The organism is Nocardia carnea (assembly GCF_029868325.1).
GTDB lineage: Bacteria > Actinomycetota > Actinomycetes > Mycobacteriales > Mycobacteriaceae > Nocardia > Nocardia carnea_C.
The window spans coordinates 1-40,850 of sequence record NZ_JARWNW010000288.1 but is presented as its reverse complement, the minus strand read 5'-3'; the positions used below and the strand labels follow the sequence as shown (position 1 = coordinate 40,850).

Here is a 40,850-nt window from a genome sequence, read left to right as displayed (position 1 = left end):
GGTACCCCACAAATTGGCCGCCGGCTGCCCTTGGGCCCCCCCCCCCGGGGGGGGGGCCCAACCGTCCTAAACCCCCCAAACCCCCCCCTACCCCCCCCCCCCCCCCCCGTAATCCCCCCCGGGGGCCGCGCGGCCCGGTGTGCCGGGTCGAACCGGAGATGCCCGGGTCACCAGCCGGTCATAGCGCTGTCGCCGTGAGCCAGCAGACCGGCCAGACTGGCGAAGATCGGCAGCCCGGTCTTGATCTCGAGATAGGCGAACTGTCCCTGCGGGTTGACCTCGAGGAAATAGTGCTCGCCGTCGAGACCCACCCGCAGATCCAGCACGCCGAAGCAGAGTCCGAGGGCGCCCATCAGGGTGGCCAGCGATTTGCTGACCGCGGCCGGGAGCCGGGCGGGGGAGAAATCGACCGAAACGTCGAGCCGGGAGTCGACGCGCCCCGCACCTGCCCGGGAATCGATCCGGACCACCCACTCCTGTCCGTCCACCCAGACCACGCGCAGATCGCATTCGGGATCGATATACCGCTGGAAGATCGTCGGCGACCAGCGGATCGCACCGAGCCGGTCCAGATCGGCGGGTTCGACGAGCCGGGTCTCGGCGAATTCCGCCCGGGAGGTGCCGGTGCGTTTGAAAACGACCCGCCCCGCACTGTTTTCGATGAACTCCCGGGCCGCACCGGGATCGTTGGTGATCAGCGTGTCCGGGAGCGCACAGCCGGCCCGCCGGGCCGTATCCAGCTGGACGATCTTGCGGTGGGCGAGCCGATCGTGGCCGGGATCGTTGACCCACCGGGCCGGCAGCGACCACAGCAGGCCCTGCGCGAACCCATCGCATTCGGCCTGCCGATAGGCATCGTCGTCGGCGCGGACCCCGGCCGGGACCCGGCTGGGATGCGGGCGCCGCCACCACACGGCGCGGACGTCGTCGAGGCCGGGCAGGCCCGCCCATGAGCGCGCGCTCGCGGAAGCGTCGAGCCGGAAACTGCCCGTTTCCCGGGGGAAATCACGGAGGTCGAGCCGGAGGGCGGTGACGCCGTACCGTTCTCGCAGCGTCGCCTGCATGGCTGCGGCGTGCAGATCATCGGATTCGGAGACGATGAGGACCGACCCCTGCCGGGTGGTCATCGTGGTGGCCGCTCAGTCGAGACTGTCGCAGTGGATACCGTCGTCGCTGTTGTTGTACGACCGGGTCTGCGCGAAGGTGAATGTCGCCGGGTGGTGCGGAGGATCGGCGAGGTGTAGCCGCCGCGCCCAGGTGTCGGTGAGCCGGCGTAGCTGGGTATCGCCGAAGGCCGGTGACGGGGGTGCCGCCAGCGTCAGCGGCCGTTCGCCCACATCGATGCGCAGCCGGCGGGTGAAATCAGCAGTTGCGCCCGACCGGATATCGACCAGGACTGTGCCCGCGGGGGCGCCGGACCGTTCGTCGTGCTCGCGAATCCCGAGTACATCGCAGGGGGCGAACGTCCACGTCCCGTCCGCGACCCGGATCCGGACAGCGCCCTCGTCGTCGGCGAGGAGCACACCGGTGAGGGTGGCCACCGCATCGGATTGTGTTGTGCCGACGGGAGGCAGGACATCGGTCATCTGATTTCTCCGATCTAGCTCGCAATGTGCCACGACCCGAGCGCGTCCGGATCATAACGCCGCCGAGGGGCGGTGGCGGCCGATATCGCCGGAATTGCGTCCGCGGAAAGCCGATCTCGAGACCGGGGAATTTACCGGGACGGAAGTTTTCCGGAAACCGGGCAGAACGGCCCGGCGGCCGGAATATTTGCCGAATGCTTTCTCGGCGCCGTTCAGCCGCCCAGGAGTTCGGGCTTCTCGGCCAGTGCGCGCAAGCGTCCCGCCGGATCCGCGACCAACCGGCGGGCATCCAGATCCAGCACACCGCCGACGCCGACCACTTCGGCCGAGAGGGTGCCGTCGGCGCGGATCATCTCCTGCCGGATGCGATAGGTTTTGCCCGAACCCCATTCGAATTCGCAGCTCACCCGGACCTCGTCGCCGCTGCGCAGTTCGCGCCGGTATTTGATGGTGGTTTCCAGAATCACCGGTCCCAGCCGGGCGGCGACCAGTTTGTCCGCCTGAAGTCCCGCGGCCACCAGGCACTCCCAGCGGGCGTGTTCGGCGTACTGCAGGTAGACCGCCTGATTGACATGGCCCTGGACATCGAGTTCGTAACCGCGGACGGTGATGGGGACGGAGAAGGTCATATTTCTGCGAACTCGCCGCGGGTCACTGTTGTTCCGTCGGAGCCGGAGCTCCGGGGCGGCGTCGTACCGAGGCCTCGACCAGATCCAGGACTGCGGTGAGGTTTTCGTTCGTATGCCCCGAGGCGATCCGGGCGATCAGACCGTCCAGCACGAGGTCGAGGTACCCCAGCAGGACATCGGTGGGTACATCGTCGCGCAGCGCCCCGGCCGCCTTACGACGTTCCAGCCGGGCCAGCGTGGCCGCGGTGAGCTCGGCCGAACGCTGCGTCCAGCTCGACCGGAACTCGGGATCGGTGCGCAGCCGCCGGGCGATCTCCAGCCGGGTGCCCAGCCAGTTGTACTCCTGCGGATCGGCGAGCATATCCCGCATCACCTGCACGATGCCCTCGTTGGCCGCGACCTCGGCCATTCGCTCGTTGTCCTCCTGGGCGAGCGCCAGGAAGAGGGCGTCCTTATCGCGGAAATGATGGAAGATCGCGCCCCGGGACAGGCCGATGGCATCCTCCAGGCGGCGCACGGTGGCGCCGTCGTACCCGAACTCGGCGAAACAGCGGCGCGCGCCGTCGAGTATCTGTGTGCGCCGGGCGGCCAGATGATCGTCGCTGACCTTGGGCATGGACTCTCCTCCAGCGGGGGTGGATACGAAATGACGGGCGGTCGGTCACAGATACGCGCATCCCCGCCGCGGCCGAGACCGAGGCGGGGAATCCCGGTGTCCACTATGTGATCTCGCGTGAACCGTGCCGCATCCGGGTCCGGCGCGGCCGTCCGGCTCGCGGCCCGGGCCGGCCCGCGCACCCGGACCTCGCAACCGGATGAGCCGGTGGCCGGCTCACGAGATCGGGTGCGCGAGCCCGGTCGTCCCCGGGCTCGCGGTACCTGCGATCAGCTACGGATCATATTCCGCAGTACGTACTGCAGAATGCCGCCGTTGCGGTAGTAATCCGCCTCACCGGGGGTGTCGATACGGACCACCGCGTCGAACTCCACCTTCGACCCGTCCTCCTTGGTCGCCGTGACGTGGACGGTGGCCGGGGTGGTGCCCGAGTTGAGTTCTTCGATACCCGCGATATCGAAGACCTCGGTACCGGTCAGGCCCAGCGATTTCGCCGATTCGCCCTGCGGGAACTGCAGCGGGATCACACCCATACCGATCAGGTTCGACCGGTGGATACGCTCGAACGATTCGGTGATCACGGCCTTCACACCCAGCAGGCGGGTGCCCTTGGCGGCCCAGTCGCGCGACGAACCGGAGCCGTACTCCTTACCGCCCAGCACGACCAGCGGGATACCGGCCTTCTGGTAATTCTGCGAAGCGTCGTAGATGAACGCCTGCGGGCCGCCGTCCTGGGTGAAGTCGCGGGTGTAACCGCCCGAGACATCGTCGAGGAGCTGGTTGCGCAGCCGGATGTTGGCGAAGGTGCCGCGGATCATCACCTCGTGGTTACCGCGGCGCGAGCCCAGGGAGTTGTAGTCCTTGCGCGCCACGCCGTGCGAATCGAGGTAATCGGCGGCCGGGGTGCCCGGTTTGATGGCACCGGCGGGGGAGATGTGGTCGGTGGTGACCGAATCACCCAGCAGGGCCAGGACGCGGGCGCCCTTGATATCGGCGACGGGCTCCGGATCCATGCCCATACCGTCGAAATACGGCGCCTTGCGGACGTAGGTGGAATCGTCGCTCCACTCGAAGGTGTTGCCCTCCGGGGTGGGCAGGCTGCGCCACCGTTCGTCGCCCTTGAAGACATCGGCGTAGGACTTGGTGAACATTTCCTGGTTGATCGCCGACTTGATGGTGTCGTCGATCTCCTGCGCCGAGGGCCAGATGTCCTTCAGGAACACCGGATTGCCCTGAGTGTCCTTGCCCAGCGGATCGGTCTCGAAATCGAAGTCCATCGTGCCCGCGAGCGCGTAGGCGATGACCAGCGGCGGGGAAGCCAGGTAGTTCATCTTCACGTCGGGGGAGATACGGCCCTCGAAGTTGCGGTTACCCGACAGCACCGCGGTGACGGTGAGGTCGTTGTCGTTGACTGCCTGCGAGATCTCCTCCGGCAGCGGACCGGTGTTGCCGATGCAGGTGGTGCAGCCGTAGCCACCCAGGTGGAAGCCCAGCTTCTCCAGGTAGGGCCACAGACCGGCCTTCTCGTAGTAGTCGGTGACGACCTGCGAACCGGGGGCCATATTGGTCTTCACCCACGGCTTGCTGGTCAGGCCCTTCTCCACCGCGTTACGGGCCAGCAACGCGGCACCGATCATGACCGACGGGTTGGAGGTGTTGGTGCAGGAGGTGATACCCGCGACCGCGACCGCGCCGTGGTCGAGCACGAACTCACCGCGCTCCTCGGAGACCACCCGGATCGGCTTGGAGGGCCGGCCGTCGGCGCCACTCGCCGCGGAACTGACATCGACGGCCCCGTCGTCGGCGAAGCTGAGCATCGGCGCGGGATCGGAGGCCGGGAAGGTCTCCTCGACCGCCTCGTCCAGCTTGCTGTGCGGGGTCGGGTAGTCCTCTTCCACGTAGTTGTGGATGTCCTTGCGGAACGCGACCTTCGATTCGCTGAGCAGGATCCGGTCCTGAGGGCGCTTCGGGCCGGCGATGGAGGGCACCACGGTGCCCAGATCGAGCTCCAGGTACTCGGAGTAGGTGGGCTCCGAGGCCGGGTCGTGCCACATGCCCTGCTCTTTGGCGTAGGCCTCGACGAGCGCCAGCTGTTCGTCGCTACGGCCGGTGAGGCGCAGGTAGTTGATGGTTTCCTCGTCGATCGGGAAAATCGCCGCGGTGGAGCCGAACTCGGGGCTCATATTGCCCAGGGTGGCGCGGTTGGCCAGCGGCACCTCGGCCACGCCCTGTCCGTAGAACTCGACGAACTTGCCGACCACACCATGCTTGCGCAGCATTTCGGTGACGGTGAGCACCACGTCGGTGGCGGTGACGCCCGGCTGGATCTCACCGGTCAGCTTGAAGCCGACCACGCGCGGGATCAGCATGGAGACCGGCTGGCCGAGCATGGCGGCCTCGGCCTCGATCCCGCCGACGCCCCAGCCCAGCACGCCCAGACCGTTGACCATGGTGGTGTGCGAGTCGGTGCCGACGCAGGTGTCCGGGTAGGCCTGACCGTTGCGGACCATGACGGTGCGGGCCAGGTACTCGATATTGACCTGGTGCACGATACCGGTGCCCGGGGGGACGACCTTGAAATCGTCGAAGGCGCCCTGGCCCCAGCGCAGGAACTGGTAGCGCTCACCGTTTCGCTCGTATTCGAGTTCGACATTGCGCTCGAAGGCATCGGCGCGGCCGAACACGTCGAGGATGACGGAGTGGTCGATGACCATCTCGGCGGGGGAGAGGGGGTTGACCTTCTCCGGATCGCCACCCAGGGCGGCGACGGCCTCGCGCATGGTGGCCAGGTCGACCACGCAGGGCACACCGGTGAAGTCCTGCATCACCACGCGGGCGGGGGTGAACTGGATTTCGATACTGGGCTGGGCGTTGGGGTCCCAGTCGGCCAGCGCACGAATATGGTCGGCGGTGATGTTCGCGCCGTCCTCGGTGCGCAGCAGATTCTCGGCGAGGACCTTCAGTGCGTACGGGAGTTTCTCGGTGCCGGGCACGGCCGAGAGGCGGAAGATCTCGTAGGAGTTGCTTCCGACCTCGAGGTTGCCCTTGGCGCCGAAAGTATCGATACTTTTGGTCACGTCAGCTCCACTTGTCGGGTGTGGGCGCCGTCGGCGGGGCTGTGCCGGCGGCGGTACGTCTCTGGCATGAGGTGCCGGCCCGGGATGGTGCCGGTTCCCCGCGGTTCCCAACCCTAACAGTACGCTTGTCCTGTGAAATTTTCGGGGCGGCGCCCGGTCACCGCGGCCCGGCGTGGCAACCGTTCGGCGTGGCGGGTGTGCACCGACCGCCCCGTTGTCGCGTAATCTGCTCTCGAGCTGGACCGGATTGCCGGGGCGTGCCGTCGGGTACTCCCGGAATTCGTGCCCAGTGCTCGCTACCCCTGTCGCCTCGTCCGACGATGCGGCCTCGACCAAGACCGGATGGAAGATGACCGTCACCCACACTTCGGCCTTCTCCCTCAAGGCCACCAAGCTGCCGGACGAATTCGACACGGACACCATGGCGGAAGTCCGGGCCGATCTCGCCGACAACGGGGTGTCCACACCCGACGGAGACGACCAGAGCGAACTGGCCGCAATCGTGGCCGATGCGCGGGCGCACGGCATCGATCTGAGCATCGTGGTGATGCACGGCAACCCCGGCCACGATTCGGAACTGCGGGATCTGGCCACCGAGGTCGCCGGATTCCAGCACGGCACGGTCGCCGTCTTCAGCGACGACTGGATCGGCACCACCAGTGATTCGATCAGCCGCGTGCGGCTCGAATGGGCCGAGGACACGGCGAAGTTCAAAGGCGGTGACAGCGAGGAGGCCGCGCAGATCCTGGTGCACCGCCTCGAACAGACCCCGACGGTGAGCTGGACCGAGATCACCTCGGTGCTGCTGGCCGGGCTTGTCCTGGTGATCGGCGGGTTGTATTGGGTCAAGGCGCGCCGGCGCGACGATACGACGGCAGCGGATACCGCGCCGGCGTCCGATGCTGCGGCACCTGCGGAGGACTCCGAGGTTCCTTCCCGGGTCGCCGAAGAAGCCCTGCGCGAGCCGGCCTCGCGATAGGCGCCCTCGTCTGCCGCCGGCCGTGCCCGCAGTGCCGTTTCGGTCGGGGCCGGCCCGGCACCGCGCCGCTCGCCGGCACCGTGCGCCTGATGCCCGCGGGCCCGCAACGGACCCTGTGGTTCGCCCCCGGCGCCGCCGGCCCCGCCGTCCGGCCGATTGTGCAGGTTTCGGCGGCCGCTACGGCGGGCATCATGCCTTATCGGTACGTATGGTCGAGGGCGACGGGCGATGCCGGTGGCCGCGGCCACCGGGTGGACACCACCCGCCGGACCGGCGACCGCAGGTGAGGGCGGCGAAATCCGCGACAGTGGAGCCGGTTGCGGCGGATACGGTCATCACCTGGAATAGTTGTGACAGCACGCACAGGACCGAGGCGAAAGCGGGGATGTTGGTGACTTCGACGGACGGTGTCAAAGGGGCGGATTTGGCGAAAGAACCGCCGGCGCCTGCTTCGAGCACCCTCGAACGCGACGTCCAGACCCTGGAAAAAGCGATCTACGAGGTCAAGCGGGTAATAGTCGGGCAGGACCGGCTGGTCGAGCGGCTGCTGGTCGGCGTGCTCGCCCGCGGTCATGTGCTGCTGGAGGGCGTGCCCGGTATCGCCAAAACGCTGGCGGTGGAAACCTTCGCCAAGGTGGTCGGCGGGTCGTTCTCCCGCGTCCAGTTCACCCCCGACCTGGTCCCCACCGACCTCGTCGGCACCCGTATCTACCGCCAGGGGCGGGAAGAGTTCGATACCGAACTCGGCCCCGTGGTCGCCAACTTCGTCCTGGCCGACGAGATCAACCGCGCGCCCGCCAAGGTGCAGTCGGCGCTGCTCGAGGTGATGGCCGAACGGCATGTGTCGATCGGCGGTAAGACCTACCCCATGCCCGACCCGTTCCTGGTGATGGCCACCCAGAACCCGATCGAGAGCGAAGGCGTGTACCCGCTGCCGGAAGCGCAGCGCGACCGGTTCCTGTTCAAGATCGTGGTCGACTACCCCTCCGTCGAGGAGGAACGCGAGATCATCTACCGGATGGGTGTCGCGCCGCCGGAGCCAGGGCAGATCCTGGAGCCGCAGGAACTGCTGCGGTTGCAGAAACTGGCCGCGAGCACCTTTGTGCACCATGCGCTGGTGGACTATGTGGTCCGGGTGATCTCGGCGACCCGTGTCCCGGCCGAATTCGGTATGCACGATGTGGCGAACTGGATCTCCTACGGCGCCTCGCCCCGCGCCAGCCTCGGCATCATCGCGGCCGCCCGCGCGGTCGCGCTGATCCGCGGTCGCGACTATGTGGTTCCGCAGGACGTCCTCGAGGTCATCCCGGATGTGCTCCGGCATCGCCTGGTGCTCTCCTACGATGCGCTCGCCGACGAGATCAGCCCCGAGGATGTCATCCAGCGGGTCCTGCAAACCGTCGGCCTGCCGCAGGTGGCGCCGCAGGCGGTGGCGCCCGGTGCGCCGCCCGCCGCCGAGAACGGCAACGGCCGGCCGCCCGCTCCGCCGCAGCAGGCGCCCCAGGTGCCGCAGACCGCCGGCACGAACCAGCCCCAGTGACCCGGCCGGACCCCCGTGCCCGAGTGCCCATGGCAGATCACGCGCCACCCTCGTTCCGGTCGGGCGAACTGACCGACCCGCATCTGGCGGCCGCCCTGAAAACCCTGGAGCTCACGGTGCGCCGCCGGTTGGACGGCGTACTGCACGGCGATCATCTCGGCCTGATCCCCGGACCCGGTTCGGAACCGGGGGAGGCACGCGCCTACCAGCCCGGTGACGATGTCCGGCAGATGGACTGGTCGGTCACCGCCCGCACCACCCATCCGCATGTCCGGCAGATGATCGCCGACCGGGAACTGGAAACCTGGATGGTCGTGGACCTGTCCGCCAGCCTGGACTTCGGGACCGGCGCCTGTCAGAAACGCGATCTCGTGGTCGCCGCCGCGGCCGCGATCACCCATCTGACGATGGGGGGCGGTAACCGGGTCGGCGCCGTGGTGGCCACCGGCGAACAGTTGCGGCGCATTCCGGCGCGGAGCGGCCGCGTACACGCACAATCGCTGCTGCGCAGTATCGCCACCACGCCGCATCCGCGCGACGGGGTACGCGGTGATCTGCACGGCGCCATCGAATCGCTGCGCCGCCCGCAGCGTAAACGCGGCCTCGCGGTGGTGATCAGCGATTTCCTCGGGGATATCACGTGGCAGCGGTCGCTGCGCGCCATCTCCGCGCGCCATGAGCTGCTGGCCGTGGAGGTGCTCGATCCGCGCGATATGGCCCTGCCCGATATCGGTGACGTCGTCCTGCACGACCCGGAAACCGGGCGGACCCGCGAGTTCAGCGTGACGCCCCAGTTGCGCGCCGACTATGCGGCGGCCGCGCAGCGGCACCGGGAGGAGGTCGAGCAGACCCTGCGCAGCTGCGGCGCCCCCGTGATGACCTTGCAGACCGACCGGGACTGGATCGCCGATGTGGTCCGGTTCGTCTCCACCCGGCGCCACAGCCTCGGCGCCTCGACTTCGCGGGTGCCACGCCAGTGAGTATTTCGAATTTCGCCGCCCCGATCTGGCTCGGGTTCCTTGCCGTCATCCTGCTGCTCGCGCTGGCGTACCTGCTGGTCCAGCGCAGTAAACACCGCCATATGCTGCGATTCAGCAATATGGAGCAGCTCGAGAAGGTGGCGCCGAACCGGCCGGCCTTCTGGCGGCATATCCCGATCATCCTGGTGATCGTCGGCATGGTGTTCTCCACCATCGGCGCCGCCGGGCCGACCGCCGAGCAGAAGGTGCCCCGGAACCGGGCCACCGTCGTCCTCGTCATGGACGTCTCGCTGTCGATGGAAGCCACCGATGTGTCACCGAGCCGGCTCGAGGTCGCGCAGCAGGCGGCCAAGGATTTCGCCGAAGGTCTCACCCCGGGTATCAACCTCGGCCTGGTGACCTACGCGGGAACCGCCTCGGTACTCGTCTCGCCCACCACCGACCGCGGCTCGGTGAAGGCCGCCATCGACAACATCCGCCTCGCCGAACGCACGGCCACCGGTGAGGGGATCTTCACCGCCCTGCAGTCGATCGAAACCCTGGCCTCGGTCCTGGGAGGTTCGGAGACCCCGCCGCCGGCCCGGATCGTGCTGATGTCCGACGGTAAACAGACGGTCCCGGATTTCGAGGATTTCGACAATCCGCGGCACGAATTCGTGGCGGCCCGGCTGGCCAAGACCAAGAAGATCCCGGTGTCGACGATCTCGTTCGGCACCCAATGGGGTGTGGTCGAGATCCCGCGCGACGACGGGGGCGCCGATCAGGTCGAGGTACCGGTGGACGACGAGGCCATGCAGGAGATCGCGCAACTGTCCGGCGGGGAGTTCTATACGGCCTCCAGCCTGGAGGAACTCTCCGGCGTCTACGACACCCTCGAAGAACAGATCGGCTTCGAGATCACCCGCGGTGACGCGAGCCGGCCCTGGTGGCTGCTCGGCCTGCTGGCGACCCTCGCCGGTGTCGTGGTGGCCCTGCTGCTGCGCCAGCGGCTGCCGTAACCGGATCCTCCGGCCCTTCATCGGGGCCGGTGAGCACGCCGCCGAACGGGCCGGGTTCGATACCGAACCCGGCCCGTCGCCGTACCCCGGTTTTGTCCGAGACGCACAAGTACACCGGCGAAATATGGGGGGACGTCCCATGCGAGTGCTACCGGCGCCGCCAGGTAGGTTTGTCCCCATGTCGAACTTCACAGCACGCTCGGTTCTGGTGACCGGCGGCAACCGCGGGATCGGGCTCGCGGTGGCGCAGCGCCTGCACGCCGACGGCCACAAGGTGGCCGTCACCCATCGCGGTTCGGGCGCACCCGAGGGCCTGTTCGGAGTGAAATGCGATGTCACCGACAGCGAATCGGTGGATCGGGCTTTTTCCGAGGTCGAGGCGCAGCAGGGGCCGGTGGAAGTATTGGTCGCCAATGCGGGAATCACCGACGACACGCTGCTCATGCGGATGACCGAAGACCAGTTCACCAAGGTGGTCGATGCGAACCTGGCCGGTGCCTTCCGGTGCGCCAAGCGGGCCAACCGGGCCATGCTGCGCGCCCGCTGGGGCCGGATGATCTTCCTCGGTTCGGTGGTGGGTCTCGCGGGTCAGGCCGGACAGATCAACTACGCCGCCTCCAAGGCCGGTGTCGTCGGACTCGCGCGCTCGATCACCCGTGAGCTCGGCTCTCGGTCCATCACCGCCAATGTCGTCGCGCCCGGTTTCATCGAGACCGATATGACCAAGGATCTGCCGCAAGAAATGCGGGACATGGCCGAGAAGTTCATCCCGCTGCAGCGGGTCGGTAAACCCGAGGACGTCGCGGCCGTGGTCAGCTTCCTCGCGTCGCAGGATTCGGCCTACGTCTCCGGTGCGGTGATCCCGGTCGACGGTGGTATGGGTATGGGGCACTGACCCCGCGGGTCACCGAACACATCTCGACAGCAGCGCCGACGGTACCGTGAGCGCGGCCGGCGCCGGCGGTCGAGCGCGTTACACAACACCACACATCAGGGAGAACCGAGAACTCATGGGCGGATTGCTCGAAGGCAAGACGATCCTCGTCACCGGCATCATCACCGATGCCTCGATCGCGTTCCACGCGGCGGCGATCGCACAGAAGGAAGGGGCCCGGGTGATCATCACGGGCCTCACCGAGCGCCTGCGGTTGATCGACCGGATCGCCAAGCGGCTGCCCGAGGAGGTGCCGCCGGCCATCGGGCTCGATGTCACCAACCAGGAGGATCTGGACAAACTGCCCGACGAGCTGCGTCGCCTCGCCCCCGAGGGGATCGACGGTGTGCTGCATTCGATCGCCTTCGCCCCGAAAACGCTGATGGGCCCGGATGCCGTGCCGTTCCTGGAGGGCCCGAGCGCGGATGCGGCGAAATCCTTCGAGATCTCGGCGTGGAGCTATGCGGCGCTGGCGCGGGCGGTACTGCCGGTGATGAACGAACGCGGGTCGATCGTCGGCATGGATTTCGATCCCCGGACCGCCATGCCGTACTACAACTGGATGGGTGTGGCCAAGGCCGCACTGGAATCGGTGAACCGGTACGTGGCGCGTGAGGTCGGGTACGCGAAGCAGATCCGATCCAACCTGATCGCCGCCGGCCCGGTGAAAACCCTTGCCGCCAAGGCGATCGCCGGAACCGCGACCGATGACGCCAAACAGCTCAAGCAGCTGGATACCTACTGGGACGGCGCGTCCCCGATCGGCTGGGACGGCGGCGCCGAAGTGGTCGGCAAATCGATCGTGGCGCTGCTGTCGGATTGGCTGCCCGCGACCACCGGATCGATCGTCTACGTCGATGGTGGGGCCAGCCACAACACCTGGTTCCCCGAGAACATGCCGCTGGACTGATCACCGGACCTGTAAGGAGGCGCCGTGGCCCGCGCGGCCGACGCACTGCTACTGCTGTCCTTCGGTGGCCCCGAGGGACCCGAGGATGTGCTGCCGTTCCTGGAGAACGTCACCCGCGGTCGCGGCGTACCACCCGAACGCCTGACCGAGGTCGCCGAGCATTATCTGCACTTCGGCGGGGTGTCGCCGATCAATGCCTGCAACCGCGCGATCATCACCGCGGTGGAGGCCGAACTGGCGCGTACCGGGTTCGATCTGCCCGTCTACTTCGGCAACCGGAACTGGCACCCGATGGTCGAGGACACGCTGGCGCGGATGGCCGCCGACGGGGTGCGTTCGGCCCTCGTGTTCCCGACCTCGGCCTGGGGCGGTTACTCGGGGTGCCGGCAGTACGATGAGGACATCACCAGGGCCCGGGCGGCGGTGGGCCCGGACGCGCCGGAAATGGTGAAGCTCCGGCAGTATTTCGATCATCCACTGCTGATCGCCGCCTTCGCGGACGCGATACACGCTGCGCGGGAGACACTTCCGGCCGGGCAGGCCGAGAACGCCCGGCTCGTGTTCACCGCGCATTCGGTGCCGACCGCCGCCGACAACGCGGCCGGACCGCCTGCCGACGGCGGTAATCTCTACAGTCGGCAGGTGGCCGAGGCTGCGCGGTTATGTGCCGCCGCAACAGGTTTCGGCGATTACGACATGGTATGGCAATCGCGGTCCGGGCCACCGCGGGTCCCATGGCTCGAACCCGATATCGTCGATCACCTGGAAACCTTGCCGGACAAGGGATTCGACGCCGTGATCATCTGCCCGGTGGGTTTCGTCTCCGATCATCTCGAAGTGATCTGGGATCTCGACAACGAAGCCGCCACGAAGGCGGGCGAACTCGGGATCGCATTCGCCCGCGCGGCAACGCCGGGTACCGACCATCGATTCGCCGAGATGGTGGCCGAGTTGATCGCCGAGCAACTGCGCGAAACACCGGCGCGACGTCTCGGTGAGGTGCCGGGTTACGGGTGTACGGTCGACGGCGCGCTGTGTGCCGTCGGCTGTTGCGAACCGGTGCGGCGTCCCAGCGGTCGCCGGCCGGCCTGATCCCGGAGGCGCCGTGGCGTGCCTCACCGCGTCGCGGGCGCACCACCGCTTCGTCGACGTCGAAGACCGGGCCCGCCGGCCGGCGGCGATAGCAGACCGTGCCGGGGCGGGCGGCTGACCGCGTGCGGAACCCTCTCAGGGCACGATGACCGGCACGTGGTCGCTGCGTCTCCCTCGCAGGACAAGGCCCGTTCTGCGTGCGAGCGGGGGCATCCGGTCGGCCGTCCTGTCGTGATCAGGACCCGACGGTGATCGGTGCACCGCACCCGGGCCGTCAGGTGGGCGGTCGGTTCCGCTACGCCCAGCAGGGAGGTCGTCGCCGCGCCGACCGGTGGTCAGGGGGCCGGTCGGTCCGTTCAGACCAGGGGGTGGACCGATGGTGATCGGGGCGCTCTGTGTGGACGAGTCGGCTCGGGGTACCGGAGCGCCCGGTGGCGACCCGGGGCCGGACCGTCGCGGGGCCGGCTCAGCGCGTCTGGGGAGCTGCCGTGTGCACGGCGACCAGGCGTGCGGCGCGAAGCGCATCCCACAGGGGGCGCAGCAAGGATTCCTGGGCCGTGGCGGCGGTGGCCGAGGTGGGTGCGGAGGCGGGCTCGCGCTGGGCGACGGTGAGGATCGCCGCCACATGGTCGGCGGTGTCGAGGATGCGTTTGGCCCGCAGCGGCACGTACTCGGGGTAGGTGTGGCGGGAGTAGTCGGCCAGTTCGGCCTCGATGAGTTCGCGCGGATCCGCGTCGCCGCCGCCGAGGCCGGTGGTGTGCAGCCGCATGAGCGCGTCGGCGGCATCGCGGACGGCTTCGCGCATCGCGTACTCGGCCTCACCCAGCGACATATCGGGGCCCGCGGCGGGCGGCATCGGGACGGCGTAGACCGTCCACTGCAGGGTCGAATCATCCTCGTGATACGGGATGAGCCCGGTGCCCTCCGCGCCCGGAACTCCGATGAGAATTCCCTCACCCGCCTCGATCGCATCGCTGGCGAACGCGGTCCCCACCGGCAACCCGCGGACATCGCCCGGTACCGGCAGCACCAGCCGCAGCTCCGCACCGGGTGCGGCCAGTGCCTGCCGAATCATCTTGAGCAACGGCATAACCGCTGTCGCGGCGGTCTCCCCGAGTGCGGTCCACGGCAGGTCGGTGCGCCCACCGGTCACCGGATCACCGGCGGACAGCGTGTGCCGCGGGGCCCAGGCGTGCAATGCCTCGAGAACGTCGTCGGGCGCGCTGCGACCCGCGAGCCACGAACCGGCCCACAGCGTGAGGGTGGCACTGGGAGAGCACATAATCATCGAGCATAAAGGGTGCCGGCAGTCGGCGGGCAGCGTCTGCGCAGGCTGTCGGCACGCGTTAGAATTGTTGCCCCGGTTCGGTGACGAAATCGATCAGCCGTTCCACCGCGCCCAGTAGTGGCGCCTCCAGATCCCGGAACGAATTCACCGCCGAATACACCCGCCGCCAGCCGTCCTGCGGTGTGCCCCAGCCCAGTCGGCTGCAGACACCGGTTTTCCAGTCCTCGTTGCGGGGCACGCGCGGCCACTCCGGTATTCCGACGGCTGCCGGTTTCACCGCCTGCCAGATATCGACGAAAGGATGCCCGGTGACGAGAACGAATTCACCGAGCCCGGTGGTGAGATGGGTTTCCTTGGACCCGGTCACCAGATGATCCACGAGCACACCGACCCGCTTACCGGGTCCGGGGCCGAATTCGGCCAATCGCGCAGCGAGATTGTCCAGTCCCTCCAAATGCTCCACCACCACGCCCTCGACCCGCAGGTCGTGACCCCAGACCTGCTCCACCAACGCGGCATCGTGCACACCTTCCACCCAGATCCGGCTCGGCGCGGCAACTTTCGCGCGCAAGCCCTCCACCCGGGTCGAACCGGAGGCCGAACGGGCGGGTTTCGCGGGCGCCGATTTCGCCGGCCGCCGCAACGTCACGGGCTTGCCGTCGATGAGGAAAGCCGCTTCGCGCAACGCGAAAAGGCGTACCGCGCCGCGGGCATCCGCCAATTTCACGAAATCGCCGTCGTACGTGCGGTCGAACCCGACCACCGCGCCGCAGAAACCGCTGGCCGCGTCCTCCACCACGAGTTCGGGTTCCGCCACGACCTGGGCAACGGTGCGTTTCGCGGTGCGCGGATGGCCGGAAAAGATATCGCCGTATCGATCGCTCACCGGCCCGAAAGTAGCGTATCGGCGGATTCTGCGGCGGCTACCGGGGCGGGGTGTCGCCATCCGGCCCCCGGGCGAGGGAATATCCCACTAGGCTGGGCGGCGTGGCCGCTATTGTCTGGCTGGTCGCCGGTGTGCTGCTGGCGGCTGCCGAGATGTTCGTCGGTGAACTGACGCTGCTGATGCTCGGTTCCGCCGCGTTGCTGACCGCGGGGGTGAGCTTCCTGACCGACGCCCCCGTCGTCGTGGATGCGGTGGTTTTCGCGGTCTCGGCGGTGGTGCTGCTGCTCGGTGTCCGGCCGACGCTGTTGCGGCGCTTCGGAACTCCGCCGCCGACACCGACCAATGTGGACGCCCTGACCGGTAAGACCGCGCTGGTGCTCGAGCCGGTCGGTGAACACGACGGCCGGGTGAAGCTGAGCGGCGAAGTGTGGAGCGCCCGGTCCCTGGACCCGGGGGAGGAGTACCCGGAGGGCGCGACCGTATACGTGATGAAGATCGACGGGGCGACCGCTGTCGTCTGGAAGGGCCCGTAAATGGCTGCATTGATACTCGTCGCCGCACTGGTGGTGCTGGCGGCGGTGGTGGTGTTCAAGTCGATTGCCCTGGTGCCACAGGCCGAGGCCGCGGTGATCGAACGACTCGGCCGGTATTCGCGGACGGCGTCGGGGCAGCTGACGTTCCTGGTGCCGTTCGTCGACCGGATCCGCGCCAAGGTCGACCTGCGCGAGCGCGTGGTGTCCTTCCCGCCGCAACCGGTGATCACCCAGGACAATCTCACCCTGCAGATCGATTCGGTGGTGTACTTCCAGGTCATGCAGCCGCAGGCGGCGGTGTACGAGATCTCCAACTACATCGCCGCGGTCGAACAGCTCACCGTGACCACGCTGCGCAATGTGGTCGGCGGAATGACCCTGGAGGAGACCCTGACCTCCCGCGACCAGATCAACAGCCAGCTGCGCGGGGTGCTCGACGAAGCGACCGGCCGCTGGGGCCTGCGGGTGGCCCGGGTGGAGCTGAAGGCCATCGATCCGCCGCCGTCGATCCAGGAGTCGATGGAGAAGCAGATGAAGGCGGACCGGGAGAAGCGGGCCATGATCCTCACCGCCGAGGGCAACCGGGAATCGCAGATCAAAACCGCCGAGGGCGCCAAGCAGTCGCAGATCCTCTCCGCCGAGGGGGCGAAACAGTCGGCGATCCTGTCCGCCGAGGGTGAGCGGCAGAGCCGAATCCTGCGGGCCCAGGGTGAGCGCGCCGCCTCCTATCTGCAGGCGCAGGGACAGGCCAAGGCGATCGAGAAGGTTTTCGCCGCGATCAAATCGGGCAAACCCACCCCCGAGCTGCTGGCCTACCAGTACATGCAGACCCTGCCCATGGTCGCCCGGGGCGATGCGAACAAGGTCTGGCTGGTGCCGAGCGATTTCGGGAAGGCACTGGAGGGTTTCGCGAAGAATTTCGCCACCAAGGGCGAGGACGGTGTCTTCCGGTACGAACCCCCGGCCGAGGACGAGACCGCGGGCAAATTGGATGACGATGCCGACGAGGTCGCGGACTGGTTCGATACGAGTACCGATCCTGCTGTCGAGCGTGCGGTCCGCGCCGCCGAGTCCGTGGCGCGGACGCCGGTGGATACGGCAGCGCCTGTGAACACCGCAAAACCGGATCCGCAGCCCGTGCCGCGGCAGCAACAGCCGCCGCAAGCGGTTATGCCGCCGCAGCCGGATCCCGCGTACGGAATGCAACCACAGCAGCCGGGGATACCTCCGCAGGAGTATCACCAGCAGCCGCGGCCACCACACCAGCAGTAGCCGCGCGGTCTGCGGGCGAGTAGTTGAGGCAGCCGCGGCCCTGGGCGGTGCGCGGCGGGGCGCGTCCACGCGCACTGGACGCCGTTCCGGCGTTCAGGACCGCACGCGGTACAGCCGCCAAACCGGTTGATTATCGCCGTCGTTCGGTATCTCCAGCTCGAGCGTGGCGATTTCCGCGCCCGTCTCGTACAGGGTGGGATAGCGGACATTCACCGCGTCCGAGGTGCCGCGGCCGGAGTTCGGGACGGCCAGTATGTAGCGGACCCCGTGCGCGGCCGGGTCGTTGAGGATCGTGATGAAATCCTGGTCTGACGGGATGATGTAGGTATGCGGCCGGTCGGTTGCCGTATAGACGGCAAATCCGTAGACGGTATCCATCAGCACCGATGCGTCCGGCAGGCCGAGATCGTCGATATAGCGGGCCACTTCGCGCTCGGTGCGGAACGAGGCGATGATCCGTCGTTCCCGAGAACGGGTGGCGGAGGTATCGGCGGGGTCGGGGAACACGATCTCTTGGAGGGCGTACTGCTGAATGGACAGCGTCGGTGAAAGCATCAACACACCGGTGACGAGCGGGGTCGCCAGAACGAGTACCGCCGCGATGACCGCCGGCGCGAGTACTCGGCGGCCCGGCACGGTGCGGCGTGGCCGGTGATGCCGGCCGGGACGCCGTGCCGGAACGTGTCCTCGGGGCGGAACCAGCTGGCAGGCCAGCACCACCATCAGCGGTATCGCGCTGATGTAGAAGCGCAGAAACGGGAAGGTGGTTCCGGTCATGTAGTTGCGGGTCGCGAAGGCGAGGACCGCGCCGAAAACGATCCCCGTGGCCAGCACCTCCGGGTCGCGCCGCCGCCACGCCAGTACCAGGCATACCGGTATCAATACCGGTAGCACCGGCCCGAGGACCATGATTTCGCTGATCGAGAAGAGCAGTCCGTAGAGCGGATCGAGTGCGCCGCCGCCACTGCTGCTCTGCTCGACGATGCTGGTGTTGCCGTAGTCGGAGGTGAACTGCTGGAACGGTTCGCCTGTGATCAGCCAGCTGGTCACGGTCCATGCCACGAATGCGATACCGGTGGGTGCCGCCACCAGCAGTGCGTCCATCGCGGTATCGGTGACCCGGTGCCGGCGGGGGCCGCCGGTCCGCAGCCAGGTCACCACGGCTACGAACACGGTCACCCCGGCGGCGGCGGGGAGTGCGTCGTAGCGGGTCAGATACGCCAATGCCAGGGCGACCGCGGCGAGACAGAGATCGTGGACGTCGTCTGTGTGCAGCCAGCGGATCAGCCGGCGCGCGGTCCAGCACAGCAGGAAGACGAACGGTGCCTCGCTCATCCCGTTCGCGCCGTAGAACACGATCATCGGGTTGACCGCGAAGAGCGCGGTCAAGACCCACACCAGCCACCCCGGTATCCCGCGGTCTTCGCAGATGGCGCGAACCTGCACGACCGCGCCGGCCATGAACGGCGCGGAGACGAGGACGCCGGTGATATTCCATGCCGTGAGGACCGGCCACCACTGGCCGAGCAGGACCACCGGCAGCTGGACGATAGTGACCAGTGGGGTGAAGATGAAGCCGATGGCCGCCAGATGTGGGTCGCGGCTGAAGAGCACACTGCGCGCGGCCGAGACCCGGCTCAGTGAATCGCCGAGAATGTAGTGCGGTTCGATGGCGAGATACAGTCCGGCCGCGAGGTATCCGGCTGTCGCGAGCAGGAACAGCCAGCGCGACGTCTTCATCGCGCGACACCCGTCGGTTCAGGTGACGCCGCGCCGGGCAGACCGTGGAAGGTTTTCTCCCAGTAGGACGGTTTGCTGATGAGCTGGTAGACCCCCTTGATCGCGGCGATGCTCATCAGCAGCCAGTACAGCGGCGTGGTCAGGGCCGCGAGCAGCAGGACGGTCAACCGGCTCTCGCGGCACGCGACCAGGTTCATGTACATCACCGCCGCGTTACCGAAGACGAGGCAGAAGAGCGCCGGAAAATAGACATATGGCGGGAACTGATCCTGTACTGCATGGGGCTGGCCGAGCAGCCACGCCAGCGTGATCAACCAGAAGAGCATATTGAGGCAAGCGATCAGTGGAGTGCCGGCGAGCAGGGTGGTGAAACGCGCGAAACCGCTCGGGCCGAGCATCCGCCACAACCGCACCGGTCGCCGCATATGTACCAGCCAGGTCTGCAGGTAACCCTTGTACCAGCGGGAACGCTGCCGGATCCAGTTCACCGGATCGCTGTTGGCCTCCTCCCACGTCACCGAATCGAGAACGGCGGTGCGATAACCGCTTTCGGCGATCCGCACGCCCAGATCCGCATCTTCGGTGACGTTGAACGGGTCCCAGGCGCCGATCTCGTCGAGGACATCGCGCCGGAGATGGTTGGAGGTGCCGCCCAGCGGGATCGGGGCATCGCCACGCATGAGCCCGGGCAGAATGAAACCGAACCACAGCGCGTAATCGGCGGTGAACCATGCCGTGAGCAGGTTCTGGCCGCCGTTGTGGAACGCAAGCCGAGCCTGGACGCAGGCGGTGTCGCCGGGCAGCCGGTCGAAGGCAACTGCCGCACGGCGTAATTGCAGGGGGTCGGGGCGGTCCTCGGCGTCGTAGATGGTAACGATATCTCCGGTCGCGAAATGCAGTCCGAAGTTGCAGGCTTTGGGTTTGGTCCGGGGATCGGCCGGGGGAACTTCGATGATGCGCAGCGTTTCGGGCGCGTCGACGGCGCGGGCGGCCGCGATGGTGGCTTCGTCGTCGGCCTCGAGCAGCAGCAGTATCTGCAGTTTGTCCGCTGGGTACCGGAAGGCGGCGAGGTTCTCGATCACCGTGGCGATCACTTCCGGCTCCCGGAACGCGGGTACCAGGATGGTGTAAGCGGGCAACGTATCTTCGGGGGCCGCCTCGGCCTCCGCATCGGTGACGGTGACGATGCTGCGGCCGTCCAGACCGCGGAAGAACAGCACCAGGCGGTCGATCAGAGTCCATACGTACGCCGCGGTGCACACCACGGTGATCGCAATGAGCGTCTGGATCCGGGCGAAAACCGCACCCAGGACGAGAGCGGCGAGCAATCCGATCAGGACCCAGCGCTGCCAGCGGACGACGACCCGCGCGGCGGATACCTCGGGGCGTCGTTCCCGCAGGCCGTGCACCGCATCGTGCAGGGCCGCAGCCACCGGGTCGCCTCCACTTGCCTGCTCGTTCACCATGGTTGTACCTCCACGAGTTGCCGGCCCAGCGTTTCGAGCAGTTCGGCATCCTTGAACACCGGGTCGGTGGCCGTGACCGCGGAGACGCCCCGGGCGAGCAGGGCGACCATGGCCGACGCGGTACCCGCCACGGAGGGTGCCGGTGGCAGGAAATAGGCGTCCGGTTCGTGGTTGTCGACGGTCATCACGGTCACCCGCTGGATATGCGCGGCATCGCGGCGCCAGACGAAGGTGAGGTAATTCCAGGTGAGGTGGAGGCGTTCGTCGACGACCGAGTACATGGTGGCGACCAGACCGCGCCCGAGCGGAACCGAGCGGGGCGGGTTGCTGACCCGCGCGTAGCGCAGGTCGTAGGTGACGAGCGTTGGGGTGACGTCGAGAGCCGCGCCGTACCGCACGGTCAGCAGGTCGATCTGTGCGGTGCGGTTGCGGCCGAGGGCGTCCCAGCGAGGGTTCGGTTCCAGCGTGCGGATCGTCTGCCGCAGGAAGGTCGACTCGCTGCTGAAAAAGTGTTGCGGCCAGTCCAGGTCCTGCAAGCCGGTCTGCCGCCAGCCCGGCGGCACCACCAGACCTGTGGTGCCCTGGTACGGCGGGCCGGCGGCCACATTGTCGCCGGATGTCGCGGGCATCGGCGACACCGTCATCAGTACCGTGACCGCGGCCAGCGCCACGAGGACGTATCGGGGATCGTCCGGCCCGCCGATCGGTGGCGCGGTGCCGGCCGACAGCAGTGGATCGCGCAGGACGAGTGCGGATCCGCACACCACGACGGCGGTGACGGGGACCACGCCGATCAGGACGGCAGAGATGCGGATATCGGGGATCCAGTGGGTGACGATCGCGAGAACCGCGCAGTCGACCGCCACCGCCAGCGCGCTGACCCAGGCCACCCGGCGCCCCCCGCGGTGGAAGCCGTAGGTGAGGGTGATCGCGGAGGCCACGATCATCACCAGTGAGTATGCGAACAGGCCGCCCCCCAGCGCGACGGCGACGATCCGGTAGAGGATCGGATTGACCACCAGGAGCAGGGCCCAGACTTCCCAATACCGCATGGCCGCCCGCATACCGAACAGCAGTACCGCACCGGACAGTACGAACAGGATCATCGCGAGCACATCGAAATGGAACAGTTCGTAGAACGGGGCATATCTGGGGAGCAGCAGCCGCTGTACGAACAGTGCGACAACCAGGCCGATCAGGCCCACGATGACATCGGTTTCCCGGTCGTGGATCGGCAGGACCGGTTTGCGGCGCCGGCGGACCCCCAGCATGAGCGCCAGCGCCAGCACAGGCAGGACCAGCAGATAACCGATGGAGGAACCTTCGCCCGCACCTCGCCAGATATCGGCGAGTGTGCGGCGGAAGGCCAGCGCGGTGAGGGCGAGCAGTATCGTCCAGCGGACCGCGCGGCGTGTCCCCGGTACTGCGATGCCGCGGCACATCGCCGGTCAGCGTCGGTTCGTCCGGCGCCCGCGCGCGGCGAACCACAACGCCACGAGGAGGCCGATGGCGAGCAGTACCGCGGCGACGATGAGCACTGTGCGCATGGTCGCCGAGACGGCAGATTCGGGACCGGTATCCCGGGCCGGCGCGGGGAAGCTGTATTCGACGGGGTCCCGTCCGGCGGCAGTGAACAGGACATCACCGGAGAGGGAATACCAGCCGTCCGGCTGACCGGCGAGCCAGTCGAGGGTGCGGTCGAGTTCGCCGGGCCCGGCGTTGCTCGCGGCGACCAGCAACTGGCGCTCCCCGTCGTAGTAGCTCTGCAGCGAGGCGAACCGGAGGTCGGGGGACAGCTGTAACTGGGTTGTCGTGCCGTCGCGTCTGGTCAGTTGTAGCCGGGTGTCGTCCATTTTACCGAGGGGTGGTGATATGCCTTCGGGTGCCTGTCCGTCGGCCGCGACCAGGACCGCGGGGCGGGTGCCGGCAGCGATCTCGGACACCGGAGTCCAGCGTGGGTCGAGCCGGGCAGTGGTCAGCGATTGCAGTCCGGTGGTCACGGCGACCGCACGGCTCAGATCGTCGAAACCGCCGGCCGTGGCACCCACCTCCACCACCGGCAGTAGCCCCTGCGGTAACGCCTGGAAGCCACGAGGCGGACCATCCGGCGCCGCCTCGCCGGTGACCTCACTACCGGGCAGGACGGTCAATGTCAGCGGCTGATCGGTACCGCAACGGCCGGTGTCCCCGGTGGTACGCAACGTCACCTGGACCGGTGTGTCGCGTTGTAGGACATCGTCGGGGATATCGATCCAGCGGTCGATCTGCCCGGATGAATCCGCCGCCCAGTTCGCGAGTTCCCGGTCACCCGCGGTGATGACGAGCTGGCCGGCCTGACTCGGCGGTAAAGGGGTGTAGTGACCCTGGAGCTTCACTCGGATATTGCCGGTCTGCCGGCCGAGTTGCGACTGGTCGAGTGAGAACCGGACGCTGACCTCCGCATGTGAACTCGCGCTGAGCGTGCCCACCCCGAGTTCACCGAGGGTTGTGGTGTCCGGCGCGAGCACCGGTGCCTGATCCAGCGATCCCGCGACGGCGCGGCTGGCGACCGCGAAGTCGGCGACGCGGCTGGTGATCAACCGGGTCTGATCGAGCAGTGCCGCGCCGTCACCGGTGATCAGCAGCGACGGTATGCCGGCGGCCGGGGTGAGGGTCGTGGCCGCATCGCCACCGGCTCTGAGCGCGACCGAACGGGTGAACGGATTGTCCGGTTCGGTGATCGAGCCGTCCGGTGCGAGTCTGCGCAGACTCACCCGGACCGGCTGACTCCCGTAGTGGGCGACGATCGCGGTGGACAGCGACAGTGCGGCGGTCGACTCGAGATCCGAGGGGGCATCGGGCACGTAAACGCGGAGTTCCTGCAGTATCGGCGGCAGGAAGTCGGCGATGACGGTGGGTGGTTCGGGGGTACCGGAGTACCCGGCCCGGATATCGCGTAGTACGGCTCCGTGGTCGAACCAGTCGTCGGGGCAGCGGCCTTCGGCCGGGAACAGGTTCACATGCAGGGTGACGGTCGCGGCCTGCTCCTCGACGGTTGCCTCGTTCAACGGCAGGGTGACCGGTACCCGGGTCGCGGGCCCCGGGGGCAGGTCGGCATGCGCGATGAACCGCGCCTTGGATTCCACATCGATGGTTCCCCGCGCGAGATCGGCCGGCAGGTCGACGGCCAGGGTGAGTTCGGTGGGAGCGGTCCCCGGTGGTACCGGGATCGTCAGCTGTACCTCGTCGTCGTCACCGCGCAGCGTGATCGGGTCGCCGAGCCCGAGATCGCGGGCGGAGAACGCGGTCCCACCCGCTGGAGGGGCGGCGGTACCGGGAGGTTGCGTCATTGCCGTGGGAGAGGTGCACATCAGTGCCAGTGCGGTCCCGCAAGCACATAATGTCCGTACGAGGATCCGCATGGCACAACCCCTCAGTTATCTGGTGGCAGCCATCGGGGTGATCCGATCGGCCGCCATGTCTGCGCGGTAATCCGATGCGAGTGAATGGTAACCGGAGGGGCGTGGTTACCGGTCGGCAACGATATTGCTCGGCGTTGCGGCCGGTGGCGTCGTGCGGGGTGACCCGGGATCCGTGGACAGACCGTCCGCGACCGGCCTCCAGCGCTGATCGATCAGCAGGCCGAGACAGCCGGCGGCTATACAGATGATCGATATCCCGACCATGACCGGATGGGTGCCGCCGGTCAGTGCGTCGGCGAGTACCACGGTGGCGGCCGTGCCGGGCAGGATGCCCACGAGGGTGGCGCCGAGATAGGGCCAGAAGCGGATCGAGGACAGTGCGCACGAATAGTTCACCACCGAGAACGGTGCGAAGGCGATCAGGCGTAGCGCGCCGACCGCGAGCCAGCCGCGGCGGCGCAGCCGATCGTCGATGATCTGCACCGTGGGATGGTTGAGGTAGGGCGTAACCCGGTCCCGGCCGAAGGCGCGGACCAGCAGGAAGGCCGCCGCGGCACTCAGCAGCGAGGCGGTGACCGCCACGCCGAGGCCGAGGAATGGGCCGAAAAGCAGCCCCGAGGCCACCGTGAACACGGTGCGGGGGACCGGCGCGATGATGATCAGCGTATGCGCCGTGAAGAACAGCACCGGGAACCACGGCCCGGCGTCCTGCGCCCATTCCTGGATCTGGCGGGGGTCGGGTAACGGGGTGAGTAGCGCCGCCGCGCAGACGACCGCGGCGAGGCAGAGCGCGAGGACCAGCCGGCGGTCGCGGAGGATGCGGGACACCGGGCGAGATTACCGAGTGTTGTCTACGTCGCGGCAATCGGTGCCGACGCTGTGGCCGGGCACGGAATCGGCGCGCGGCGGTGCGATCGGACGAGGCGGCCGAGAACAGTAGCGGACCGTCCGGTGGGCCACCGCGGCCGGACGAGGTTACTCGTTGGTAGCGGTGGCCCCGGGCGCTCGATACGGGCGTCCCGGCTAGCATCGGAGGGGCGGGCTGAATGCCCGTTAACCAAAGTATTCGCTGAGCTGGGCGGATGCCAAGGTACCCGCGCACGTAGTTGGTGCGCTTGTACTGGAACGACAAGAGGGAACAGGGTATGCCGATTGCTGCAGAGCCCGCGGCCGGGGCTGATCCGTCCTCGTCCGCGGTGCCCGAATATCCCGCCTGGCGCAAGGGTGTGGCGGGTGTACTGGCCAAGACCCGCAAGGTCGATGCGGCCGAACTCGGTGCGGAACCCGAAAAGCTGCTGAACCAGTCCACCTATGACGGACTGGATATCGCGCCGCTGTACACACGCCGGGACGAACTGCCCGAGCAGCCACTGCCCGGTGCCTATCCGTTCGTCCGGGGCGGCGACGGCACCCGCGATGTCCATCGCGGCTGGTTCGTCAACGTCCGTATCGCCGCCGCCGATGCGGCGACCGCGAACCGGGAACTCACCACCGGCCTCGAGAACGGCGCGAGCGCCGTCGAACTCGCCGTCGGTGCGCACGGTGTATCGGTGGGCGACCTGGCCGCCGCGCTCGACGGCCTGCTGTTCGAGCTGGCGCCGCTGGCTCTGCGCGCCGGCACCGAGACCGCCGAAGCGGCCGCGGCTGTCTACGAGGTGGTCGACCGGTATTCGGCGCCCGACCGCGCCGCGATCCGGATCTCCCTCGGCGCGGCCCCGCTCACCGCCGCCTTCGCCGGAACCGAGGATCTCGGCCTCGCCGAGACCACGGCCCTGGCGTCCGCCGCCGGGCAGCGCCCCGAAACCGTCCGTGCGATCACCGTGGACGGCACCGTCTTCCACGATGCCGGCGCCTCCGACGCTCAGGAGCTGGGTGCCGCCGTCGCCGCCGGGCTCGAATACCTGCGTGTGCTGTCCGGGGAGATGCCGGTCGCCGAGGCGCTGCGCCAGGTGGAGTTCCGGTTCGCCGCCACCGACGACCAGTTCGCCACCATCGCGAAGTTCCGCGCCGCACGCCGCCTGTGGGCGCGGGTCGCCCACGCCCTCGGCGCACCGTCGGAAGGCGCGGCTCCGCAGCATGCGGTGACCTCCGCGGCGATGATGAGCCGGCGCGACCCCTGGGTGAATCTGCTGCGCACGACCCTGGCCGCCTTCGGTGCCGGTGTGGGTGGCGCCGATACCGTCACCGTGCTGCCGTTCGATTCCGCGCTGCCTGCCGGTGAACTCGGGGTGTCGGCGTCGTTCTCGGAGCGGATGGCCCGCAACACCCAGCTGCTGCTGCTCGAGGAATCCCATCTCGGGCATGTACACGACCCCGGTGCCGGTTCGTGGTATGTCGAGCAGTACACCGCCGACCTGGCCGCTGCCGCTTGGGAATTCATGCAGGAACTCGAGGCCGCCGGCGGCTATCGCGCGGCGCTGGATTCGGGCCTGCTCGGCACGCGTATCGGTGCGACGAAAGCGCGGCGGGAAAGCGATATCGCCCACCGCCGGACCGCCGTCACCGGCGTGAACGAATTCCCGAACCTGGCCGAGGCGCCGCTGTCGGAGGCCGCTCTGACGGCCGGACCGGGGCAGCGCTACGGCGCCCTGTTCGAAGCGCTGCGCGATCGTTCGGATACCTATCTGGCGGCGCACGGTACCCGCCCGCAGGCGCTGCTGGTGCCGCTGGGCACAGTGGCCGAGCACAATGTGCGGGTCACCTTCATCGCCAACCTGCTGGCTTCCGGCGGGATCGAATCCATCAATCCGGGCCCCCTGGCCGACGGTGAGATCGCCGCGGCCGCCCAGGAATCCGGCGCGAAGATCGCGGTGCTCTGCGGCACCGACGCCCGGTACGGCACCGATGCCGCGGGCGCGGTGGAACAACTACGCAGCGCCGGCGTCGACACGGTACTGCTGGCCGGACCCGAGAAGGTTGTGAACGGGATCGAGGAGGCCCGGCGTCCGGACGGGTTCCTGGCGGCCCGGATCGACGCGGTCGCCGCCCTGACCGCCCTGCTGGAGAAGGTGGGAGCCTGATGACGACTCAGCGAATCGAGCAGGTGGTCGGCAGTTTCGCCGACGTGCCGCTCACCGAGCCGGGGTTAACCCCCGCCGCGGCCGACGAGAACGCACGTGATGCCTTCGTGCAGGAGTCGGCGACCGCGAACAACTACGCCCCCGAACAACTGGTGTGGTCGACCCCCGAAGGGATCGACGTTCCGCCGGTATTCACCAAGGCCGATCGGGATGCCGTGGCCGCGGCGGGTTTCCCGCTCGACAGCGTCCCGGGTGTGGCGCCGTTCGTGCGCGGACCGTATCCGACGATGTATGTGAATCAGCCGTGGACCGTCCGTCAGTACGCGGGTTTCTCCACCGCGGCCGATTCCAATGCCTTCTACCGCCGTAACCTGCAGGCCGGACAGAAGGGCCTGTCGGTGGCGTTCGACCTGGCCACCCACCGCGGGTACGACTCCGACCATCCGCGGGTGCAGGGTGATGTCGGCATGGCGGGCGTGGCCATCGATTCCATCCTGGATATGCGCCAGCTCTTCGACCAGATCCCGCTCGACCAGGTCAGCGTCTCGATGACGATGAACGGCGCGGTGCTGCCGATCCTGGCGCTGTACGTGGTGGCCGCCGAGGAACAGGGTGTGGCGCCGGAACAGCTGGCCGGAACGATTCAGAACGATATTCTGAAAGAGTTCATGGTCCGCAACACCTATATCTATCCGCCGAAACCGTCGATGCGGATCATCTCCGATATCTTCGCCTACACCAGCGCGAAGATGCCGAAGTTCAATTCCATCTCCATTTCCGGCTACCACATCCAGGAAGCCGGTGCGACCGCCGATCTGGAGCTCGCCTACACCCTCGCCGACGGCGTGGAGTACTTGCGGGCGGGCATCGACGCCGGAATGGAGATCGACAAGTTCGCGCCCCGGCTATCGTTCTTCTGGGCCATCGGCATGAATTTCTTCATGGAGGTCGCCAAGCTGCGCGCGGGCCGGCTGCTGTGGAGCGAACTGGTCGCGAAATTCGATCCGAAGAATCCGAAATCGCTGTCGCTGCGAACCCATTCGCAGACCTCGGGCTGGTCGCTGACCGCGCAGGACGCCTACAACAATGTGGCGCGGACCTGTATCGAGGCGATGGCGGCGACCCAGGGCCACACCCAGTCGCTGCACACCAATGCCCTCGACGAGGCGCTCGCGCTGCCGACCGATTTCTCGGCCCGGATCGCCCGCAATACCCAGCTGCTCATCCAGCAGGAGTCCAACACCACCCGCCCGATCGACCCGTGGGGTGGCTCCTACTACGTCGAATGGCTGACGCATCAGCTCGCCGAACGCGCGCGTGCGCATATCGCCGAGGTGGAGGCGCACGGCGGGATGGCGCAGGCCATCGGTGAGGGTATTCCGAAGCTGCGGATCGAGGAAGCCGCGGCCCGGACCCAGGCCCGTATCGATACCGGCCAGCAGCCGGTGATCGGGGTCAACAAGTACCAGGTCGCCGAGGATCACGAGGTCGAGGTCCTCAAGGTCGAGAACTCGCGGGTGCGGGCCGAGCAGCTCGAGAAGCTCCGGCAGCTGCGCGCCGATCGCGATCAGGATGCGGTGGAACGGGCACTGGCCGAATTGTCCAGGGCTGCCGCCTCCTCCGACGGCGGGATGGAGAACAACCTGCTGGCGCTGGCGATCGACGCCGCGCGGGCGAAGGCGACCGTCGGCGAGATCTCCGACGCGCTGGAGAAGGTCTACGGCCGGCATCAGGCCGAGATCCGTACCCTGTCCGGTGTGTATCGCGATGAGGCCGGAAAGGTCACCAACATCACCACCGCCGGGGATCTGGTGGAGGAATTCGCCGAGGCCGAGGGCCGGCGTCCCCGGATCCTGGTCGCGAAGATGGGCCAGGACGGTCACGACCGCGGCCAGAAGGTGATCGCCACCGCCTTCGCCGATCTCGGCTTCGACGTCGATGTGGGCCCGCTGTTCCAGACCCCCGAGGAGGTGGCCCGCCAGGCCGCGGACAACGATGTGCATTGCGTCGGTGTGTCCTCGCTGGCGGCCGGTCACCTCACGCTGGTGCCCGCCCTGCGGCAGGCACTGGCCGATGTCGGCCGGCCCGACATCATGGTCATCGTCGGCGGGGTCATCCCGCCCGGTGATTTCGACGAGCTCTACGAGGCAGGCGCCGCGGCGATCTTCCCGCCGGGCACGGTGATCGCGGACGCCGCGATCGATCTGCTGCGTAAGCTCGGCGCCGCGCTCGGTCACGAGCTCGGTTCCGGCGCAACCGGTGCCGAGGCGAACAGCCAGGGATGAACGCGCGCGCCATCGACGTCGACGCGCTCGCGCAGGCGGTCCGCTCCGGTGAGCGGGCCGCCCTCGCCCGGGCGATCACCCTGGTCGAATCCACCCGGACCGACCATCGGGAGCAGGCCCAGCAGCTCCTGTTGAAACTGACTCCGGAACCCGGTGCGGCCCTGTCGAACCGGGTCGGGATCACCGGTGTGCCCGGGGTGGGCAAATCCACCTTCATCGATGCGCTGGGTATGAGCCTGATCCACCAGGGGCACAAGGTCGCGGTGCTGGCGGTGGATCCCTCCTCCACCCGCACCGGCGGGTCGATCCTCGGTGACAAGACCCGGATGGCGCGGCTGTCGGTGGAGGCGGACGCCTTCATCCGGCCCTCGCCGACCGCCGGAACGCTCGGCGGGGTGGCCAAGGCCACCCGCGAAACCATCGCGCTGCTCGAGGCGGCCGGTTACGACGTGATCCTGGTGGAAACCGTCGGCGTCGGCCAGTCCGAGGTGACGGTGGCGAACATGGTCGACGTATTCTGTTTCCTCACCCTGGCCCGCACCGGTGACCAGCTGCAGGGCATCAAAAAGGGTGTGCTGGAACTGGCCGATCTGGTCGCGGTGAACAAGGCCGACGGTAAACACGAGATCGAGGCCAAGGGCGCGGCCCGGGAACTGTCCGGTGCACTGCGGCTCATCCATCCGCACGATGCACTGTGGAAACCACCGGTACTCACCATGAGCGGTCTGGAAGGTACCGGGCTGGACAAGTTCTGGCAGACCGTGCTGGACCATCGCCGGGTGCTGACCGAGGCGGGGGAGTTCGCCGAGAAGCGGCGTCGCCAGCAGGTCGACTGGACGTGGACCATGGTGCACGATCAGCTGCTGCGCCGGCTGGCCGATAACCCGAACGTGAAATCGATCCGCGGCGATGTGGAGGCGCAGGTGCGGGCGGGCGCGCTCACCGCAGCGCTCGCCGCGGAACGGTTACTCGACGCGTTCGACAGCTGACCGGGACTCCGTTCAGCTGTCGAGGGCGAAAAGCTTTGCAGCGGTGCGGTAGCAGACTGCGCGCAGCCAGTCGTCGCCGAGGTCCAGACGCTCCAGCGCCTGCACGGCATGGCGGTACGGGTAAGGGATATTCGGGAAATCGCTGCCGAACATGATCCGGTCGCCGTAGTCGGCGAGCCGGTTCAAGGCATCGGGCGGAAACGGGCTACCGTCCTCGGCGAAATCGGTGAACGCCATGGTGGTATCGAGGTGGACGCCGGGATAGCGGTCGGCCAGATCGAGGAATTCGCGGTATTCCGGCATACCCATATGCGCCACGATGAGTGGTAATCGCGGGAAACGGTGCAGTACCGCGGTGATCGGTTCCGGGCCGGTGAACGTACCGGGTGCCGGGCCGGAACCGCAGTGGATGACCGTCGGTACCTGTGCGTCGGTGAGTGCACCCCACACCGGTTCCAGCAGCGGATCGCGGGGGTCGTAGGCGCCGACCTGGATATGCGCCTTGAACACTTGGGCGCCCTGTTCCAGTGCGGCCGCGACGTATTCGGCTGCGGCCGGTTCGGGATAGAATGTCGCCGTATGCAGGCATTCCGGAACCTCGGCGGCGAATTTCGCTGTCCAGTCGTTGAGCCAGGCCGCCATATCCGGGCGGTGCGGGTACACCAGGGCCGTGAACGCGCTGAGCCCGAACCGGCGTAGCGCCTCGAGCCGCACCGGTTCCTCGTCCCGGTAGGTGATAGGCCAGGAACGCCCGATGAGCGGGCCGGCCGAATCGAAGTAGGCCCACACCTTGCGCATCACCCGGTGCGGCATGAAATGGGTGTGTACATCGATCATCCCGGGTAGGTCGAGGCGCTGCCGGAACTGCGCCAGATATGCCTCGTCGGCCGGGATCTCGGAGCCACCGGGTGTGGTCACTGGCTGGTCCTCCTCGGATGGGAACGGGGGTGTCGTGCGGCCGGGTCAGCTCGATCCGGTGGTGAGTGTGTGTTCGCCGGCGGATGCGGGGAACCGCGCGCGGGCATAGTCGCCGATCCGGGTGATGAGCCGGTCGAAGAACCGGTCGGGGTCGGTGGCGACGACGATATCGGCGTTGGGCGGGCGACCCCACATCCCCGCCCAGTCGGCGACAGTGGCGCCGCGGGTGAGGGTGCCGCCGAGCTCCACGTCCACCGTCGCGGGCCGGGTCCGGGCGAGGGTGGGGTCCAGGGCAACGGCCGCCGCGAACGGGTCGTGCATATGGGCCAGATAGCCGAGGTCGTAGCCGTGATGGAAATCGAAATAGAAGCGGACGGCGTCGGTGACGTGGCGGATGATCGGGTTGCTCGCCGCTGAACGCGCCGACGGCGGATCTTGCGGGGATACCGTTTCGATCGGGAAGCTCGCGGCCCGGCTCGCCAGCCGGGCGAGATGCGCGGGCCGCATCTCGATGGTTTCGGTGATATCGAGCGCGCACACCACGGGACGCCGGTGCGCCGGCGCGGCGGAGAACGCGTCGAAAACGATTTTCGCGGCTTCGGGATCGACGTGGATATTCCACTCGTTGGTGGGGGTCGTGTTGCCCGGATGGTTGAACGCCCCGCCCATGATCACCAGCCGGCGCAGCAGCCGCGGCAGCTCGGGTTCGATTCGCAGGGCGAGGGCGAGATTGGTGAGCGGTCCGGTGCACAGGCCGAGCAGGTCCCCGGGGTGTGCTCGCGCCAGATCGGCCCACATCTGCGCCGCGCTGCGGTCGGAGATCCGCCGGGCCGGGGCGGGGAGTTCGGCATAGCCGACGCCCTGCGGCCCGTGGGTGTCCTCGGTGGTGCGCAGTGGTATTTCGAGCGGGTCGGTCGCGCCGAGTGCCACCTCGATATCCGGGGCGCCGACCAGGTCGAGCCAGGCCAGATTGTTGATCGCGACCTGGCCGGCGGGCACGTTTCCGGCGGTCGCGGCGATACCGGCGATCTCGGCGTCGGGGCTGGCGAGTAGATACAGCAGGGCGAGGGAATCGTCCACGCCGGTGTCCACATCCACGATGATCCGCTGCCGCACTCCCCGAGCCTAGTGGTGGCGCGGGGCGCGGGAGCCTGCGCCCCGTATCGAGCGGTGGTGCGCCGATCCGCCCGCTGACGTGGTGGCGCCGGCTTGCCCGGCGGCCACCAGCACGACGGCGCCCGTTGGATGGTGGCATTCCGCACCGAACAATTAGGCCGAATGTGCGCTGGCGTGGACCCGGGATTCGTGGTGGCGTGGCTACGTCACGTGACGCATTTCGGACGCGGGCGGGGGAAGTTCAGTCGCGGGTCGGCCAGTAGTTCTCGGTGGCAGGCCGTCGGGAGAGGGGTGTTGCGCCGCCGACCTCGGTGAGGCCCAGGTGGAAAAGCATGCCGACGGTCACCAGGCTGACACTCACGATGAGCGGTGTGAGTAGCTGGGCGGCCCCTGCGCCCGACGGCGGCATATGCTGCTGCTGATCGCCGATATGCATGGCGAACATCCCGGTGTAGTGCATTCCGGCCACGGCCATCCCCATGGCCAGGGCGGCGCCGAGAGTCGCGAGGGTGCCGCGCACATTGAGGGTGAACCACAGCGCGGCAGTCGCGGCGAGGACCGCGATGATCATCGACAGGGCCACGGTGGGCCAGTCGTATCCGATCTCCACATCGGTTTTCATGGCATACATGCCGGCGTAGTGCATGGCGCCCACGCCGAGGCCGGTCACCACGCCGCCGATCAGCAGACCCCGGTTGCCCAGCGTGCGTTGCTGGGCCAGGCACAGCCCGAGCCAGACGACGATCATCGCGATCAGGGCACTGGCCAGCGTGATGGGGACGTCGTATTTGATGGCCGCGCCGTCGATCCGGAAGCCCAGCATGGCGATGAAATGCATAACCCAGATCCCGGTGCCGCCGATGGCGACGGCGGCGGCGATGAGCCAGCCGTCGAAAATCGAACTGCTGCGCACCCGGCTCATGCACCGTAGTCCTAGCAACGCCCCGGTGAATGACATGACGTACGCGACCACGGGGGTGAGCCAGCCGTGGCTGAAGTGGTCGATCTCCACCGGGGACCTCCTCGCTGCACGGAATCCCGACCGCACAACTGCGGAACGCGGGCCTTCCAGAACGGTGAACGTGCAGGGAGTGAATTTAGAGGAAATATGTCGTATAAAACAAGGGCCTCAGAAGCGACAAAGGCGTCTTCGAGACAATCCGGTTTCGCACCGACGCCGGTGGCGATTCTCCACGCCTGCAATCGGTACCCGCCGTGGTTCCGGCAATCGATCGGCACTCGCCGCAATCGGCAATTCCGCTGGAGGTCTGCCGGATACCGCCGCACCGTACTCCGGTCATGGCCCCGAGTGAAGCGCCGCCCCGGCCGGCGTGCGAACCCGGTCCCACGCTCGCCACCCACGGGGTGGCGCCGGATGTTTTCCGGTTGGGCTGTGCCGCACCCGCCGGCAGCGTAGGCTTCGGGCAACCTCGAAGGAGACCCATGTCTGGCACATCCAGCCGTCCTACCCCTGTCGATCACGAGCTACCCGAGGCCGAACTGGCCGAATTCGCCGAGATCCGCAGCGCCGAGCGGGCGGAGGTCGCCCGACGCAGCGCCGTCGCCGCCCGCATCGTCGCCGGACACTCGACCGATGCCGCCGACTGCCGGAACCTCCTGGCGATGCTCGGACTCGACGCGGAAGCGGGGAAACTCGCCGGTCTCCAGACCTGACCCCCGGCCGGCTCACGCACAGCGCCCGAGCCCTGCTCCCGGAGGGATGAGGTGACCGCGCCGGGACACCCGTACTCTCGGGAACATGTCCGATACGGCGCTGCTCACCGACGATCACCCGGTACGCGACGTGGACGCAGCCGATGATCTGGTCGCGCTGATCGGAGACCGGCGCATGGTCGTACTCACCGGCGCCGGAATCTCGACCGACAGCGGTATCCCCGATTATCGGGGGCCCGATTCGCCGCCGCGCAATCCGATGACCTACCAGCAGTTCGTGGGCGATCCGGAGTTCCGCCGCCGGTACTGGGCCCGTAATCACGTGGGCTGGCGGTATATGGACGCCGCCCGGCCGAACGACGGGCATCGCGCGCTGGCGGCCCTGGAGCGTCACGGTGTGGTGGCCGGTGTGATCACCCAGAATGTCGACCTGCTCCACACCAAAGCGGGCAGCCGGCGGGTGATCGACCTCCACGGCAGTTACGCACAGGTCCGATGCCTGGCCTGCGGTGCCCGGATCTCGCGGATGACGCTCGCCGAACGGCTGGAAAGCGTCAATCCCGGTTTCGCCGTCTCCTCGGTGACGGGCCTCGAAGTCGCGCCGGACGCGGACGCGGTGGTGGAGGATATCGCCGGTTTCCGCATGGTGGATTGCGAGCACTGCGGCGGACTGCTGAAACCGGATATCGTCTATTTCGGCGAAAACGTGCCGCCGGAGCGGGTGGCGGCGGCCTATGAACTGGTGGATTCGGCCGAAGTGATCCTGGTCGCGGGTTCGAGTCTGACGGTGTGGTCCGGTCGTCGATTCGTCCATCGCGTTGCCCGCCGCGGCGGCACGGTACTGATCGTCAACCGTGGTCCCACCCGCAGCGGCGACTTGGCCGCGCGCACGGTGGCCGCCGGCTGTTCGCCGGTCCTGGCCCGGATTGCCGACCGCTACGCGAACCGCCGGCCTGCGCAGCCGGTTCGTACCGTGTGATCGCCGCGGTGCGTATGCGGGGTTTGCCCGGCGCGGCCACACTACCGGCACGAAGATCGGTGGAAGCTGTCGCCGCGTACGCTGCGGATATGCGGAGCACACTGATCGCGGTACGCACCGGGAACACCGAGACAGTCCGGGATATCACCGGTGAATGCTCGGAATTCGTGCGGCAGGCAGGTGGCGACGGACTGCTCCATGTCTTCGTCCCGCACGCCACCGCCGGTGTCGCCATCATGGAACTGGGGTCCCATAGCGACGACGATCTGCTGGCCGCGCTGCGGGATCTGTTGCCGGCCGACGATCGCTGGCGGCACGCGCACGGGTCGCGCGGGCACGGGCGCTCCCATGTCCTGCCGGCGCTCATCGCCCCGTATGCGACCGTTCCGGTGCTCGACGGGGAACTCGCGCTCGGCACCTGGCAGTCCCTCGCTCTCGTCGATGTGAACGTCGACAACCCCGATCGCCAGATCCGGCTGTCGTTCCTGGCCTCCGCGGGATGAGCGGCGGCGCCGGGTAACGTCGCGGGTATGAGCAGTCTCGGCGTCGCGATCATCGGGTACGGCTTGGCCGGTGCGGTATTCCATGCACCGCTGATCGCCGCCGAACCGCGGCTGCGGGTCGCCGCGGTGGTGACGGGCTCGCCGGAACGGAGCGAGCAGGCCCGGCGCGAGCATCCGGGGGTCCGGGTTCTGCCCGACGCCGACGCGTTGTTCGCCGACCTGTCCGGGATCGATGTGGTGGTCGTCGCCGCCCCCAACCGCACCCATGCCGACCTGGCGCAGCGGGCGCTCGCCGCGGGCGCCGCCGTGGTGGTGGACAAGCCGTTTGCGGTATCCGCTGCCGAGGCCGCGCAGGTGGTCCGGTCTGCCGAGGAGTCCGGCAGCGTGCTGACGGTGTTCCAGAACCGGCGGTGGGACGGTGATTTCCGGACAGTCGGCGAACTGGCCCGGTCGGGCCGGCTGGGGGAGGTGCGCCGTTTCGAATCCCGGTTCGAACGCTGGCGGCCGGTGCCCAAGGGTGGCTGGCGCGAGACCGGTACCGCCGCCGACGCCGCCGGGACCCTCTACGACCTGGGCAGTCACCTCGTCGATCAAGCTCTGAGCCTGTTCGGTCCGGTCGGCGCCGTGTACTGCGAACTCGATTCCCGGCGCCCCGGGGTGAGCACCGACGACGATATTTTCCTGGCGCTGACCCATATCGGCGGAGTCCGCTCCCATCTGTGGGCCAGCGCGGTCGCGCCGCGGCTCGGCCCGCGTTTCCGGGTACTGGGAGACAAGGCCGGTTACGAGGTGTACGGGATGGATCCGCAGGAGGCCGCACTGCGCGATGGTCGGCGGCCCGACGACGGAAAGCCCTGGGGAACTGTGGAACCCGAACGGTACGGAATCCTCGGCGCGGATCCGGAGGGGGCGGCATTTCCCACCCTGCCCGGCGACTACCTCGCCTTCTACCGCGCCCTGGCCGAGGCGATACTCGACGGCGCACCGGTTCCGGTCGACCCGCACGACGCCCTGACCGGTCTGCGCATCCTCGAGGCCGCCCGCGAATCGGCTGGGTCGGGCAGCGTTGTGCACCTCTGACGGCGTGTCCGACGGCACGTACCGAATCCTGCCGGCGGAAAACGCGTTGACCGGTACCGAAACGTGCTGGTGCGGCCGTCCGGCCACGACGACGTGACCTGTACGGCGACGAGTTCAGAACCGGTCCGGGGCTACGCAAGCGCATGAACCCGGGTTCGGGCGGGAGGTGCCGCTGCGCGCTACCGCACGGTCGTCGCCAGTCCCTGAACGATCAGGGCGAAACCGACTGAGGGCAGGGCGCCGCAGTTTATCGTCGCGGAATCGGCGGAACACTACTCGAGCACTGGCTCGCCGGGCCATGATGGAGTCATGGCCCGACCTACGTCTCCTATTGATTCGGCGACCGGATCGCGGAATCTGCTGCGCACCTGCCCGCTGTGTGAGGCGGTATGCGGTCTCGAACTCACCCTGGATGCCGACGACCGGGTGACCGCGGTCCGTGGCGATAAACAGGACCCGTTCAGTGCCGGTTTCCTCTGCCCGAAGGGGGCGAGTTTCGGCCGTCTCGACAGTGATCCCGATCGCCTCACCGAGCCGATGATCCGCGATCGCGCGAGCGGCACCTGGCGCACCGCGAGCTGGGACGAGGCCTTCGATCTCATTGCCGAACGGATTCCCGCGATCAAATCTGCGCACGGCAATCAGGCGGTCGCACTGTATCTGGGCAATCCCAATGCCCACACCGTCGCGGGCACCCTGTACGCCCCGGCGCTGATCCGCGCGCTCGGCACCAAGAACCTGTTCTCCGCCAGTACCGCCGACCAGATGCCCAAACAGCTCGCCTGCGGTCTGCTCTTCGGTGACCCGCTGGCCGTACCCGTACCCGATCTCGACCGCACCGGTTATCTGCTCATGCTGGGCGCCAACCCGCTCGAATCCAACGGTTCGGTCTGCACGGCACCGGATTTCCCCGGTCGTCTGCGCGCCTTGCGGGAGCGCGGGGGCCGGTTGGTCGTGGTGGATCCCCGGCGCACCCGCACCGCGGCCGTCGCCGACGAACATCTGTTCATCCGGCCCGGCGCCGACGCCTATCTCCTTTTCGGAATCGTGCACACCCTGTTCGCCGAGGGGCTCACCGCTATCGCCGTCGAGGCCAACGGTGTGGACGAGGTACGGGCCGCGGCGGCAGATTTCCCGCCGGAACGGATGGCCGAGCGCACCGGTGTGCCCGCCGATACCGTGCGCCGCCTGGCGCGGGAGCTGGCCGCGGCGCCCGCCGCCGCGGTGTATGCCCGGATCGGCACGTGCACAGCGGAATTCGGCACCCTCACGCAATGGCTGGTCGATGTACTGAACGTCCTGACCGGTAACCTCGACCGTCCCGGCGGGGTCATGTTCGCCACCGCCGCCGCGCGCGGGATCGTCCGCACCAAACCCTTCCGGCCCGGCCGGTGGCGCAGCCGGGTCCGGCAGCTGCCGGAGGCGATGGGGGAACTGCCGGTCGCCACCCTCGTCGACGAGATCACCACACCGGGTGACGGTCAGGTCCGCGCCCTGATCACCGTGGCGGGCAACCCGGTGTTGTCCGCGCCGAGCGGCCCCCGGCTGGACGAGGCGTTCGCCGGGCTGGAATTCATGGTGAGCGTCGACCGCTACCTCAACGAGACCACCCGGCACGCCGATGTGATCCTGCCCCCGCCCCGTCCGGTGCAGTCCCCGCACTACGATTTCGCGCTCCTCCAGTTCGCGGTGCGCAACTACGCCCGGTACTCACCGCCGCTGGTACCGCTGGACGATCGGCCTTCCGAGGCGGCCGTGTATGTGCGGCTGGGTGCGGCGGTGAGCGGGCAACCGCACAATCCCACCGCAGATTTCGATCCACTCGCCGCCTTCGACGAATTCGTGATCGCCGATACACTGCAGCGCGCCGGTTTCGTCCAGCGCCGTCCGGATCTGCTCGGCACCACCACCACGGAACAGCGCCTGGACCTGATGCTGCGCCTGGGCCCTTATGGTGCCTGGAACGGTGGCGAACTGAGTTTGCAGACTCTGCTGGACAATCCGCACGGTATCGACCTCGGCCCCCTGCGGCCCCGACTTCCCGAGGTCCTGCGGACCGCCTCCGGAAAGGTCGAACTCGCACCCGAGCTGTTACTGGCCGATATCGAGCGCCTGCGTGCCGGTTCGGCGGCGGCGCCCGCGGATCTGGTGCTCATCGGCCGGCGGCATCTGCGCTCGAACAACAGCTGGATGCACAATATGGAGCGGCTGGTCGGTGGGACCAATCGATGCACGCTGCAGATCCATCCCGACGATATCGCCCGCCTGGGTCTCGGTGATCACGCCGTCGTGAAATCGGCTGCCGGCTCCCTGACCGTCCCTCTGGAGCCCACCGAGACGATCATGCCCGGAGTGGTGAGTCTGCCGCACGGCTGGGGTCACGCCGGTAGTGCGCAAGAGGTGGCGGCCGGCAACCCCGGCGTGAATGCCAATACGCTGACCGATGATTCGGTACTCGACATACCGTCCGGCAATGCGGTGTTCAACGGCGTACCGGTCACCTTGGCGCCGGCCTGACCGGTGCGGTTCAGTCGCCGCCGGAGTGCGGGTACATCAGCGGCGCGAGATAGCGGCGGGCGAATTCCCGCGCGGCCTCGGTATCGCCGAGCGGGAGCACGCCGCGCGGATTCGTGATGAACGATATGGTGAGCCGGACGAACAGCTCGGCCACCACGTCCGGATCGAAACTGCCGAGCTCCCCACGCTGCTGCCAGTAGGTCAGGAACCGCGCCACCGGCTCGCGACCCTGCATGACCGCATCGTCGCCGGTCAGGAAATCGGTGAGCTGGCCGGCGCCGCCCGAGGACCGCAGACTGCGGGTGAGCAGCAGGGGCGCGGTGGCCTCGTTGACGAACGCGGCGAACATATCCGCCAGTGCGCCCACCGGTCCGGATGACCCGTGCATCGCATCGGCCACGATCGTCGAGACCCGGTGCGATTCGGCCATCAGCGCGTAGCGCAGGATCGTCGATTTCGTGCCGAACCGCCGGTACACCGTGGCGACCCCGACACCGGCGGTTTCGGCGATCCGGACCATGGTGGTGTCGTCGAAGCCGTCGGCGGCGAAACAGTCCCGGGCGGCATCGACGATTGTGCGTGATCGGGTATCCAACTGCTGCAGTTCGGTCCACGGCGCAGCGGCGGTCTCCATTCGCACCAGCCTACCGGCCCGCCACGCGGCGGAATGATCCCTGGGCCTCGGTGTTCTGGTGCGTGCACGGCCCTCGGTGATAGCCTGAAGGTGGTTGAACTATCATTTCCCACTCTTTCCGAGGTGACGACATGGCGAACAACGCAACGGTGCGCACCGCCGAAAAGTCCACCGGCTCCACGATCCGGCCCGAGGTCTTGCGGGAGTTCCGCAAGCATTCCGGTAGCGTCCTGGCCGGTGTCTTCGCCGGAGCGGCCTTCGACCAGGTCGCTCTGGTGCCGGTGGCTGCTTCGGTGGACCGCACCGGCCGGTTCGCCGCCAATTTCGCCGACCGCGGTGTGCGCAGCGGAGCCTCGGCGATGATCGCGCTGTGGGGTGATTCCGACGACCGCCGCGCCGAGGCCGACTGGCTCAAACTGCGCCACCGCGATGTCCGCGGCACCGGGACGGCGGATTTCGGGGAGGTGAAATACAGTGCGCTGAGCCCGTTCACCTGGAAATGGATCGCGGTGAGCGGCATCTTCGTCGTACTGAACACCTTCACCCCCTGCACCGGCACCGCGCTGCGGCCGGAAGAGGAGGAAGCGGCCTACCAGCTGCTGCGTGCGGCCTTCGCCGATCTCGAACTCCCCAGCGCCGCAGGCAAATTGCCCGCCGATCTCGCCGAAGCCCGCGAATACTACGAGAAGATGGCGACCGAGGAACTGCGCGCCAATCCGTTCCTGGTGGAGAAGTTCGCCGGACTCACCCGGCTCCCGCTACCCACCCTGGGTCTGCCGTCGCCCGCCCGGCGGGCACTCACCCCGATGTGGCTGGTGGTGCGGCCGGTGGCGGGCCATGTGATCCAGGTGTGCTCGTCCAAGGTGATGCATCCGCGGGTGCGGGAGCTGACCGGTTTCGAACTGAAACCGCGCCACGACCAGGAATTCGCTCTCTACGTCCGGCTGCTGCAATGGGCCTGGCGCAATCTGCCCGACCGCGTGCTGCTCCAGCCACTGGCATACAACCGGTTCCGATACGAGAAGCTGATCCGTACCCTCCGCAGCTTCGGCCTGGAATCCTTCGCCGTCCCCGAGGACCGGCGCTGAACCGGGCCGTATGCCGCGACAACCGAGCCCTGGGCCGGTGCCGATCGAAGGCGTGGCCACCCCGGTGGTCGGTGCCCCCGTCTGCAAATCCGGTTCGCGTACCGGCTTCAGCTGCGGTGT

34 protein-coding genes are annotated in these 40,850 nt (G+C 68.0%); 18 read left to right on the top strand and 16 right to left on the bottom strand.

The features are described 5' to 3' along the window. Positions 1-167: 167 nt before the first annotated feature. From QH196_RS27650 to QH196_RS27630, 5 genes are all read right to left on the bottom strand, one after another. Entirely contained in the window at positions 168-1,127 is a 960-nt protein-coding gene (locus QH196_RS27650) for a hypothetical protein (RefSeq protein ID WP_280418770.1), read from the bottom strand. Between the two features lie 12 nt (positions 1,128-1,139). Further along, complete coding sequence (locus QH196_RS27645) at positions 1,140-1,586, bottom strand: hypothetical protein (protein WP_280418769.1); 447 nt, start codon at positions 1,584-1,586, stop codon at positions 1,140-1,142. Positions 1,587-1,798: 212 nt separating this feature from the next. Next, positions 1,799-2,215 (bottom strand): acyl-CoA thioesterase, encoded by a 417-nt coding sequence (locus QH196_RS27640; protein WP_280418768.1) that lies wholly within the window; start codon positions 2,213-2,215, stop codon positions 1,799-1,801. 22 nt (positions 2,216-2,237) lie between these two features. After that, entirely contained in the window at positions 2,238-2,831 is a 594-nt protein-coding gene (locus QH196_RS27635) for a TetR/AcrR family transcriptional regulator (RefSeq protein WP_280418767.1), read from the bottom strand. A 269-nt stretch (positions 2,832-3,100) separates the two neighbouring features. After that, positions 3,101-5,908, bottom strand: coding sequence for an aconitate hydratase (locus tag QH196_RS27630; RefSeq protein WP_280418766.1), 2,808 nt, complete (start codon positions 5,906-5,908; stop codon positions 3,101-3,103). Between the two features lie 289 nt (positions 5,909-6,197). Between QH196_RS27630 and QH196_RS27625 the strand changes: the two genes are divergently transcribed. The 7 genes from QH196_RS27625 to QH196_RS27595 all read left to right on the top strand — a co-directional run bounded on the left by QH196_RS27625 (position 6,198) and on the right by QH196_RS27595 (position 13,341). Continuing rightward, complete coding sequence (locus QH196_RS27625; protein WP_280418765.1) at positions 6,198-6,887, top strand: DUF6676 family protein; 690 nt, start codon at positions 6,198-6,200, stop codon at positions 6,885-6,887. A gap of 388 nt (positions 6,888-7,275) precedes the next feature. Then, positions 7,276-8,427, top strand: coding sequence for an AAA family ATPase (locus tag QH196_RS27620; protein WP_432279566.1), 1,152 nt, complete (start codon positions 7,276-7,278; stop codon positions 8,425-8,427). A gap of 29 nt (positions 8,428-8,456) precedes the next feature. After that, positions 8,457-9,407: a DUF58 domain-containing protein gene (locus QH196_RS27615; RefSeq protein ID WP_033246200.1), complete on the top strand. Its 951-nt coding sequence runs from the start codon at positions 8,457-8,459 to the stop codon at positions 9,405-9,407. Continuing rightward, complete coding sequence (locus QH196_RS27610) at positions 9,404-10,405, top strand: VWA domain-containing protein (RefSeq protein ID WP_280418763.1); 1,002 nt, start codon at positions 9,404-9,406, stop codon at positions 10,403-10,405. The genes QH196_RS27615 and QH196_RS27610 overlap by 4 nt, the downstream gene beginning before the upstream one ends. Before the next feature lie 178 nt (positions 10,406-10,583). Beyond that, a complete protein-coding gene (gene fabG1 / locus QH196_RS27605) occupies positions 10,584-11,300 on the top strand; it encodes a 3-oxoacyl-ACP reductase FabG1 (protein WP_280418762.1) in 717 nt (238 codons plus the stop codon). A gap of 115 nt (positions 11,301-11,415) precedes the next feature. Continuing rightward, entirely contained in the window at positions 11,416-12,249 is an 834-nt protein-coding gene (gene inhA / locus QH196_RS27600; RefSeq protein WP_033246197.1) for an NADH-dependent enoyl-ACP reductase InhA, read from the top strand. Positions 12,250-12,273: 24 nt separating this feature from the next. Then, positions 12,274-13,341, top strand: coding sequence for a ferrochelatase (locus QH196_RS27595; protein ID WP_280418761.1), 1,068 nt, complete (start codon positions 12,274-12,276; stop codon positions 13,339-13,341). A gap of 466 nt (positions 13,342-13,807) precedes the next feature. Here QH196_RS27595 and QH196_RS27590 read toward each other — a convergent pair whose 3' ends face one another. After that, the gene (locus QH196_RS27590) at positions 13,808-14,623 is read right to left on the bottom strand and encodes a hypothetical protein (RefSeq protein ID WP_280418760.1); all 816 of its coding nucleotides are present in this window, start codon (positions 14,621-14,623) and stop codon (positions 13,808-13,810) included. 64 nt (positions 14,624-14,687) lie between these two features. After that, positions 14,688-15,515 carry a DUF3097 domain-containing protein gene (locus tag QH196_RS27585; protein ID WP_280418759.1) on the bottom strand — a complete coding sequence of 276 codons (828 nt, stop codon included), beginning with the start codon at positions 15,513-15,515 and terminating at the stop codon, positions 14,688-14,690. A gap of 101 nt (positions 15,516-15,616) precedes the next feature. On the opposite strand from QH196_RS27585, the gene QH196_RS27580 reads away from it, so the two are divergent. Together QH196_RS27580 and QH196_RS27575 are read left to right on the top strand one after the other, a co-directional pair. Continuing rightward, entirely contained in the window at positions 15,617-16,048 is a 432-nt protein-coding gene (locus tag QH196_RS27580; RefSeq protein WP_033246193.1) for an NfeD family protein, read from the top strand. Beyond that, complete coding sequence (locus tag QH196_RS27575; RefSeq protein WP_280418758.1) at positions 16,049-17,320, top strand: SPFH domain-containing protein; 1,272 nt, start codon at positions 16,049-16,051, stop codon at positions 17,318-17,320. Between the two features lie 93 nt (positions 17,321-17,413). On the opposite strand, the gene QH196_RS27570 is transcribed toward QH196_RS27575, so the two are convergent. The 5 genes from QH196_RS27570 to QH196_RS27550 form a co-directional block, all read right to left on the bottom strand. Next, complete coding sequence (locus QH196_RS27570; protein ID WP_280418757.1) at positions 17,414-19,060, bottom strand: glycosyltransferase family 39 protein; 1,647 nt, start codon at positions 19,058-19,060, stop codon at positions 17,414-17,416. Beyond that, complete coding sequence (locus QH196_RS27565) at positions 19,057-20,526, bottom strand: glycosyltransferase (RefSeq protein ID WP_280418756.1); 1,470 nt, start codon at positions 20,524-20,526, stop codon at positions 19,057-19,059. The genes QH196_RS27570 and QH196_RS27565 overlap by 4 nt, the downstream gene beginning before the upstream one ends. Then, a complete protein-coding gene (locus QH196_RS27560) occupies positions 20,520-21,968 on the bottom strand; it encodes a hypothetical protein (protein WP_280418755.1) in 1,449 nt (482 codons plus the stop codon). The genes QH196_RS27565 and QH196_RS27560 overlap by 7 nt, the downstream gene beginning before the upstream one ends. 6 nt (positions 21,969-21,974) lie before the next feature. Beyond that, entirely contained in the window at positions 21,975-23,855 is a 1,881-nt protein-coding gene (locus QH196_RS27555) for a hypothetical protein (protein ID WP_280418754.1), read from the bottom strand. Between the two features lie 177 nt (positions 23,856-24,032). Beyond that, positions 24,033-24,755, bottom strand: coding sequence for a TVP38/TMEM64 family protein (locus QH196_RS27550; protein ID WP_280418753.1), 723 nt, complete (start codon positions 24,753-24,755; stop codon positions 24,033-24,035). 317 nt (positions 24,756-25,072) lie between these two features. Between QH196_RS27550 and QH196_RS27545 the strand changes: the two genes are divergently transcribed. From QH196_RS27545 to meaB, 3 genes are read left to right on the top strand one after another with little or no spacing between them, the layout of a single operon-like run. Further along, the gene (locus tag QH196_RS27545; RefSeq protein ID WP_280418752.1) at positions 25,073-26,947 is read left to right on the top strand and encodes a methylmalonyl-CoA mutase family protein; all 1,875 of its coding nucleotides are present in this window, start codon (positions 25,073-25,075) and stop codon (positions 26,945-26,947) included. After that, on the top strand, positions 26,947-29,232 hold the full coding sequence (scpA, locus tag QH196_RS27540) for a methylmalonyl-CoA mutase (protein WP_280418751.1): 2,286 nt from the start codon (positions 26,947-26,949) through the stop codon (positions 29,230-29,232). The genes QH196_RS27545 and scpA overlap by 1 nt, the downstream gene beginning before the upstream one ends. Then, entirely contained in the window at positions 29,229-30,221 is a 993-nt protein-coding gene (meaB, locus tag QH196_RS27535) for a methylmalonyl Co-A mutase-associated GTPase MeaB (protein ID WP_280418750.1), read from the top strand. The genes scpA and meaB overlap by 4 nt, the downstream gene beginning before the upstream one ends. Positions 30,222-30,233: 12 nt before the next feature. On the opposite strand, the gene QH196_RS27530 is transcribed toward meaB, so the two are convergent. The 3 genes from QH196_RS27530 to QH196_RS27520 form a co-directional block, all read right to left on the bottom strand. After that, the gene (locus QH196_RS27530; protein WP_280418772.1) at positions 30,234-31,058 is read right to left on the bottom strand and encodes an amidohydrolase family protein; all 825 of its coding nucleotides are present in this window, start codon (positions 31,056-31,058) and stop codon (positions 30,234-30,236) included. Positions 31,059-31,184: 126 nt separating this feature from the next. Then, on the bottom strand, positions 31,185-32,255 hold the full coding sequence (locus QH196_RS27525; protein WP_280418749.1) for a nucleoside hydrolase: 1,071 nt from the start codon (positions 32,253-32,255) through the stop codon (positions 31,185-31,187). 241 nt (positions 32,256-32,496) lie between these two features. Further along, the gene (locus QH196_RS27520; RefSeq protein ID WP_280418748.1) at positions 32,497-33,267 is read right to left on the bottom strand and encodes an MHYT domain-containing protein; all 771 of its coding nucleotides are present in this window, start codon (positions 33,265-33,267) and stop codon (positions 32,497-32,499) included. A gap of 431 nt (positions 33,268-33,698) precedes the next feature. On the opposite strand from QH196_RS27520, the gene QH196_RS27515 reads away from it, so the two are divergent. The 5 genes from QH196_RS27515 to QH196_RS27495 all read left to right on the top strand — a co-directional run bounded on the left by QH196_RS27515 (position 33,699) and on the right by QH196_RS27495 (position 39,008). After that, entirely contained in the window at positions 33,699-33,929 is a 231-nt protein-coding gene (locus tag QH196_RS27515; RefSeq protein ID WP_280418747.1) for a hypothetical protein, read from the top strand. Positions 33,930-34,104: 175 nt separating this feature from the next. Then, on the top strand, positions 34,105-34,908 hold the full coding sequence (locus QH196_RS27510; protein ID WP_280418771.1) for a Sir2 family NAD-dependent protein deacetylase: 804 nt from the start codon (positions 34,105-34,107) through the stop codon (positions 34,906-34,908). 89 nt (positions 34,909-34,997) lie between these two features. Then, positions 34,998-35,411, top strand: a complete 414-nt coding sequence (locus tag QH196_RS27505; RefSeq protein WP_280418746.1) for a YjbQ family protein — start codon at positions 34,998-35,000, stop codon at positions 35,409-35,411. Positions 35,412-35,438: 27 nt separating this feature from the next. Further along, on the top strand, positions 35,439-36,491 hold the full coding sequence (locus tag QH196_RS27500; protein ID WP_280418745.1) for a Gfo/Idh/MocA family oxidoreductase: 1,053 nt from the start codon (positions 35,439-35,441) through the stop codon (positions 36,489-36,491). 309 nt (positions 36,492-36,800) lie between these two features. Continuing rightward, entirely contained in the window at positions 36,801-39,008 is a 2,208-nt protein-coding gene (locus QH196_RS27495) for a molybdopterin oxidoreductase family protein (protein ID WP_280418744.1), read from the top strand. Positions 39,009-39,018: 10 nt separating this feature from the next. Here the strand turns inward: QH196_RS27495 and QH196_RS27490 are convergent, their stop codons facing one another. Then, on the bottom strand, positions 39,019-39,642 hold the full coding sequence (locus QH196_RS27490; RefSeq protein ID WP_280418743.1) for a TetR/AcrR family transcriptional regulator: 624 nt from the start codon (positions 39,640-39,642) through the stop codon (positions 39,019-39,021). Between the two features lie 131 nt (positions 39,643-39,773). On the opposite strand from QH196_RS27490, the gene QH196_RS27485 reads away from it, so the two are divergent. After that, entirely contained in the window at positions 39,774-40,730 is a 957-nt protein-coding gene (locus tag QH196_RS27485; RefSeq protein WP_280418742.1) for an oxygenase MpaB family protein, read from the top strand. The last annotated feature ends 120 nt before the right edge of the window (positions 40,731-40,850 follow it).

Bases quoted from the DNA above. Each gene is read 5' to 3' on its own strand.
- QH196_RS27485 (WP_280418742.1), top strand. From the start codon at position 39,774: ATGGCGAACAACGCAACGGTGCGCACCGCCGAAAAGTCCACCGGCTCC.
- QH196_RS27495 (WP_280418744.1), top strand. From the start codon at position 36,801: ATGGCCCGACCTACGTCTCCTATTGATTCGGCGACCGGATCGCGGAAT.
- QH196_RS27565 (WP_280418756.1), bottom strand. From the start codon at position 20,526: ATGGTGAACGAGCAGGCAAGTGGAGGCGACCCGGTGGCTGCGGCCCTG.
- QH196_RS27530 (WP_280418772.1), bottom strand. From the start codon at position 31,058: ATGATCGATGTACACACCCATTTCATGCCGCACCGGGTGATGCGCAAG.
- QH196_RS27490 (WP_280418743.1), bottom strand. From the start codon at position 39,642: ATGGAGACCGCCGCTGCGCCGTGGACCGAACTGCAGCAGTTGGATACC.
- QH196_RS27615 (WP_033246200.1), top strand. From the start codon at position 8,457: ATGGCAGATCACGCGCCACCCTCGTTCCGGTCGGGCGAACTGACCGAC.
- QH196_RS27590 (WP_280418760.1), bottom strand. From the start codon at position 14,623: ATGTGCTCTCCCAGTGCCACCCTCACGCTGTGGGCCGGTTCGTGGCTC.
- scpA (WP_280418751.1), top strand. From the start codon at position 26,947: ATGACGACTCAGCGAATCGAGCAGGTGGTCGGCAGTTTCGCCGACGTG.
- QH196_RS27515 (WP_280418747.1), top strand. From the start codon at position 33,699: ATGTCTGGCACATCCAGCCGTCCTACCCCTGTCGATCACGAGCTACCC.
- QH196_RS27560 (WP_280418755.1), bottom strand. From the start codon at position 21,968: ATGTGCCGCGGCATCGCAGTACCGGGGACACGCCGCGCGGTCCGCTGG.
- QH196_RS27500 (WP_280418745.1), top strand. From the start codon at position 35,439: ATGAGCAGTCTCGGCGTCGCGATCATCGGGTACGGCTTGGCCGGTGCG.
- QH196_RS27545 (WP_280418752.1), top strand. From the start codon at position 25,073: ATGCCGATTGCTGCAGAGCCCGCGGCCGGGGCTGATCCGTCCTCGTCC.
- QH196_RS27510 (WP_280418771.1), top strand. From the start codon at position 34,105: ATGGTCGTACTCACCGGCGCCGGAATCTCGACCGACAGCGGTATCCCC.
- inhA (WP_033246197.1), top strand. From the start codon at position 11,416: ATGGGCGGATTGCTCGAAGGCAAGACGATCCTCGTCACCGGCATCATC.
- QH196_RS27650 (WP_280418770.1), bottom strand. From the start codon at position 1,127: ATGACCACCCGGCAGGGGTCGGTCCTCATCGTCTCCGAATCCGATGAT.
- QH196_RS27645 (WP_280418769.1), bottom strand. From the start codon at position 1,586: ATGACCGATGTCCTGCCTCCCGTCGGCACAACACAATCCGATGCGGTG.
- meaB (WP_280418750.1), top strand. From the start codon at position 29,229: ATGAACGCGCGCGCCATCGACGTCGACGCGCTCGCGCAGGCGGTCCGC.
- QH196_RS27640 (WP_280418768.1), bottom strand. From the start codon at position 2,215: ATGACCTTCTCCGTCCCCATCACCGTCCGCGGTTACGAACTCGATGTC.
- QH196_RS27555 (WP_280418754.1), bottom strand. From the start codon at position 23,855: ATGACGCAACCTCCCGGTACCGCCGCCCCTCCAGCGGGTGGGACCGCG.
- fabG1 (WP_280418762.1), top strand. From the start codon at position 10,584: ATGTCGAACTTCACAGCACGCTCGGTTCTGGTGACCGGCGGCAACCGC.
- QH196_RS27635 (WP_280418767.1), bottom strand. From the start codon at position 2,831: ATGCCCAAGGTCAGCGACGATCATCTGGCCGCCCGGCGCACACAGATA.
- QH196_RS27570 (WP_280418757.1), bottom strand. From the start codon at position 19,060: ATGAAGACGTCGCGCTGGCTGTTCCTGCTCGCGACAGCCGGATACCTC.
- QH196_RS27575 (WP_280418758.1), top strand. From the start codon at position 16,049: ATGGCTGCATTGATACTCGTCGCCGCACTGGTGGTGCTGGCGGCGGTG.
- QH196_RS27505 (WP_280418746.1), top strand. From the start codon at position 34,998: ATGCGGAGCACACTGATCGCGGTACGCACCGGGAACACCGAGACAGTC.